This window comes from Duganella sp. HH101, from assembly GCF_001758795.1.
GTDB classification, from domain to species: domain Bacteria; phylum Pseudomonadota; class Gammaproteobacteria; order Burkholderiales; family Burkholderiaceae_D; genus Rugamonas; species Rugamonas rivuli.
In genome coordinates this window covers 57,672-98,152 of record NZ_LRON01000024.1, presented here as the reverse complement: position 1 = coordinate 98,152, position 40,481 = coordinate 57,672, and the positions used below count along the sequence as shown (strand labels likewise).

Sequence of the window (40,481 nt, the reverse complement as noted above, 5' to 3'; positions counted from 1 at the left end):
CGCTGACGCTGCCGTCGCTGCCGACATCGCTGTCGAGCGCGCCGTTGCCACCCTTGCCGGCGCCGGTGAAGACATAGCCCGCAGGCGGCGCCACCGACACGGTGTACGTGCCAGGATCGACGGTGAAGCTGTACTGGCCGCCGTCGTGCGTCGTGACAGAGTTGACCACGTGGCCGCCGTTGTCCTTGAGCGTGACGACCACGTCGTCCACGCCCTGCTCGCCCGCATCCTGCACGCCGTTGCCGTTGGCGTCGAGCCACACACGGTCGCCGATGGTGGCCGGCAGCGCGACGATGCCCGCATCCAGGTCGTGGTGGTTGTCGCCGGAGTTCAGCGTGACTTGGCCGGTCTTGCCGGTGCCGGTGTTGGCGTCGGAATCGAGCGCGCCGTTGCCGCCCTGGCCGGCGTTGGTCAGCACGTAATTGGCCGGCAGCGAGGCGGTGTCGAACTGCACGCTGTAGGTGCCCGGCTTGAGGTTGGTGAAGCTGTAGTTGCCGCTGGCATCGGTGGTCGCGGTGGCGCCGGCCGGATTGCCGCTGGCGTCCAGCAGGATGACCTTGACGCCGGCCACGCCGGCTTCGCCCGCGTCCTGCACGCCGTTCTTGTTGGCATCCAGCCAGACGCGGTCGCCCAGCGTCGCGCCCTTGTAGAAGCCGGCGTCGATGTCGTTGTTGGCCTGGCCGGCGGTCAGCGTGAACTGGTCGCTCTGGCCGTTGGCACCGGTGTCGCTGTCGGCGGCGGCGTCGCCGGCGTGCTGGCCGGTGGCCGTGTAGCCCGCAGGCGCCGTCACCGAGATCGAGTACTTGCCCGGATCGACGGTGAAGCTGTACTTGCCGTCGGTGCCGGTGGTGGTGGTCTTGACGACGTTGCCCTGCTCGTCTTTCAGATCGACCTTGACGCCGACGATGCCCGCTTCGCCCGCATCCTGCACGCCATTGCCGTTCTTGTCTTCCCACACGCGGTCGCCCACGGTGGCTTGCGTCACCACGATGCCTGCGTCGAGGTCGTGGTTGACGGCGCCCGAACCCAGCGTGACTTGCTGCGTCACACCGTTGGCGCCGGCGTCGGAATCGGCCGCGCCGTTGCCGCCGGCGTGGGCGGTGGTGAACTCGTAGCCGTCGCCGATGGTGGTCTTGTCGAACTGGACGCTGTAAGTGCCCGGCTTGAGGTTGTTGAACAGGTAGTGGCCGCCGTTGTCGGTGGTCGCGGTCGCCACTGCGGCGCCGGTGGCGTCCAGCAGCGTGACCTTGACGCCGGCGCGGCCGGCTTCGTTGGCGTCCTGCACGCCGTTGCGGTTGCCGTCGACCCAGACGGTGTCGCCCAGTTCTGCCAGCTTGACCAGGCCGGCGTCGATGCTGTTGTTGGTCTGGCCGGCCGCCAGCGTGACGGCGGCGCTGGCGCCGGTGGCGTCGATGTCGCTGTCGGTGGCGCTATTGCCGCCCAGGCCCTGGCCGGTCGAGGTGTAGCCGGCCGGCGCGGTGACGGCGATCGAGTAGGTCCCAGGATCGACGGTGAAGCTGTACTGGCCGCCGTTGTGGGTGATGGTGCTGTTGACCACGTTGCCCAGGCTATCCTTCAGATCGACCTTGACGCCGTCGATGCCGGCTTCGCCCGCATCCTGCACGCCGTTGGCGTTGCTGTCTTCCCACACGCGGTCGCCGAGCGTGGCCTGCTGCACCACCAGGCCGGCGCGCAGCGTCAGGTTGTCGCCCGAGGCCAGCGTGACTTGCGCGGTCTTGCCGGTGCCGGTGTCGGCGTCGGAACCGGCGCCGCCAGGGCCGCCTTGCGCGGCGGTGGTGAAGTCGTAGCCGGCAGGCAGGCTGGACTTATCGAACTGCACGCTGTAGCTGCCGGGCGCCAGGCCGTCGAACTGGTAGTGGCCGTTGGCGTCGGTGGTGGCGACGGCGCCGGCAACCGGGTTGCCGCTGCTGTCGAGCAGCGTGACCTTGACGCCCGCCGCGCCGGCTTCGCCATTGTTCAGGCGGCCGTCGCGGTTGGCGTCGATCCACACGATTTCGCTCAGCGAAGCCGGGCGGTACACGCCGGCGTCGAGGTCCGCGTTGTTCTGGCCGGAGACCAGCGTGACGCTGGCACTGTTGCCATCGGCGCCGACATCGCTGTCCAGCGCGCCATTGCCGCCCTTGCCCGCGCCGGTGAAGACGAAGCCCGCAGGCGTCGCCACCGATACGCTGTAGGTGCCTGGGTCGACGGTGAAGCCGTACTGGCCGCCGTCATGGGTGGTGACGGTGCTGACCACGTGGCCGTCGGCCGCCTTGAGCGAGACGACCACGCCGTCCACGCCCTGCTCGCCCGCGTCCTGCACGCCGTTGCCGTTCTTGTCTTCCCACACGCGGTCGCCCAGCGTGGCTTGCACCACGACGATGCCGGCGTCCAGGTCCTGGCCGTGGTCGCCCGAATTGAGCGTGACCTGGCCGGTTTTGCCGGTGTTGACGTTGGCGTCCGAATCGGTGGCGCCGTTGCCGCCCTGGCCGGCGCTGGTGAACACATAGTTCGCAGGCAAGGTGGCCTTGTCGAACTGCACGCTGTAGGTGCCAGGCTTCAGGTCGTTGAAGCTGTAGTTGCCGTTGGCGTCGGTGGTGGCGGTGGCGCCGGTCGGATTGCCGCTGGCGTCCAGCAGCACGACCTTGACGCCGGCCACGCCGGCTTCACCCGCGTCCTGCACGCCGTCGCGGTTGGCGTCGTACCAGACCTTGTCGCCCAGCGTGGCCGGACGGTAGAAGCCGGCGTCGACGTCGGCGTTGTTCTGGCCCGGGGTCAGCGTGATCGCTGCGGTGTTGCCGCCGGCATCGATGTCGCTGTCGACGGCATTGCCGCCGGCGCCCTGGCCGGTGGCCACGAAGCCGGCCGGCGCGGTGACGGACACCGAGTACGTGCCAGGATCGACGGTGAAGCTGTACTGGCCGCCGTCATGGGTGGTGACGCTGCTGACCACGTGGCCGCCGGCGTCCTTCAGGTCGACCTTGACGCCGTCCAGGCCCAGCTCGCCGCTGTCCTGCACGCCGTTGCCGTTGCTGTCTTCCCACACGCGGTCGCCCACGGTGGCTTGCTTGATGACGATGCCCGCATCCAGGTGCTGGTAGCTGTCGCCCGAAGCCAGCGTCACTTGCGCAGTCTGGCCGGTGGCGGCGTCGGCGTCGGAATCCTTGGCAGCGTCGCCGCCCTGGTTTTGCGCGGTGAACAGGTAGTTGGCCGGCAAGGTGGTCTTGTCGAACTGTACGCTGTAGCTGCCCGGCTGCAGGCCGCTGAACTGGTAGTGGCCGCTGGCGTCGGTGGTGACGGTGGCGCCGGCCGGATGGCCGGCCGCGTCCAGCAGCGTGACCTTGACGCCGGCCACGCCGGCTTCGCCGTTGTTTTGCACGCCGTCGCGGTTGCTGTCGTACCAGACGGTGTCGCCCAGCGAAGCCAGGCGCACCAGGCCGGCGTCGGCCTTGTTGTTGGTCTCGCCCGGGGTCAGCGTGATGGCGGCGGTGTTGCCGCTGGCATCGATGTCGCTGTCGACGGCGTCGCCGCCCTGGCCCTTGACGGTGGCCGCGTAGCCGGCCGGCGCCTGCACGGACACCGAGTAAGTGCCCGGGTCGATGTCGAAGTGGTATTTGCCGCTGGCGTCGGTGGTGGTGGTCTTGACGACGTGGCCGTCCACATCCTTCAGCTGCACGGTGACGTTGGCCAGGCCGGCTTCGCCCGCGTCCTGCGTGCCGTTGCCGTTCGTGTCTTCCCAGACGAAATCGCCCAGGTGCGACATCGGCACCTTGAAGGTCAGGTAGTTCGGCGTGACGCTGGTGTCGGCCGCGCCGCAGCCGACCAGGCCGCCCGCGTCGCGCACCTTGAAGCCGACGTCGAAGCTGCCGGCAGCCGTCTGGCTGGGCACGAAGCTCAGGTGGCCTGCGGCGATGTCGGCGGCCGAGATCTCGGCGTTGACGGCCACGGCGGCGCCGTTGAGCATCAGCTTGCCCGCGTTGGGCAGCGAGGTGATGATGACGGACTGGAAGGCGTCATGCTCGACCGCATCGACGAAACCGAAGTCGCTCTGCGCCAGCGTGACCGCCGCGCCGTTATTCAGCGCGAACACCTTGTCGGCGCCGGTCGGCGCGTCGTTGACGGGATCGACCACCACCAGCATGCTCAGCGTGATGCGTGGACCGGCGTCGCCCTGCTGGACGATGAATTCGATGGTGGCGAACTGGCCGTTGTAGTTCGGCTTCCAGTCGCCCGGGTGCACATAGACGGTGTCCGCGTCGACGCGGCCGAACAGCGGGGTGTTCACGCTGGAGGTGGTGCCGTCCGGCAGCTTCACCACCATGGTGCTGATGTTCAGGCCTACGCTAGTGGTGACGCCGGCCGCAGCCAGCACGTCGCGCATATCAAAGGTCGCGTTGGTGTCTTCGCACACGTGGACCGTGGTATTGACGGAAATAGTACTCATTTCGTCACCTCTGCCGACACACCGCTATATTTGAACTTAATCATTCTTATGGGCCTTCAAAAAATCGTTTTGGAGTGGATTACTGACCGGCGCGGCTGCTGACGGGGGTGGGGTCAAAGGCGGCAGGGAAATGCTGAACAACTGGCGTCACCGGGCTGAAGTGATGCTGTCAATACATGTTAGTTGTCGCAATTATAGCTAAATTTTTCCAAAAACAATTAATATTTTTTACTTGAATGATTCTTTTCGTCATTTTAACGTTCCGTACAGCAATATCCCGCCGTCGGCCGCTATGCCCTACAATCTCGCCATGACCGAAATTACCCTTGCACTGCCTTACGCCCTGCCTCCGCCGGAGATGGCGACCGACCTGTTGCGCGCGCTGAAGACCCCGTCGCTGGCGACGTTGTTGTCCCGCTACACTCATTTCAACTACAACCAATACGACAACGACAGCCGGGTGCTGCCGCACGAAGCCTGGCTGGCGCACGCGCTGGGGCTGGCGTCCGCGCCCGACCGGCCGGACACCGCCGCGCCGCTGTCCACCGCCGTCATGCGGGGCTGCGGCTTGCAGGCGGAGGCGGACGCCGGACCGGGGCACTGGTTCATCGTCCAGCCGGCGCATATCCAGCTGTCGCGCACCCACCTGCTGCTGTCCGATCCGCGCGCCCTGCACCTGGACGAGGCGGAATCGCGCGCGCTGTACGAGCTGGCCCGCCCCTGCTTCGAGGAACAGGGCAAGACGCTGCTGCATGCGGCCCCGGGCCTGTGGTTTGCGCGGGCCGACGACTGGTCCGGCCTGGCCACCGCCTCGCCCGACGCCGCGGCCACGCAAAACCTCAGCGACTGGATGCCCGAGGGCGAACACGCACGCGCCTACCGCAAGCTGCAAAACGAAATCCAGATGCAGTGGCACGAGCACCCGGTCAACGAAGCGCGCCAGGCGCGCGGCCTGCAGGCGGTGAATGCGTTCTGGATGTGGGGCGGCGCCGGTCCGCTGGCCGCCTCCCCACAGCCGCTGGCGATCGCCGGCGGCCCGGCATGGATGGAAGCGCTGGCCGTGCCGGCGCTGCGCCAACCGACCGCCGCGCAACTGATCGCCGCGCCGGGCACGGTGATGCTGGCGGAGCTGATCCCGTCGGCGCAGACCGGCGACTGGGCCGACTGGATCGCGCGCATGCAGCGCATCGAGCAGGAGTGGCTGGCGCCGCTGCTGGCGGCCTTGCAGGATGGACGCATCGGCCGCGTCACGCTGGTGCTCAGCCACCGCAACGGCTGGACCAACGTCAGCACCAGCAAACTGGCGCTGCGCAAATTCTGGCGCAAGCCGAACCTGAACCTCTTGATGAAGCAAGCCTGACATGACCCGTATCGCCATCCGTCCCTGCCCGTTCCGTGAATCCGAAATGCTGCGCCAGGGCGGCATCCACCCCGTGCTGGCGCGCTTGTACGCATCGCGCGGCCTGACCGACGTGAAAGAGCTGTCGAGCGAGCTCGCGTCGATGATCCCGCCTTCGGGCCTGCTGCACATCGACGCCGCCGCCGTGTTCCTGGCCGACTCCATCGCCGCCGCCAAACGCATGGTGATCGTGGCCGACTACGACTGCGACGGCGCCACCGCCTGCGCGGTCGCGCTGCGCGGCCTGCGGGCGATGGGCGCCAACATCGACTTCATCGTGCCGAACCGCTTCGAGTACGGCTACGGCCTGACGCCGGAGATCGTCGAACTGACGGCGCGCGAGAAGCAGCCGGACATCATCATCACCGTCGACAACGGCATCGCCAGCATCGACGGCGTGGCCGAGGCCAACCGGCGCGGCATCGAAGTGGTCGTCACCGACCACCACCTGCCGTCCGATACGCTGCCGGCCGCGCGCGTGATCGTCAATCCGAACCAGCCGGAGTGCGGCTTCCCGAGCAAGCATATCGCCGGCGTCGGCGTGGTGTTCTACGTGCTGCTGGCCTTGCGCGCGGAGCTGCGCAAGCGCGGCGTGTTCGACGCCCAGACCCAGCCCAAGCTGGACAACCTGCTCGACCTGGTGGCGCTGGGCACGGTGGCGGACGTGGTGCGGCTCGATCCGAACAACCGCATCCTGGTGGCGCAGGGCCTGAAGCGCATGCGCGCAGGCCGCATGCACGCCGGCGTGGCCGCGCTGTTCCGCGTGGCGGGCCGCGAGCCGCGCAACGCCAATCCCTTCGACCTCGGTTTCGCGCTGGGCCCGCGCCTGAACGCGGCCGGGCGGCTGGAGGACATGTCGCTGGGGATCGAATGCCTGATCACCGACGACGAAGGCCGCGCATGGCAGCTGGCGCAGCAGCTCAACGAGATCAACCTGAAGCGCCGCGAGATCGAAGCCGAGATGCAGGATGCGGCCTTGCTGCACCTGGACGCGTACGAGCCGGCCAACAGCAGCACCATCTGCGTGTTCGACGAATCGTGGCACCAGGGCGTGATCGGCATCGTCGCCTCGCGCCTGAAGGAGAAGTTCTTCCGCCCGACGATCACCTTCGCGCCCGGCGCCGACGGCTGGATCAAGGGTTCCGGGCGCTCCATCCCCGGCTTCCACCTGCGCGACGCGCTGGACCTGGTGTACAAGAAGGCGCCGTCGCTGATCGACAAATTCGGCGGCCACGCGATGGCCGCAGGCCTGACGCTGCGCGCCGACGCCTTCGACGCCTTCGCCGCCGCCTTCGAGGAAGTGGGCCGCGCGTGGCTGAGCAAGCAGCAGCTGGAGCGCGTGATCGAAACCGACGGCCCGCTGGAAGACGCCTACTACACCACCGCCTTCATCGACCTGATGGACGGCCAGGTGTGGGGCCAGGGTTTCGCGCCGCCGGTGTTCTGCGACGAGTTCCGCGTGGTGAGCCAGCGCATCCTGAAGGAGCGCCATCTCAAGCTGCTGCTGGAAAAGAACGGCGCCCGCTATGACGCCATCTGGTTCGGCCACGTCGACTCGCTGGGCGAGCGCGCCAAGGTCGCCTTCCGCCTCGACGCCAACGAATACAACGGCGTCACCAAGGTGCAGCTGATGGTGGAGCATGCCGAGCCGGCATAAAGTCGCGCGGCACAAGACGTTTGGTACTGCAAACCAGTGCGCCCTCGTTAGCCAGGGATAAACGCACATTCGGTGGAAGTAGTCTGCTAATGTGCGCGCTATCTTTTGAGAGGAACCTTGATGAGACTTCTGCTTGCTGCGCTGGCGCTTTCACTTCCGATGCTCGCCTCGGCGGAGCGAGCCGACAGGTTTCAGAAAACCGTTATTTCCTATGACGGCGAGATGCATTACGACACCATCAAGGGAGTCAGCAAATTCAACGACAATGTCGAGGCATCTAAAGGCAGCCTGCTCATTTCGTCCGATTATCTGACGGCAGCTCAGTCGCCGGAGGGCGACTACCTCTACACCGTCACTTCGCTGAAAGACAATGTCGCCAAATTCAAGCAAAAGCAGGATTCTGCGAATGACAAATGGGTGAACGGCGAAGGCAAAAGTATCGCGTACCGCGAGAAAGACGATCTGCTCACAATCGATGACAACGCAAAAGTCCGCATCATCGAGAACGGCAGCGTCACCGGTGAAGCGACAGGCGCAAAAATTACCTACGACGCCAAAACCGAACAGATAGTCGTGAAGAGCACTGGCGATACGGCAGGCGCCAAGAAAGTGCGCGCCATGTTAATCCTGATGCCCAAGGCCGACCCGCTAAAAGAATAGGCGCGCTCATTTATTTCCGCACACCTCGACACCCCCGTCGAACACGATGCGCCAGGTGTTGGGCGCCTCCAGCCGCCAGACCGAGCTGAATCGCGCGATCAGTTTGCCGTCCGGGCCATGCACCGGCCCCGAGGTCTTGGCCAGCGTACCGGAGGCCAGCACTTCGACCTCGTCCGGCTCCCAGGAAAATGGCGCATCCGGCTTGGCGAAGAACTTCTTCCACTCGTCCGCCACGGCCTTCTTGCCGCGCAAAGGCTGGGTGCCGCCGCTGAACACCGCCTCATCGGACAGAAACGCCACGAAAGCCGCATGATCCCTCGCCTTCATGGTCGCCGCGAAAGCCCGCTCGACGCTGGCCACCTGCTCCTGCACACCCGTAAATGCCGGCACGGCGCCAGCGGCGGCGGCGGCCATCGTCAATATCCCCAGCAGCGCCCAATTTGCCCATTTCATAGCCGACCTCCCCTGTTTTATAGACAAGACGATATTAATCCAGTTGATACTCGGTTGCTATCCATCCTAAAAAGGAGTATAACTACTCCATCAACGGAGGATTTATGAATCTGACCTACGCCTACCCACGTAGCCGCTTCGAACCAACCGTACTGATCGACCTGAACGCCAAGGCCGAGCGCGAGCGGCTCTCGAAGGCGGCCCTGAAGGGCTTTTTCAAGCTGGCCGCCGCCTGGAAACTGCGCGACGACGACGCCCGCGAACTGTTGGGCGGCATCTCCAGCAGCGCCTACTACGAATGGAAAAAGAACCCGGAGCGCACGCTGGAGGTGGACTGCATCACCCGCATCTCCTACCTGCTGGGCATCTACAAGGCACTGCACATCCTCTACGGCGACAAGCTCGCCGACGAATGGATGGGGCTCGCCAACACCAACATCATCTTCGGCGGCCGCACACCGCTGACCTACATCGCCGCCGGCGGCTTGCCCGCCATGCAGACCGTCCGCCAATTGCTGGACGCCCGCCGCGGAGGACTGTAAGTGCCGGTCAGCCTGATTCCGCCCCTCACCCCGCTGCGCCAGTTCGACACCTGCCGCCTGCTGCCATCGCGCTTCGCCGACATGGAAGACTCGGTACTGGCACCGCTGGCCGACAACGACCAGGATCTGCGCGACCTGTTCGAACTGGATAACGCCACCAACGCGCGCCTGCAGGCGCAGAACGGCGGCGCCCCCGGCATCACGATGGATGAACTGGTGTTCGGCGTGCCGAACTTCCGCATCGTGAACGCGGCCTATACCTACGCCCGCCCTGAAGGCAGCCGCTTCAACGGCGGCGACCGCGGCGCGTGGTACTGCGCCTTCAACGCCGAAACCGCGCTGGCCGAAATCACCTTCCACAAGACCGTCGAATACGCCGAGATCAACCGCTTCGACGACAGCGTCCAGTACCAGACCATGCTGGCCGACTTCACGGCCCAGTTCCACGACCTGCGCGGCCAGCCGCGCTACCTGGGCTGCCTGGCGCCGGACAGCTACATCGAATCGCAGATCCTGGCCGAGCGCCTGCTGGAAGGCGGCTCGCTGGGCATCATCTACCCGAGCGTGCGGCTGGCGGGCGGCATCAACCTGGCCTGCTTCCGGCCTGCGCTGGTGGGCAATGTTCGCAAAGGCGCGGCCTATCGGTTAACATGGCGGGGCAGCCCGCAACCGATCATCGAAATTATCTGAATCATGCAAACCAAACCTGAAAACGACACCGACCTGCGCCTCAAAGTGAACCGCGAAACCGCGCGCCTGCCGTGGACCGAACTGCTCAAGCATTTCGCCGCCGGCAATGTGGTGTGGATCGCCGATTCGCTGGACCTGGTCGATGTGGCCGTGCGCATCTCGCACGACGACAAGGCCAACATCGGCCGGTGGATGAACGCCGGCCTGCTCGCCAAAGTCAGCGACGAGCAGGCGGCGAAATGGCTGGAGACCAACGCCGAACTGTGGGCAGTCGTCGTCAGCCCCTTCATCCTCGTCCAGCAGGAAAAGGCTGTTCCAGCCAGCGTGCATTAAAACTTGAAGCTGCCCGCGTCGAGCGTGAGCGATCCGCCGCAAGCCGGCGTGGTCGCTTCGCGATTGCCGCTGGCGGTGGACTGGTTACTCTCCCACACGGTGCTCACGCCGTACTTCATGAACTTGTACTGGATCGCCGTCGACGGCGGCAGCTGGAAGGTGCGCGACCACGGCACGTTGGCGCCGCTGCCTTCGATGTTCAGCTGATCGCTGGTGCCCTGCACCCAGTTGCCCAGTTCCGCGCGGTTGCCCACCACGTAGACGTTCTGCCCCACCACCGTATTCGCGTTCGCCACGCGGAAGGTGACAGGCACCGTGGTGCAGCTGCCGCCGCCACCGCCGCCGATCTTCTGGTTGATGTGCAGCGCCACCGCAGGCACGGTCGCGCCGCCATTGGCCGGTATGCTCACGCTGATGACGCCATTGCTGCCGACGGTGACACTGTCGCTGGTGCAGGCCGTGCCGGCCGCATTCAGCTGGCCGTGCACCACATTGCAGTAAGTCCCGGCAGGCAGCAGCGTTTGCAGCGAGGCGTTCCACGCCGCGTACTCATTGTTGATCGCCACGAAGCCCTTGGCGCCGCGACCGAAAGCGATCTGGTTGGCGGTGCCGTTGGTGAAGTAGTCCACGCCCTGCCCCGACGTCGCCGCGCGGAACGCGACCATGTTCGAGATGTCGCTCCAGCGATGGATGAAGTCCCATTGCTGGTTGATCAGCGGATTGCCGCTGGCGTCGAACGGGCTGGCGCTCGGCGGGGCCTGGTCGAAACTGGTGAAGCGGAAGCCCGAGTGCAGTTGCGCCGAACCGTAAGGCCAGGCCAGCATGAAGATGTTGGCCAGGTCGTAGCGCTTGGTGCCCTGCGTATCGTTGGTGGAACCGGAGACGTAATTGCTGGCCACCAGTGAGCTGCCGTTGCGTTCCGTGTCCCAGTTGTTGACGAAGACGGTCGCCTTCTCGCTCGGCACGAAGCCCCAGGTGCCGCCCCAGTTGCCCGGCGTGCCCATGATGGCGCGCACCTGCGACAGGCTGGCGCCGTTCTCGTTGCGGAACATGGCCTTGATGGCGAAGGTGTACTGGAATTCGTTCAACGTTCCGACGCTGTAGTAGTCGGAGCGCACCACGTTACTGTCCGGGATCACCTCCTGCGTGATCCACAGCGCCTCGCCGGCCTTGGTGGTGTGCGTCACGCCGCTCATGATCGCCTGCAGGTCGCCAGGCTGCATATGCTTGGCGGCGTCGAAGCGCAAGCCGTCCACGCCCATGTTGATCAATTTGCCCAGGTAGGTCTTGACCTGGCCTTGCACGTAGGCGCCGTCGGTCTTCAGGTCCGGCAGGCCGCTCAGGCGGCAGAACATCACGTTATAGCGGTTGCCCGGCGAGCCGTAGTCGCCGCCGGCGATGTCGCAAGCGGGATGGAAATCGCTGGCGCTGAAGAAGGGATAGGCCAGCGTAGTCGAATTCCATGTCGAGCCGTCGGTGGCGGTGCCGGAACCGGCCGCCAGATGGTTGACCACCACGTCCGCATACACGCGCACCTTGGCGGTGTGGCAGGTGTTGATCATGGCCTGGAACTCGGCTTCGGTGCCCATATTGCTCTTCAGCGAAGCGAAGTTCACCGGCTGATACACGTCCCACCATGCCCCCAGGCTGGCCGAGGCCTGCGGCGGCGACACCTGCACCGCGCCAAAGCCCTGCGGCCCGAGCCAGTTGGTGCATTCCTTGGCGATGTCGTTCCACTTCCAGCGGAACATCTGCACCGAGGTGTCGGCGGCGTTGAATGCGGCATGCGCAGGCGCGAGGGCGCAACCGCCCAGCAGGCCGGCGGCCAGTAAGGTTTTCATCATTTTTATCTCCGTGTCGTTATATTTTGTATTTTGGGAAATGCTGCAGCCCGGATAAAATGTAGCAGAACTACAGTAAACAACAAGCGGAAATCGCTATCGTTTTCACAATTAGCTACGGGAATCGCTTCCACAAAACCATCGTCCGACACATATGTAATGCGATTACGCAGGGAATACTGCCACATAGTCAATCCCATGCAGCCGATGTATCATGGGACGAAAAAACGACACTACGATACCAACAGCCACTTCATGTCCAGCACACTCCCCGCCGAAAGCGCCAACGATATCGCCAACAACCTCGCCGAAGCCATCGCGGCGCGCAAGCTGCCGCCAGGGACCAAATTACGCGAAGAAGCGCTGTGCCGCCTGTATTCGGTCAGCCGCACCAAGATCCGCGCCGCGTTGCTGATACTGTCGAAGGACAAGTTGATCAACATGGTTCCCGACAAGGGCGCCGTAGTCAGCCAGCCCAGCGAGCAGGAGTCGCGTGAGATCTTCGCCGCGCGCCGCATCATCGAAGCGGCGCTGGCGCGCGAGTTCACCGCCAAGGCCAAGGCGGCCGATTACAAAATGCTGGAGAAGCACCTGAAGGAGGAACGCAACGCGCTGTCGCAAGTGCCGTCGAAGATGCGCCAGCAGTTGCTGGGCGACTTCCACGTGCTGCTGGCGGACGTGGTGGGCAACCAGGTGCTGAAGGAGATCGTGCGCGAACTGGTGGGCCGCAGCTCGCTGATCACCATGCTGTATCAGTCGGAGCGCGACGCCGCCTGCTCCTCCGACGAACATGCAGCCTTCCTGGCCGCCGCCCGCTCGGGCGATGCGGACAAGGCGGCGGAGCTGATGCTGCACCACCTGAGCCACGTGGAAGCAGCACTCAATTTCGACGTCAACGCCAGCCCGGCGAAGAAAGACCTGGTCTCCGCGCTGCTGATGTAGCGATACGGATCGCGGTATCAGTCCCCGATAAAAATTCATTGGACGCGTCCTCGCGCCTGTCGCAGCATGAAATCCTGCATCGGCAGACACAAAACCTATAACGCGAGACGACAAATGACTAAACAGCTACTCAAGCAATGGGCGGCGGCGACAGCTATCGCCTTCTGCGCCGCAGGCGCACAGGCGTCCACCTGGACGCTCACCGGCTCTCTCATCACGCACGACCCCAGCGTCTACAAGGAAAACAGTACCTGGTGGATCACCGAGACCAGCGACACCGGCATCGGCGTGAAGTACTCGCCTGACGGCCACGCATGGACGCAGGGCGTAAGCATCTTCGGCAGCGGCCTGTCGTGGTGGGGCCAGTACAACAACAACTCCAAGGTGGTGTGGGCGCCGGACATCCACGTCTGGAACGGCAAGGCGATCTTGTACTACGCGGTGTCCACGTTCGGCTCGCAAAAATCGGCCATCGGCCTGGCCACGGCCAGCAGCATCGCAGCGGGCAACTGGACCGACAAAGGCGCGGTGCTGACGTCCGCGCCGGGCAACAACTACAACGCCATCGATCCCAACTTCTTCGTCGATAAGGCAGGCCAGCCGTGGCTGTCCTTCGGCTCGTTCTGGACCGGGATCTACACCACGCGGGTCGATGCGAACACGCTCAAGCCCACCGGCAGCTGGTACCACCTGGCCGCCGACAGCACGGGCATCGAGAACTCCTTCATCATGAGCAACGGCTCGTACTACTACCTGTTTGTTTCCAAGGGCAAGTGCTGCGATGGCGCGAACAGCACCTACCACATTTCGTATGGCCGCTCGACCAGCGTGACCGGGCCTTACCTGGACAAGAACGGGGTCGACATGCTCAATGGCGGCGGCACCACGCTGGATGCGGGCGGTGGACGCTTCATCGCGCCGGGCGGGGAGTCGGTGGCGAATGGCGTGATGGTGCGGCATGAGCTGGATAGCCAGAACGGCTACAACGGCGTCCTGTTCATCAACGACCTGGCCTTCAGCGGCGGCTGGCCGACGTATTGATGAAGGCAGCTGCAGCACTCGCGGCGGTGATGTTGGCGGCGGCCCTGCTCACGGTGTGGGCACGGCATGCCGAAAACGCACCCGCGCCGACGCCGACGCCCAAGACCGGCCCTGCGCCCGCCGGGCAGCCAGCCGGAAGCCAGGCCGTCCGCGCCACCGCGAGCGCCGCAGCCTATCCCGCAGCAGCCGCCATCGCGCCCGACCTCTCGCTCACCGACAAACAAGAACTCATCGCAGACTTCGCGCTGCATCAGTTGATGGACAGTTTTCTACTCAACCGCAGCGAAGCCGAGCTTGAAGCCTACCTGCGCCGCGCACTGCCAGCCGGCGCGGCCAACGAAGCGATCCAGATCGCCGCCCGCTATCAACGCTACCTGGCCGCGCACGACGAACTGCTGGCAGCACAGCACTTCACCTCCGCCGACCCCGCATCGCAAGACCTGAACCGCATCATCAGCTGGCAGCAGCAACGCCGGCAGCTGCGCATCCGCATGCTCGGCGAGCGCATCGCACTGGAATGGTTCGGCAACGAAGACGCCTATCTTGGACAGGCGCTGGACGAATGGCGCCTACGCAGTGAAGGCCAGGCGCCCGCCACCGCAGGCGTTGCGCCGGAAGACCAGGCGGCCCACGAGCAGCACATGCAGCAGGCCCTGGGCCAGGCCATCGCCAGTTATCAGCGGGCAGCCAAAGCCAATTGATGCGCCAGCGCGTTGTGCCGCTCGATCACCACAGGCAGATCGATCGTGCCCAGCACACCGTCACGCACCACCACCTTGCCGTTGATGACGCTGTACGAGACGTTCGGCGGGGTACAGAACACCAGCGCCGCAACCGGATCGTGCAGCGCGCCGGCGAAACCTATCGTATCTAGCTTGAACATCACGATATCCGCCGCCATGCCCGGCTTGAGCGCGCCGATATCGTCGCGGTTCAATACCTTGGCGCCGCCGAGCGTCGCCATCTCCAACGCCTGCCGCGCCGTCATCGCATCCGGGCCGAAGCCCACGCGCTGAAGCAGCATCGCCTGCCGCACTTCGCCCATCATGTGGCCCGAATCGTTGGAGGCGCAACCATCCACGCCCAGGCCCACAGGCACGCCGCTGTCGATCATCTTGCGTATCGGCGCAATGCCGGATGCCAGCCGCATATTCGAACACGGGCAGTGCGCAATGCCCGTGCCGGTGCGGCCGAACATGTAGATGCCATCGTCGTCCAGTTGCACGCAGTGCGCGTGCCAGACGTCATGCCCCACCCAGCCGCAGTCCTCGGCGTATTCTGCGGGCGTCATATTGAATTTTTCGCGGCTGTAGGCGATGTCGTTCGCGTTCTCCGCCAGGTGCGTGTGCAGCGATACGCCGAAGCTGCGCGCCATCGTCGCCGCTTCCTTCATCAAATCGCGGGACACCGAGAACGGCGAGCAAGGCGCCACCACGATGCGCTGCATCGCATAGCGGCCTGCGTCGTGATAGGTCTCGATCAGGCGCTGGGTATCCTTGAGAATCGCCCCCTCCTCCTCCACCACACGGTCCGGCGGCAAGCCGCCCTTGGACTGTCCGACACTCATCGAGCCGCGCGCCGCATGGAAGCGCATGCCGATCTTGCCGGCCGCCTCGATACTGTCATCCAGCTTGCAGCCGTTGGGGTAGATGTACAGATGGTCGCTGCTGGTGGTACAGCCGGACAGGATCAGCTCCGACATCGCCGCCAGCGTCGATACGTTGACCATCTCGGGCGTAAGGTTGGCCCAGATTGGATACAAGTTCGTGAGCCAGTTGAACAACTCGCCGTTCTGCGCGGCGGGGATCACACGCGTCAGGCTCTGGTACATATGGTGGTGCGTGTTGACCAGGCCGGGCATCACCACATGGTTGGCGGCGTCGATGATCTCGTCCGCCTGCTGCGGCAGATCGGCGCTGCGGCCGACCTGTTCGATCACGTTGTCCCGGATGTAGACGGCGCCATCGGCGATTTCACGGCGCTCGTCGTCCATCGTCACCAGCACGCGCGCATTCTTGATCAGTAGGGTTTTAGTCATAATTTCTATGATGGTTAAACACTGCGGAAACAATGCGCGGGCACTGCGGAAACAGTAGGGTTGATATCGGACGTATTTTAAGCTGCTTCACGCTCCGAGGTTAAAAAAGCCTGCGGTACTTCCTCTTCTTCGTCATCGTCGTTCAGTTCGAGCGGACGTTCAGGCAGCACCAGGTTCAAGGCCACCGCGACCAGCGCGCCGACCGTGATGCCCGAGCCGAAGACTTCCTTGACGAAGGCCGGCAGCTTGGACAGCAGCTCCGGCCGCACCGTCACCGCCAGGCCGCAGCCGATGGCCACCGCCATGATGACGCCATTGCGCTTGGTGTGCTCGACATGGCTCAGCAACTGCACGCCGGCCGAGATAATCATCGCGAACATCATCAGGCCCGCTCCGCCCAGCACCGGCTGCGGTATCGTCACGACCACCGCTCCCAACACCGGGAACAAGCCGGCCAGGAACAGCATCGCGCCGGTCAGCGCAACCACGTGGCGACTGGCGACGCCGGTCAGCGAGACCACGCCGACGTTCTGCGCAAAGGTCGATACCGGAGGGCTGGATAACAGCGCGGCGAAAGCCGAACCGACGCCGTCGCACAGGATGCCGCGTGCCAGCGTCTTGCCGCGCATCTTGGTGTTGGTGGCGGCGCCCAGCGCCATGAAGGTGCCTGTGGTTTCGACCATCGTCACCAGGTAGGCGATCGCCATGGCGACGATGCCGGCCAGCGGGAAGGTCATGCCGTAATGGAGCGGCTGCGGCAGCGCAAATACCGGCGCATTCTGCACCTGCGAGAAGTCGATCATGCCGAGCGATACGCAGACCAGGTAGCCGATGAACATGCCGATCACCACTGCCGCAGCAGACACGATGCCCTTGCCGAATTGGACCAGCATGATGACCGTGACCAGCACGAACGCGGCGATGCCGAGGTTGAGCGGCGAGCCGTAGACGGCGCCCGGCGCATGGCCGCCCGCCGCCCAGTCCACCGCCACCGGCACCAGCGACAGGCCGATCATCGTCACCACCACGCCGGTGACGGCGTGCGGGAACAGCTTGCGGATCTTCGGCATGAAGCAGCTACCGACGATCATCACCACCGAGGCGGCGAGCGAGGAACCCAGTATCGCCGGGACGCCGTGCTCAAGACCCACGCTGATGGCCGCGCCGACAAAGGCGAAGCTGGTGCCCATCACGCAAGGAAGCCTGATGCCGACGGGGCCTATGCCTTTGCACTGGACCATGGTGACGATGCCGGAACCCAGCAAGGCGGCGTTGATCAGGGTGATGATCTGGTCGGCCGGCAGCTTGAGCGCCGCGCCCACCACCAGCGGCACGGCGATGATGCCGCCGAGGGCGGCGAGCATGTGCTGCGCCGCCAGCAATACGGTCGTGAATAGGGGGGGCCGATCCTCGACCTGAAATAACAAGTGATTCATAAACGCGTCTCCGTCTGTCTTTTTTATGGGCGTTACTTTGCAACGACTACCCACACGGGCTGCCCTTAACCGTGTGTAGAAATGGTGCTTAGCAACGCAACAGCTCGTGACCGACGCGTTTATTGACGACGATATTGCGCCTCGCCGGATACATTGTCAACGAATTTTGTATACAATTTTATCAGGCCAGTGCGTCGTCGCCACGCAGTGTGGCGATCGCCATATCCAGGAAGGCGCGCAGCTTGCGGGAGGAATGCCGGCCCTCGTGGTGCACCACGCTCACCGGCACAGGGGGCGTTTCGTAGCGGTTCAGGATAGTCTGCAAACGGCCGTCGGCCAGATACGGCGCCGCCATGTAGGACAGCACGCGCGTGATGCCGAAGCCGTCCAGCGCGGCGCGCAAGGCGGCGTCGTTGCTGGTGCTGCTCAGGCGCGGATGTACTTTCACCGCCTGAGGTTTGCCCTCGTATTCGAAGCGCCAGTCGTTGGTGGCGGTAACGGGGCTGGCGGCGATCAGATCGTGGCCGGCCAGATCCTGCGGCGTGGCAGGCGTGCCGCGCGCGGACAGATATTCCGGCGCGGCGCACAGCACCTGCCTCACCTGCCCCACGCGCACGGCCTGGTAGCTGGAATCGGGCAGCGTGCCGATGCGGATCGCCGCGTCCACGCCCTCGTCCATCATGTTGACCACGCGGTCGAGGAAGCGGCATTCGACATCGGTCTCCGGATAGCGGCGCAGGTATGCGGTGACGATTGGCGTGACGTACATCGCGCCGAACATCACCGAGGCAGTAATCACCAGGCGACCACGCGGCGCTCCGTGCGAGCCGGCGGCGGAGGTTTCGGTCTCCGCCACGTCGGCCAGGATGCGGCGGCAATCGGCGGCGTAGCGCGCCCCCACTTCGGTCAGCCGCACCACGCGGGTGGTGCGCAGCAGCAGGCGCACGCCCATGCTCTCCTCCAGCTCCGTGACGGCGCGCGTCACCACCGGCGGGGAGATCTTCAGCTTGCGGGCGGCAGCGGCAAATCCCCCTTCGTCGACGACGGCCACGAAGATCGCCATGGCGGAGAGCTTATCCATATTATTCCTGCTTTAGAAATAGTTAATTGCGAATTCATGGGATTCTCATTATCTCGATTATCGATGAAACTGCAAGTGTTCGCTGAACAAACAACCTCACTCAAGGAGAACCACCATGACCCGCATCGCCACCATCGAAAACGCCACCGCCAACGCCGAACAAAAAGCCCTGCTGGACGCCATCCAGGGCCAGCTGGGCATGGTGCCCAACTTCCTCAAGGTATTCGCCAACTCGCCGGTCGCGCTGCGCGCCTTCCTCGGCCTGCACGGCGTAGCCAACGACGGCACGCTGGACGCGTTGACCCGCGAGCGCATCGCACTGGCGCTGGCGCAGCAAAACAGCTGCGAATACTGCGTCTCCGCGCACACCGCCATCGGCCGCAAGACCGGCTTGAGCGGCGACGAGATGACCGCCGCCCGCAACGGCACCAGCGAGGACGCGCAAGCCGCGGTGGCGGTGAAGTTCGCGCAAAGCCTGATGGAGAAAAAGGGTGAGATCAGCGCCATCGAACTGGCCGAAGTTCGCAGCGCGGGCTACAGCGAGTCGGACATCGTGGAGATCATCACCCACGTCGGCATGAACTTCCTGACCAACATCCTGGGCAAGGCCAGCCGGGTGGAGATCGACTTCCCGAAAGTCGAACTGAAAATCGCAGCCTGATTTCATTCTGATCGAGGAGCACATCATGGGACGCGCCTATTCCGATATCACCTTCACGCCGAAAGTCCGCGAGGTTCAAGCCGGCATGGGGAGCCGTGACCAATATGCCTTCCTCGATCAGATGGAAAACCGCCAGGACAGCCTGGGACGCAGGGAAGCTGCCTTCGTCGAACGGATGGACCACTTCTTCCAGGCGACCGTCGGCGAAACCGGCTGGCCTTACGTGCAGCATCGCGGCGGGCCGCAGGGCTTCCTGCGCGTGCTCGACGCGAAGACGCTGGGCTTTGCGGACTTCAGCGGGAACGTGCAGTATCTCAGCGTGGGCAACCTGAAAACGGATGACCGAATTTCGCTGATACTGGTCGACTACGCCGAACAGGTACGGCTGAAGATCATCGGCCGCGCGCGCACGGTGGAAGCTGCCGACGATCCGGCGCTGATTGAGCAGCTGCGCATGCCGGGCTACAGCGCCCGCATCGAACGCGCCTTCATCATCACGGTGGAGGGCTACGACTGGAACTGCCCGCAGCACATCACGCCACGCTACACGGAGCAGGAAGTCGCCGCGATGACGGCGCCGCTGCACGCGCAGCTCAAACGATTGAAGGAGCAGGTTGCCAAGCTGGCGCAGGCCGCCTCGCAGCCAACCGCGCCAGCGCAGGCAGAACGGCTTGGCACCGGGCCACTGGCGTTGACCATCAGCGGCGTACGCCAGTTGACGCCGCGCGTGCGCGCCTATGCGCTGCGCAGCGCGGACGGCAAGCCTCTGCCGCCGGTACAGGCAGGCGCGCACATCGACGTGCCCGTAACTCTGCCCGGCGGCGCAATGGGCGCGGTGGGCACGCGCCGCTACTCTATCGCCTCCAATCCCGGCATCGCGAACACCTATGAAATCGCCGTCCTGCGCGAAGACGGCGGAAGCGGAGGATCGCAAGCCGTCCACGCAGACTACAAGCTTGGACTGACGCTGCATTGCGCCATGCCGGGCAACGACTTCGGACTCTCGCAAGGCGCCCTGCCCGCGCTGCTGATCGCAGGCGGCATCGGCATCACGCCGTTGAAGGCCATGGCACACACGCTGTCGGAACAAGGCCGCGCCTTCGTTCTGCACTACGCGGTGCGTTCGCGCGCCGAGGCGCCCTTCCTCGACGAACTGGCGGCAGCGTTCGGAGAGCGGCTGGTGGTCCACGCGGCCGACGAGAACAACCGCCTGGATATCGAGAGCCTGCTCACCAAGGCCGGGCGCGATACGGAGATCTACACCTGCGGACCGGAACGGCTGATCGCCGCCGTGCAGGCGGCCGCCCGCAATGCCGGCATCGCCGACAACCGCGTGCGGTCCGAACGATTTGCCAGCAACACGGCACGCAGCAGCGACCGGACTATCGCCGTAACGCTACGCCGTAGCGGCAAAGTGATCGAGGTTGCGGCAGACCGCAGCATCCTGGACGCCGTCCAGGCTGCGGGTGTGGCGGCGCCAGCCTCCTGCCGCATCGGCAACTGCGGCGCCTGCGCGGTCAATGTATTGGCCGGGGCGCCCGATCATCGCGACGATGCGCTCACGCCGGAGCAGCATGCGCAGGGCCGCATGTGCATCTGCGTCTCGCGTGCTGAAGGTGCTGCGTTGACGCTTGACCTTTAGTTAGCGGTCAGCAGACATCAACCCACTGCGCTTGCGTGACCGATGCCAGCATGTCCGGCGACATCCGCACCACGCTATTGACCGAACCGGCGGCCGGCAGCACCTCGTCGAAATTACGCAACGACTCATCGACATACACAGGCAGTGCCTGCGCCAGGCCGAAAGGACAGACGCCGCCAACCGGATGGCCCGTGGTTGCCGCGACTTCCTCGGGCGGCAGCATCTTGCCCTTGCCGAAAGCCTCGCGGAATTTACGGTTGTCGATGCGGGCGACGCCGCTTGCGACCAGCAGGATGACGCGTCCATCACGAACGCGGAAGGCCAAGGTCTTGGCGATGCGGCCCGGCTCGACGCCGTGCGCCTCCGCCGCCAGCGCGACGGTTGCGGTGCTGACGTCCAGCTCCACGATGGGAAGATGAAGATCTCGGGCGAGGAAAAACTCGCGAACGGATTGAAGGCTCATAGATGTTTGCAGGTCAGGTTGGCGTGTCGACTTCGTCCCAGTCGCGGTCTTCGAAATGCACCAGCCAGTTCAAGGCATGGTGGCGCTCTTGCAGCACGCCGTCATTCAGCCCCGCTGGCGCAGCGGCCTTCTTCAGAATCGCCTGGCGCGTGGTCCAGTGCTGGCGGTAGTGCAGATCCAGCGCATCCAGGATTTCCACCGCCGGACGCATGGCCAGCTGCTTGCGCAAGCCCTCGGTGCCGCGCTCGATGACGGTGCGCGAGATCGAGGCGACGTCGCAGATCGCGTCGGCAAACGGCAATTCCTCCTGCAGGCCGAGAACCCATTGCAGCACAAGGATGGCTTCGTAACGCCACAGGAACTGGGTGGTCTCCTGCTCCGTTGGCGCGTCCTTAGCGAGGAAGACCCGTTCCGCATCGGTCAAGCCGGCAAAGGCAGGTGGGAAGCGTTTCTTCAGATCGTCGACGGCAATGGCGTGGCCGCCCGACAGCGACTCCGCGCGGATCGCGACCACAAACAGCGCCAACATCCTGCGCAGTACATCTTCCGGCGTGCGCAAGCGCAGCTCCGGTTCGGAGACCAGGGGCGGCAGCGTCGCCGGCACCGAGATCTTGCGCGCGGCAAGCAGCTGCTCCGAGCGCGCCTTGCGCTGCCAGGCCTGCTGCGGGTATGGAACACCGGCTTTAGGATCGCCATCGTCACCGCTTGCGGGAAGCAGGATGCGCCCCTGCGGATCACGCACACTGCCATCCTCCATGAACGCAACCGCGTTTGCTGCCTCCGCCCATGCAGTGAAGCCGTCCATCGCACCAGCCTCGATGGACAGGCTGACGTGCTGGCGCACGCGCTGCACATGGCGGATCGTGTGGTAACGAACCTGCGTCATCTTCCCTCCGCCAGCCTGCGCCAGGTGATTCATGAAACCGTTGAGATGCGGCTGCAGCTCGGGATCGGACAGATCGCGCCGCGCATGCATAACATGCGGGAAGCCGGGCTTTGGAACCTCGGCGACCGTGCAATAGGCGTTGATCAGGATATGGTTGCTGGTGTCCCTGGACGAGAACAGCTGCTTGATTCGATTGAACATAACTTGTACTTGGAGCCTTACATGGACGCCGTCGAGAACTCGTACTCGATCAGCGATTCGTCATCCCAGCTGGTGTCGGCCACCGGCGGGGAAAACACATTCTTGTATTTGGGGATAAACGGCAGCGGCATGCGGCGTTCGCCGGAGACCAGCGTCACACCGGTCGCATTCAACGGCGCCTGGTAGCGTAGCTGGACGCTCTTGATGTGGCAAGCGCCACCTGCTACCGAAAGTCCGCTGCGGATCAGGAAAGGGATATCCTCCCGGTTGACGGCCCAGCCAATCTCGCACTCCATGCGCAGATCGCCCAGCCGGCGTGCATTCGCCGGCACGCCGGGGGTGTGGATGTCGCCGCGCCAGCGCACGACGCTCTTCTTCTTGTTCGTCACCAGATCCGCCTTGTCGTCGATGGCAGCCTGGATGCGCGGCAGGACGAACGTGCCATCCGCCGCGACAGGGACGTTTTCCGAGGTATTGTCGCCGGCGATGCGCAATGTGACGCCTTCCACCGAAGCTCCTGGCGTGGCGGAGACCAGCTTGAATTTCATCGGCGCGGCGGGCGCATACTTGCGGTTCGCCTCGAAAGCATCCACGCCTTTCAGCATCACCTTGTAGGATTTGAGTTCGGGATTCTTCACGCCGCCCACCTCCACTACTTGCGGCGCATCGGCGTCGGCATCAGGTACTTCCTGGGCCCATGCGCCGGCACTCGCCAGCAGCAGGCTTAAACAAAGCAGTTTATGTTTCATAGATCCTTTAACGCATGTCCAGCGCGCGGCGCCGGCGTGGGGGTGGGAATGCGTGATCCAGTGCGGCCAGATCCTGCGGGGAGAGTTTGATGTCGGCAGCGGTGCGGTTGGCGCGCACGTGAACGGGGTCGGTGGCTTTGGGGATGGCGATCACGCCATCCTGGTGCAGCACCCAAGCCAGCGCGATCTGCGCCGGCGTTACGCCGTGAGCCTGGGCGACGGCGTGCAGACCGGGATTGTCCAGCAATGCTGCTTGTTCGCGGCCGCTCGATTCCAGCGGCGAGTAGGCCATCACCGGCATGCCCTGCTGGCGGCACCACGGCAGCAGATCGAATTCGATGCCGCGCTTGATGAGGTTATACAGCACCTGGTCGGTGGCGACGGCGCCGCAATCGACGGCGTCCTGCATGCCTTCGAGATCGAAGTTGCTGACGCCGTAGTCCTTGATTTTACCGGCCTTCTTGAGTGCTTCGAAACCGTCGAAGGTCTCGTCGAGCGAGAAGCAGCCGGGCCAGTGCAGCAGATAGAGATCGATGCAATCCACCTTCAGACGGCGCAGGCTGCGTTCGCAGGCGGCCTGCGTGCCTTCAAGGTTGGCATTGTGCGGATAGACTTTGCTGACCAGATAGACCTCGTCGCGGCGGCCGGCGATGGCTTCGCCGACCACCTCCTCAGCACCGCCATCGCCGTACATTTCGGCGGTATCGATCAGGGTCATGCCGAGGTCGAGGCCCAGTTGCAGGGCGCGGACTTCATCGCGCTTGCGCGCGGCCTCCTCGCCCATATTCCACGTGCCCTGCCCCAGCACCGGCACGGACGCCCCCGAAGGGAAGTTCACAGTTTTCATTGCGGGGCCCACCAAAAAAAACGTATGGTAGCCCCATCACGCTAGCGAATCAATGCCCCTGCCCGCCGCCGAGGTAGGCGGCGATCACTTTCGGGTCGGTTTTGAGGCTTTCCGCGGGCCCGTGGACCGATATCGTGCCATTTTCCAGCACGTAGCCGTAGTCCGCCACGTTCAGCGCGGCGGCGGCGAACTGCTCCACCAGCAACATCGTCACGCCCTCGGATTTCAGGCGGCTGATGATCTTGAACACCTCTTCCACCAGGATAGGCGCCAGGCCCATCGACGGCTCGTCGAGCAGGATCACCTCCGGATTGAGCATGACGGCGCGCGCCATGGCCAGCATCTGCTGCTCGCCGCCGGAGAGCGTGCCGGCGAGCTGGTTCTGGCGCTCCTTCAGGCGCGGGAACAGCTCCAGCGCCTTTTCCAGGTCGTGCTTGATGTCACCCCGGGGCCGCGCCCGTGTGAAGCGCGGGAAGGCGCCCAGCAGCAGGTTGTCCGTCACCGTCATCGAGGCGAACACGCGACGGCCTTCCGGCGAATGCGCCAGGCCGGCGCGCGCGATCTTGTGCGAGTCGGCGCCGGTGATGTCCTTGCCGTCCAGCGTGACCGTACCGCCCTTCGGTTTGAGCATGCCGGAGATGGCGCGCATGGTGGTGGTCTTGCCGGCGCCGTTGGAGCCGATCAGCGTCACCAGCTTGCCCTTTGGGACATCGAGCGAGATGCCATGCAGGACTTCGACTTTGCCGTATGACGCTTGCAGATTGGAGATCGATAGCATGTGCTGTCCTCGTTAATGCGCCGCAGGCGCTTTGGTGCCGCCATGTTCTTCGCCACTGCCGCCCAGGTAGGCTTCGATCACCTTGGCGTCGCTTTGCACCGCTGCCGGCACGCCTTCGGCGATTTTCTGGCCGAAGTCCAGCACCGTCACCGTGTCGGACAAGGCCATCACCACGTCCATGTGGTGCTCGATCAGGATGATGGTGATGCCGTGATCGCGGATCTTGCGGATGATGGCCATCAGCTCCTTGATGTCCGGCGCGGTCAGGCCGGCCGCCGGCTCGTCGAGCAGCAGCAGGCGCGGACTCAGGCCCAGCGCACGGCCTATCTCCAGCAGGCGCTGTTTGCCGTACGGGAGATTGCGCGCCTCTTCGTCGGCCATCGCCGTCAGGCCGACGAACTCCAGGATGCTGGCGGCCCGCTCGCGCGCGGCGCGCTCTTCGCGCTTGTAGCGCGGCGTTTGCAGCATCACGTCCAGCACATTCGATTCGAAGGTGTTGTGCAGGCCGACCAGCACGTTTTCGGTGGCCGTCATCTCGCCGAACAGCTGCACGTTCTGGAAGGTGCGCGCCACGCCGCCCAGCGCGATCTCGGACGGCGTGCGGCCGGAGATCACCGCACCGGAGAACGACACCTGCCCGGCGGTGGGCTTGTAGATCCCGGTCAGCACGTTCATCATCGTGCTCTTGCCCGAGCCGTTAGGGCCGATCAATCCGTGCACCGATCCCTGCACCACGTTCAGGTCCACCTGGTTGAGCGCCTTCAGGCCGCCGAACTGCATCAGGATCTTGTCGACGCTGAGCAGCGTCTCGCCGGCGTTGCCGCCCTTGGCGCGAGAGAACGGCTCGACGCCGCCGGCCGCCACCGCCTTGGCGTGAACGGCGCCTTTGCCCATAAGGCTGAACAGGAAGCCGACGATGCCGTCCTGCAGATAGTAGACCACGAACAGCGTCATCAAGCCGAACACGGTCAGGCGCCAGTCGACGATGTTTTCCAGCTTGTACGAGAACGCCGCCATGCCGATGGTGGCGATCAGCGGCACCAGCACGCCGCGCAACGTCGAACGCTTTTTCGCCAGCATGAAGGCCGAGCCGATCACGCCCAGCACGGCGGCGGCGGTGGCGATCTTGCGGAACAGTTCAATGTCGGCCAGGAGACTGGGCAGCATCACCACGATCAACGCGCCGATCAGCGAACCGGAACGGGTCTTGCGGCCGCCCATGATCACCGCCAGCAGGAACAGGATGGTCAGCTCGAAGTTGTAGGTGTTCGGCGAGATGTACTCCTCCGAATACGCATACAGGCTGCCGGCCAGGCCCGCGAAGCCGGCGCTGATGATGAAGGCGTAGACCTTGTAGCGGTAGACCGAAACGCCCATGCAGTCGGAGGCGATCGGGCTGTCGCGCAGCGCTTCGAAGGCGCGGCCCAGGTTCGATTTCAGTATCCGGTGCACGACGATCAGCGACACCACCATCAGCGCCGCCACCATATAGTAGTAGCCGACTTCACTGAGCTTCTGGCCGACGATCATGGGCTTGGCGATCTTGATGCCCATCGGGCCTTCGGTCAGGAAGGTCATTTCGTTGATCAGGATCTGGATGATGGTGCCGAAGGCCAGCGTCACCATCGCCAGGTAAGGACCGGTGACGCGCAGGGCCGGCAGCGCGAGGATGGCGCCGAACACCGCGGCGCCGGCCACGCTGGCCGGTATCGCGATCCAGAACGGTGCGCCCAGCTTGAACACCATCACGCCGGTGGCGTAGGAGCCGATGCCGAACAGGCCCGCGTGGCCCAGCGACACCTGCCCTGTGTAGCCGACCACGATGTCCAGCCCGAACAGCAGGATCGCGTAGATCAATATCGTTTCAAACAAATGGATGTAGTACGGGTTGGGAATCAGCACCGGATACAGCACCAGCACCGCCAGCCCCACGATGCTCGCCGCGACGATTTTCTTGTTCATGGGTCAGACCTTTTTGATGGCGGCTTTGCCGAACAGGCCGGACGGCTTGATCGCCAGCACCAGCAGGAGCAGCAGCAATCCCGGCACTTCCTTGTAGCCGGTCGAGATGTAGTAGCCGGTGGTGGTCTCGGCGATGCCCAGTATCAGGCCGCCGACGATGGCGCCCACGCCCGAGGTCAGGCCGCCGATGATGGCCACCGCGAAGGCCTTCAGGCCCAGCGAGGCGCCCATGGTGGCGCCGGTCAGCGTCAGCGGCGCCACCAGCACGCCGGCGAAGGCCGCCGTGGCCGACGACAACGCGTACGAGAAGGTGATCACCATGCGGGTGTTGATGCCCATCAGCCCCGCCGCGTCTCGGTCGTTGGCGGTGGCCACCACGGCCTTGCCGTAGATCGATTTGCGGTTGAAGATCTCCACCGCCGCCATGATCGCCAGCGCGCCGACGATCACCGCCACCTGCATCGGCTGCACGTTCGCGCCCAGCACCTGGAACGGCGTGGAGCTCAGCGGCGACGGGAAGGTCAGGTCGTCCTTGCCCCAGATATTCTCGGCTACGTTCTTGAAGATGATGGCCAGCGCGATGGTCGACATGATCCAGCCGAATTCGGACTTGATCTTGATCGCCGGCCGCACGCCTATCCATTCGACGAACATGCCCTGCAACGCGCCGAACACGATCACCAGGGGGATCATCAGCAGGTAGCTCATGTAAGGGCCGCCGTGGATGGTGCCGACCAGGCTAAGCCCGACCAGCGCGCCGAGCATCAGCGACTCGCCCTGGCCGAAGTTGAGCGTGCCGGAAGTGGCGAAGGTGAGCTGATAGCCGAAGGCGATGACGGCGTAGATCATGCCGAGCGCGATGCCGCTGAATGCCAGTTGCAGGAAGATTTCCATGATAACCACCACTTTAGGACGACAAGAAAAAGGCCAGGCTTGAATCCTCAAGACTGGCCGGTACCCATGCGGCGCTGGCTTACTTGGCCGGCACTACTTTGCCGTCCTTGACTTCGCCGAAGACCGTGATGTCCGCGGTGATGGCTTCGTGGTTGTCTTTGCTGAACGGTTTGCTGTAGGTGGTGACGACGCCTTCAATCTTCTCGTTCAGGCCTTCCAGCGCGGCCTTGACTTTGGGGCCGTCGGTGGAACCGGCCTGCTTGATGGCGGCCGCCAGCAGGTAGATCGAATCGTAGCCCTGCGCCGCCGACACCGCCGACGGCATGCGGCCGCCCGGCGGATTGTAGGCTTTGACATAGGCGTCGATGAAGGCCTTGCGCTTGGGCGTGGTCGGGTCCTGGATGAAGGTCTGCGGCATGCGGGTGCCGTTGCCGTTCTTGCCGGCGTTGTCGATGAAGTTAGCCATCGACAGCGTCCAGCTGCCGATCAGCGGCACTTTCCAGCCCAGTTTTTCCATGCCGTTGGCGATCTGCGCCAGCTCGGGGCCGATACCGTAGGTCAGCACCACTTCGGCGCCGGCCTGCTTGGCCTTGAGCAGCTGGGCCGTCATGTCGACGTCCTTCAGGTTGTACTTCTCGGTGGCGACGGCCTTCAGGCCTTTTTTATCCAGCGCTTTTTCCAGGTCCTCGCGACCCAGCTGGCCGTAGTTGGTGGAATCGGCCAGGATGGCGACCTTCTTGAATTTGCGGTTCTCGACCGCTTCGTGCACGATCATGCCGGACTGGATCTGATCGTTGGCGGAATTGCGGAAGATGTAGTTCTCAGGCTGGTCGGCGAACTGCTTGGTGACGATGGAGCCGGTGGCGACGTTGTTCATGACCGGGATCTTGGCTTCCTGGTAGAAGCGCTGCGAGGCCAGGGCCACGCCGGTGTTGATGTAGCCGACGGTGGCGGCGACCTTCTCTTTGTTGATCAGTTCCTGGGCGATCTGCACGCCGCGTTCGTTCTTGGCTTCGTCGTCGCGTTCGACCAGCTGGATCTGGCGACCCAGCACGCCGCCCTTGGCGTTGATTTCCGCCACGGCCAGTTTGACGCCGTCGCGCATCGACACGCCCATCGGCGCGGAACCGCCGGTGAACGGACCGGCGACGCCGATCTTGATGGGGTCTGCCGCCATGGAAGAAGCCGAGAAACCGAGTGCAATGCCTGCTACGAGCAATTTCAACTTAAAGTTCATCTGTGATCTCCTGTTTACAACGTTTTTTATGGTAGTACCCCATCGATGGGCCATTGTAGGTGAGTCGATCCGCAGCAGCAACAGATAGATGTGCGGCATCGCAGCACGCCAGAAATGGCCTGCCGCGTGTAAGCAAGTAGTAAGGAAGATGTGGGTACGAGAGGCGGAATTACATGCCGGAAGTGCGCTGCGCCAGCGCGCGGTTGGCGAAGCGCATCTGCGTTTCGGACAGCGCCTCGTTGCGGTCGAAGCCCATGGAGCCGTCGCGCAGACCGATGGCCATCGCCATCACCGCTTCAGGATACTCCAGATCGGCGGCCTTTTCTATCAAATGGCGCGCGGCCTGCTCGTCGCGTTTGACGCCGTCGCCGCTGAGGTACAGGTTAGCCAGCGCGAACATCGCCGCCGGCATCTGGCGGCTGGCGGCGAACTTCAGCCAGCGCGCTGCGGCCTTGGCGTCGCGCGCGACGGCCATGCCGTTCCGGTACATCATGCCCAGGTAGTAGGCGGCCAGCGGATCGCCGGCCTTGGCGGCGCTGGTGAAGAGCGAGAATGCCTTCGGCAGGTCGACGGCCACGCCGGCGCCGCCGCGCAGGTACAGGCGCGCTTCGTCGACCGGCGCGACCGGTCCGGTCGGCCCGGCCGCAGCAAAGCCCGCGACACCGCCCACCGCAACCAGTACCAGCTTCGCCAGCATCTTCCGCACTTGCTTCATGCGCCCTCCGTTCATTTCGACAAATCGATGGCGTACAGGGCCAGGCCCTTGCCGCCGCCATCGTCCGTTTTAATCTGCGAGACCGACTTCAGGCCGGCCTCCCTTGCCAGGTCCAGCATGTCCGGCGCCGAGTGGAACACCACCGCGCCCTTGGTCGCCACCGGCGCGAAACGCCAGCTGCGGGTGGAGCCGTTGCGCGCGCGGGTGACGTTCTTCTGCTGCTGGATGTAGGCGATCAGCACATCGCGGCTGGCGTCCGGCGAAGCCAGGACGGTCTTGCTGCCGTCCAGCCCCGGGAAGGCCCCGCCGCCGCTGGCGCGGTAGTTATTGGTCGCGACCAGGAATTCCTGCGACGGCGATAGCGCCGCACCCCGGTACTGCAGCGCCGCGATGCGCTGGCCCACAGGCTTGGTGACATCGATCTGGTAGCTGACATCGGCGCTGCTGAGCACATCGAAGTTGAAGCCGGGGACGGCCGTGTTGACCAGTTCCTGCTGCGCGCTGTTGGCCGGGTCGATGCGGTTGAAGCGTTCAGCCGCCTTTTCCAGCCAGGCCTTCAGGCCCGCGCCGTCCACCTTCACCACGTGCAGCGCGTTCGGGTAAAGATACAGGTCGGCGACGTTGTTCAGCGCCAGGCCGCCGGACTTGACGTCCGTGTAGTCGCCCGCGCCGGCGGCGCCGGCCTTGAACGGCGACGCCATCGACAGCACCGGCAGCGCCGCGTACTGCGGCAGGTTGGCCTTGACGTAGCTCTGCACGTAGGCCGTCTGCGCCTGGGTCACCAGCTCGATGGCGCTGATGTCGCCGACGTCGGCGAAGTAAGTCGTCATGCGGAAGTCGCTGCTGCCGACCGGCGTCTTGACGTAGCCGATGGTGGCCTCGTGCTCGGCCGCCACCAGCGGCGCAACGGCCGGATCGGCGGCGACGTAGCTGCCGTCGGCGTTGCGGGTGGCGCGCACTTCGACCGTGGTGCGGCGCTTGTCCACCACCCAGGCCTTGCCGTCGTACTTCAGGCGCAGGCCGATCACGCCCAGGTGCTTGCCCCACAGGTTGGCCATCACGGCGGGCACGCCGAAGACGGTGCCCTTGGCCTTGTCCACGTTCGGCAGGCTGAATTCCGGCACCTTGCTGGCCGCATCAGGGAACGGCTGGTGGGCGTGGCCTATCATCATCGCGTCCACGCCCGGCACCTGGGCCAGGTAGTAGTTGGCGTTTTCCATTTCGGGCGCATACGGATCGCCATCGAGGCCGCCGTGCGAAATGGCCACCACCAGGTCCGCGCCCTGGGCGCGCATCTGCGGGATGTACTTCTGCGCCGTTTCGCGCACGCCTTCGGCGTAGACCTTCCCTTCCAGCCAGTGCTTATCCCAGGACATCACCACCGTCGGCGCGAAGCCGATGATGCCGATCTTGATCGTGGCCGTCAGCGGTTTGCCATCCGGCCCGGTGGCGCCGATCTGGCGTGTGAGGATGCGGTATGGCGCGAACAGGGGCTGCCTGGTTTTGGCGCTGTAGATATTCGCCAGCACGATGGGGAAGTCCGGTCCGGCGCAGCGCGGCGCGTCGGCGGCCACGCCGTCCACGTCGAAATGGCTGCCCGTCACCTGGTTCAGGTAGGCCAGGCCGAAGTTGAATTCGTGGTTGCCGATGCCGGCGCCGTCCACGCCCAGCAGGTTCATGGCCTTGTAGATCGCCAGCGGCTGGCCGCACGCGACCGGCGCCACCAGCGCCTGGTAGTCGGCCAGCGCTGTGCCCTGGATGGCGTCGCCGTTGTCGAGCAGCAGATTGTTGGGGAATTCGGCGCGGGCCTGCCTGATCAGCGTGGCCGTGCGTTCAAAGCCGATCGACGGATCGGCCTTGAGCTTGTAGTAATCGTAGCCGAGGACCGTCGCGTGCAGGTCGGTGGTTTCCAGCAGCGCCAGCGTGGCCTCGGCGCCCACGGGCGTCGGCGTGCCCTGCGGCAGACCGGCACAGCCGAGCAACAAGGAGGGCAACGCGATAGAGAGGCGACAAACTGCTGGGCGCATGAATGAACTATATTTGGGGTTGCGATTTTTAGGCAACGGAGCTATGCGCGACATCATACGCAGCGAATTTCCTTGCATCAAGCAACTTAAGCCTGGGGAGTCGCATTTTATGCTTTTTGTGGCAAAAGTGTCAGCATTGCGCGTCAATCGGGACGGGGGCCGGCCCGCCCGGACGGCCGCCGGCGCACCGTCGGCTATTTCGCTGGGAGGGAGCGGCGCCACTAGGGTATAATCGAAGGTTTGATTTCAGCCTTAGAGAAGAAGAAAACATGGAAGCCGAACGCATCAACGCCCTCTCCGCCCTGCTCGCCGATCTGACCTCGCGCGAAGCCGAACTACGGAGGTATCTTTGACTTCGATAAAAAGTCAGAGAAACTCGAACAAGTAAACGAAGAACTGGAAGATCCGACGGTCTGGAACGACCCGAAGAAGGCCCAGGATCTCGGCAAGGAAAAGAAATCGCTCGAAGCCATCGTCTTCGCGCTGACCAAGGCCGACACCGACCTCAAAGACATGGGCGACCTGTTCGCCATGGCCAAGGAAGAAGGCGACGACGACACGCTCGAAGCGCTGATCGTCGACGCCGAGGATGTGCGCCTGGTCATCGAGGGCATGGAGTTCCGCCGGATGTTCAACAATCCGATGGACCCGAACAACTGCTTCATCGACATCCAGGCCGGCGCCGGCGGCACCGAGGCCCAGGACTGGGCGTCCATGCTGCTGCGCCAGTACCTGCGCTACGCGGAACGCAAGGGCTTCAAGGTCGAAGTCATGGAACAATCCGACGGCGAGGTGGCCGGCATCAAGACCGCCACCATCAAGGTCGAAGGCGACTACGCCTACGGCTACCTGCGCACCGAAACCGGCGTGCACCGCCTGGTGCGCAAGTCGCCGTTCGACTCGGCCAACGGCCGCCATACCTCGTTCACGTCGCTGTTCGTGTACCCGGAAGTGGATGACTCGATCGACATCGAAATCAACCCCGCCGACCTGCGCATCGATACCTACCGCGCATCGGGCGCCGGTGGTCAGCACATTAACAAGACCGATTCCGCGGTGCGTCTGACGCACGGCCCGTCCGGCATCGTGGTCCAGTGCCAGAACGACCGCTCGCAGCACCGCAACAAGGCCGAAGCGATGGAAATGCTGAAGGCGAAGCTGTACGAGATGGAACTGCGCAAGCGCATGAGCGAGCAGCAGAAGCTGGAAGACTCCAAGACCGACGTCGGCTGGGGCCACCAGATCCGCTCCTACGTGCTGGACCAGTCCCGCATCAAGGACTTGCGCACCAACTTCGAGACCGGCAACACCAAGGGCGTGCTGGACGGCGACCTGGACGACTTCATCTCGGCGTCGCTGAAGCAAGGCGTCTAATGAGCATCTCGAATTCGCAGCGCGCGTTCATCTTCGACATGGACGGCACCATCGTCGACAACATGGCCTTCCACACCAAATCGTGGCTGGCCTTCTTCGCCCGTCGCGGTCACGACCTCGACGCGGACGAATTCTTCCGCGCCACGGCCGGACGCCAGGGTCATGAAATCATGAGCAAATACCTGGGCAAGCCGGTATCCAAGGAAGAAGGCGCCGCGCTCGACTTCGAGAAGGAATCGCTGTACCGCGAGCTGTACGCGCCGCACCTGGCGGCGGTGGACGGCTTCGAAGCCTTTATCGCCCGCGCCAAAAGCGCGGGCGTCAAGCTGGCCGTGGCCACCGCCGCGCCGAACGAGAATATCGACTTCACGCTGGACGGCCTGGACCTGCGCAAGCAGTTCGACGCCATCGCCGGCGCGGCCGACGTCGCGCATGGCAAGCCGGCGCCGGACGTATTCCTGCTTGCAGCGGAACGCAGCGGCGCCCTGCCCGCCAACAGCATCGTGTTCGAAGACGCGCCGCTGGGCGTGGAAGCGGCACGCCGCGCCGGCATGCGCGCGGTGGTGTTGACCACCACCCTGCCGGCCGACGCCTTCGCTGAATTCGACAACGTCATCGCCGTCGTGCGCGACTTCAGCGAGCTGGATGTGGAAGAGCTCTTCGCATCCGCCACCAACTAATCATCACCTCAACAAAAGAACAGACCATGACTACGGATCTTCAAGAACAAGCAGGCAACGCCACCCCGCCGGACGAAAACAAGATCATCGCCGAGCGCCGCGCCAAGCTGGCCGCCATCCGCGAACAAGGCGTCGCCTTCCCGAACGACTTCAAGCCCCAGCACAAAGCCGCCGACCTGCACGCGCAGTACGGCGAGAAGTCGCGCGAAGAGCTGGAAGCCGCCCCCGTTACCGTGGTGCTGGCAGGCCGCATGATGCTCAAGCGCGAAGCCGGCAAGAAGGCCGCCTTCGCCACGCTGCAGGATGCGTCGGGCCCTAAAGCCGATGGCCGCATCCAGATCTACGCCACGCTGGACCTGACCGGCGAAGCCGCCATGGCCGCGCTGCACCACTACGACCTGGGCGACATCCTGGGCGTGGTCGGCACGCTGTTCAAGACCAAGACCGACGAGCTGACGATCAAGGTGTCGGAACTGCGCCTGATCACCAAGTCGCTGCGCCCGCTGCCGGACAAATTCCACGGCCTGGCCGACCAGGAAACCAAGTACCGCCAGCGCTACGTCGATCTGATCATGAACGAAGAAACGCGCCGCACCTTCAAGGCGCGTACCGCCGCGATCTCGTCGATGCGCCGCTTCATGGAGAAGAACGAATTCATGGAAGTGGAAACGCCGATGCTGCACGCCATTCCAGGCGGCGCCGCGGCCAAGCCATTCATCACCCACCACAACGCGCTGGACATGCAGATGTTCCTGCGTATCGCGCCTGAGCTGTACCTGAAGCGCCTGGTGGTCGGTGGTTTCGACCGCGTGTTCGAGATCAACCGCAACTTCCGCAACGAAGGCGTGTCGGTCCGTCACAATCCTGAATTCACGATGATGGAATTCTACGCGGCCTACACCGATTACCACTGGCTGATGGACTTCACCGAAGCGATCATCCGCCAGGCTGCGATCGACGCGCACGGCACTGCGACGCTGACCTACGGCGGCCGCGAGCTGGATCTGGCCAAGCCATTCCATCGCCTGACCATCGTCGAGGCGATCAACAAGTATGCGCCGGGCTACACGCCGGAGCAGCTGACCGACGCTGAGTTCATCAAGAAGGAACTGCTGAAGTTCGGCGTCAAGCCGTTCGCCACCGCAGGCCTGGGCGCGCTGCAACTGGCGCTGTTCGAGGAAACCGCTGAAGCGCAGCTGTGGGAACCGACCTACATCATCGACTATCCGGTCGAAGTGTCGCCGCTGGCCCGTGCTTCGGATACCCGCGAAGGCATCACCGAGCGCTTCGAGCTGTTCATGGTCGGCCGCGAGATCGCCAACGGCTTCTCCGAGTTGAACGATGCGGAAGACCAGTCGGCCCGTTTCCTGTCGCAGGTGGCGGCCAAGGATGCAGGCGATGAAGAGGCGATGTTCTACGACGCCGACTACATCCGCGCGCTGGAATACGGCATGCCGCCAGCCGGCGGTTGCGGCATCGGCATCGATCGCCTGATGATGATCATCACCGACTCGCCGAACATCCGCGACGTGCTGCTGTTCCCGCACTTGCGCCGCGAAGAGTAATCAAGCAAAAAGCCGCTCACTGAGCGGCTTTTTTTCGTTCTGTTGCAATGTGGCGCCAGTAGATAATCTCACATGCTGGTTTAGGCCTGAATCTTATCGGGCAGCTGTTAAAAGCTGAACAGATTGAATTTTCCAGACACCGTCCTCTCTTGCGAGGGTAACGGAAAACTTCCGGAGGGTATCGCTCTTCGCACCAAGTTGCAGCACCACCGACGCCGTTCCACCGCCTGGTATTGCCTTGTCAGCGACAACGCTCCGCTCCCAATCATCCAGATAATCCTGAGCTTTAATAAAGTAATCCTCATCCAACCCTTCGTCGCTGCGCATGCGCTTCCGGATTTCTCGAATCAGGGAATTGGAGACGTACTTCGATATCTCCGCTCGGTCATCCGAAAGCGGCTCACGACCAGCGGCCAGAGAGTGCAAGTACCATTTATAAAATGCCGATACAGTCTGCTCTGCGGCCTGCGGGGTGGCAGCCATCACCTGGCTCCAACAGATTAGCAGTACCAGGACTATGGAGAACGAAACGACCTGGATTTTCCTGAGGCGGGTAAATGGCGTTTTCATGGATGACGATAGATCGTAAATGTCCACCGGCTTCGATTGCCTTTCTGACGTATTGAGCACATTTTCCATGACTAGATGAGCGGGCATGTTTATCGAGATAAGCCACCGCTACCTTCGTATCCCACATAGATCCTCCTCGTCACAAACACCGCCCGCCCTAACCCGAAGAGCAAACGACAACTGGGAAGTCCAATCTAACTGCGTGTGTGATTTCCGCCATGAAGTTGCTCAACGTCACGAACCGCAAGGCATTATTTTTGCTCGACCGGCTTCGATAAACCGAGTAATCTTCAGCAGAATATCCAATCAAAAGGAAGAAAATGGCTGGCCGCTCGCTGCTGCGCCTGAGTGCAGTGCTGTTGACGATTGCATGCTTCGCCGCGCGCGCTTCAGAGCCATTGGTACTTTATACCGAAGAGTACCCGCCCTTCAATTGGGCCGACAAAACGACAGGGGCCGCCACAGGCCTCTCCACCGACATCATCCTGGAGTTAATGCGACGGGCAGAAGTTCCAGTCACCATACCAGCCTTGATGCCCTGGGCGCGCGCCATGGCGCTGACCAGCAAGAAGGCCAACACCTGCCTGTTCTCCATGGCCCGCACGCCGGAACGCGAAACCAGCTTTGCCTGGGTCGGCCCAGTCGGGCGCAACGAGTGGGTGATGTATGCGCGTACCGAAGATCATATCCGGCTCACCAGCCTGGCCGACGCCCGCCCCTACACCGTAGGCACCATCATCGACGATGCGATGATCCCGCTGCTGCGCGCCAACCAGCTCCAACTGAGCATCGTCCCCTACAACCGCACCAACGGCCAAAAGTTGAAGATGCAGCGCATCCAACTATGGTCGGAGGGGCGCTTGCCCGGGTTGTACATGATGGAGCAAATGGGCATCACCGGCATCGAAGCGGTGCTGACCTTCGCCCATTACGATATGTACCTGGCCTGTAACAAGACGATGGATGCACACGAAGTCGCGCGGCTCAACACGCTGCTGCGCGCCATGTATCGCGAAGGCGCCGTCAGGCGCATCTACGCCAGCTACGGCTTCGACAACTACGCGCCTCGCGCGGAGCAGTTGGCGAAATAAGTCAGTTCCCGGAGCCGGGCTTGCTCCTGTTCCGGCGTAACGCAGACACGCATGCCAACATGATTGCCAATCCACTCAGCGTGACAACGGAGAGCACACGCAAGTCAAGAGCGAGAATGCGCGCGGTGACAACCCCTCCAAATCGCGTAGTGCCAAAAACAAGCAGCACAACGATTCCGAACGATAGGACTGCCACAGCTACTTTTTTGACCCACATAGTTTGGCCTCCTCAAATACCATGTCGTGAAAGGACTCCATCCTAGACCATCGTAGACCTCAGGTACTGAGAAGTATCACGTAGGCAGGAACTCCGGACCATCCCATCCGTCCAGGTACTTGATCAGCCGATCATCGACATCAAGGACACGGTGGCGATAAAACAGGTGCATCGTCGGTTCGAGGCTCGCGGGGAGATCGCCGCAGCTGGCACGGGCCGCAAGGCTGTTCGCTACGACACGCATATCCAGGCGGTTGACGCCGAACATGGTCTCGCCGCAGCCGGCGCAAAATGCGCGCGACATCTGCTTGGCAGGATGCGTGAACGTGGCGATCTGCCCCTTCGCAACGCGCACGGCCGATGCGGGCCACGCCGTCGCCGACAGCATCGGCGTTCCGTAGAAATCGCGGCATGAGCCGCAATGGCAGTTCGCCCGCGCTGCCGGCTCGCCGCTCAACTCAATATGCACAGCACCACACAGGCACTGTATGGAAATTGGTTCAGTCGTCATCGGAATATGCCCGGCGTCCGCACAGGGCTGCGCGGACGCCGGTTAGGGTTACTGGATCACCCGATAGCAAGGCGTGTACTGCTTGCCCGCCAGCTTCATGCGATGCTGTGACACGAAGGACGCCAGCAGCGCATCCATCGGTCCCATGATCCCCTTGTCGCCGTGGATCTCGAAGTGGCCGAACTTCTCGATGGCGCGTATACCCTCGTCCTTGACGTTACCCGCCACCACACCCGAAAACGCCCGGCGCAGATTCGCCGCAAGCAGGTGCACTTCCTGGTTCTTGTGCAGGCTCAGGTTGCGCATGTTCTCGTGCGTCGGCGCGAACGGATGCTGGAACTCCTGGTCGATCTTCAGGCCCCAATTGTAGTAGTAGGCGTCGCTGCGGGATTTGCGGAACTCGCGCACCTGCTTGATCCCGGCCTGCATCTCGCGCGCCACCAGCTCAGGGTCGTCGATGATGATCTTGTAGCGCTGCTGCGCCTCGGGGCCCAGCGTATCGTGGATGAACTGGTTGATCTGCACGAAGTACTCGCGCGACGTCTCCGGCCCGGTGAACACCAGCGGGAACGGAATGTCCGCATTATCGGGATGCAGCAGGATGCCCAGTATATAAAGGATCTCCTCGGCCGTCCCCGCGCCGCCCGGGAACACGACGATGCCATGGCCGGTGCGCACGAACGCCTCCAGGCGCTTCTCGATATCCGGCATGATCACCAGCTCGTTGACGATGGGGTTGGGCGATTCCGCCGCGATGATGCCCGGCTCCGTGATCCCCAGGTAGCGCCCCTTGTGCAAGCGCTGCTTGGCGTGGCCGATGGTGGCGCCCTTCATCGGGCCCTTCATCGCGCCCGGGCCGCAGCCGGTACAGATGTCCAGGTCGCGCAAGCCCATTTGATAGCCGACTTCCTTCGAGTAGTTATACTCGGCGCGGTTGATCGAGTGGCCGCCCCAGCACACCACCAGGTTCGGATTGAGCATGGGTTTGAGCACCCCGGCATTGCGCAGGATGTGGAACACCGAGTCGGTAATGCCTTCGGTGCTGTCCATGTCGAACTTCGGATTGTCGCTCACCTCATTACTGACGAAGACGATATCGCGCAGCACCGCGAACAGGTGCTCGTGGATCCCCTTGATCATTTTGCCGTCGACGAAAGCGATCGCCGGCGCACCCTTGATATCGAGCTTGATGCCACGCTCGCGCTGCACAATGCTGATCTCAAACGACTTGTATCGCTCCAGCAGTTCCTTTCCATCGTCGATCGTGCTGCCGCAGTTGAGCACCGCCAGTGCGCAATTGCGGAAGATGTTATAGAGGCCGCCCTGGCTTGTGTCGAGCAGCTTGTTCACTTCAGCCTTCGAAAGCACTTCCAGATGGCCTTCGGGTGAAATCAGGGTATCGACAACGTCATGTTCCATGATGCGTAAATCCTTATTCAAATTCGATGCATTTCGATGCACTACAGGTAAGCCTGCAGTGCCAATATACGACAAACCGGCAGGTTTTGGGGCGGAGATTGCCATAGCAGGAAAGTACATATTTATTAGCACAAAAGACATATCTTTGCAGGCAGGCCATCAAAATGTACGGCCGGAGCGATTTGTAGATTAAAATGGCGCCCAATTTGGCTCCCCACGAGGGAACCTGAGACACTTTTCATAGATCATAAAATTAGGAGAAGCCGCATGAGCGGTGCTACCACCACCAATACGGAAGTCGCTATTCCCGAATTCAAGCAGATCATGGGCCACCCTGCTCCGCTGTGGATGTTGTTCATGACCGAGTTCTGGGAGCGTTTCGCGTTCTACGGCATACGTTGGGCCCTGGTGCTCTACGTCGTGGCGCAGTTCTACAATGGCGACCCTTCCGGTGAGGCCCCTGCCAACCTGATTTACGGCTCCTATCTGGCCGTGGTCTACGCCGCTGCGCTGTTCGGCGGCTATATCGCCGACCGCGTGTTGGGCTATCAGCGCTCCATCCTGGTCGGCGCCTCGTTCATGGCGGCCGGCCTGTTCATGATCGCCCTCCCCAATCAGACCGTGTTCCAACTCGGCCTGGCCACCATCATCGTCGGCAACGGCATGTTCAAACCGAACATCTCGACCATGGTCGGCAAGCTGTATAGCGCAGCCGATACCCGCCGCGATTCCGGCTTCACCATTTTCTACATGGGCATCAACTCCGGTGCGATGGTCGCACCGGTGCTGACCGAGTGGCTGGCGACCGCCATCTTCGGCTCCAATGGCATGCCTGCTTATAAAGTGGTGTTCATGTCGGCCGGCGTCGGCATGCTGATCTCGCTGGTGTGGTTCTTCATCGGCCGCCGCAAGCTGCAAGGCATAGGCGCTCCGGATGCATCGAACTCCGATCCGAAACGCGTGCTGTACGTGGTCCTGGGCTCGCTGTGCGTGATCCCTGTGGTCTACTTCCTGCTGGCTGCCGGCGCGCAAAACCTGCAGATCGTGCTGTCGGCGCTGTTCATCCTGCTGTCGATCATGCTGCTGGTCGAAGGCATCAAGAACGGCAAGGTCGCTCGCGACAAGGTCATCGCCATGCTGCTGATCTTCTTCTTCAACATCATGTTCTGGATGTTCTTCGAACAGGCAGGCAGCTCGTTCACCTTCCTGGCTGACAAGATCGTCGACCGCCAGATGTTCAACTGGACCTTCCCGGTTGCCTGGTTCCAGACCGTGAACTCGCTGGCCATCATCACCTGCGCACCGATCATCGCCTTCATCTGGGTCGCCATGCGCAACAAGAACCCGTCGATCCCGCGTAAGTTCGGCCTGGGCCTGCTGTTCAACGGCGCCGCTTTCGGCCTGCTGATGTTCGCGCTGTCGTCGCTGGTCAGCA

Annotated in this window: 35 protein-coding genes (1 of these 35 only partly in view); 16 read left to right on the top strand and 19 right to left on the bottom strand. The window is 63.5% G+C overall.

Going from position 1 to position 40,481, the window contains the following annotated elements; genetic code table 11:
* Positions 1 to 4,444, bottom strand: a 4,444-nt coding sequence (locus tag DUGA2_RS27480; RefSeq protein ID WP_210402602.1) for an SdrD B-like domain-containing protein, incomplete at its 3' end; no start/stop codon positions are given.
* Between the two features lie 310 nt (positions 4,445 to 4,754).
* On the opposite strand from DUGA2_RS27480, the gene DUGA2_RS27475 reads away from it, so the two are divergent.
* The 3 genes from DUGA2_RS27475 to DUGA2_RS27465 all read left to right on the top strand — a co-directional run bounded on the left by DUGA2_RS27475 (position 4,755) and on the right by DUGA2_RS27465 (position 8,160).
* Complete coding sequence (locus DUGA2_RS27475; protein WP_070272580.1) at positions 4,755 to 5,804, top strand: hypothetical protein; 1,050 nt, start codon at positions 4,755 to 4,757, stop codon at positions 5,802 to 5,804.
* 1 nt (position 5,805) lies between these two features.
* A complete protein-coding gene (gene recJ / locus DUGA2_RS27470; protein WP_070272577.1) occupies positions 5,806 to 7,500 on the top strand; it encodes a single-stranded-DNA-specific exonuclease RecJ in 1,695 nt (564 codons plus the stop codon).
* 120 nt (positions 7,501 to 7,620) lie between these two features.
* Positions 7,621 to 8,160 carry an LptA/OstA family protein gene (locus tag DUGA2_RS27465; RefSeq protein ID WP_083296498.1) on the top strand — a complete coding sequence of 180 codons (540 nt, stop codon included), beginning with the start codon at positions 7,621 to 7,623 and terminating at the stop codon, positions 8,158 to 8,160.
* A 6-nt stretch (positions 8,161 to 8,166) separates the two neighbouring features.
* Here DUGA2_RS27465 and DUGA2_RS27460 read toward each other — a convergent pair whose 3' ends face one another.
* Entirely contained in the window at positions 8,167 to 8,613 is a 447-nt protein-coding gene (locus tag DUGA2_RS27460; RefSeq protein ID WP_070272575.1) for a DUF4440 domain-containing protein, read from the bottom strand.
* 104 nt (positions 8,614 to 8,717) lie between these two features.
* Between DUGA2_RS27460 and DUGA2_RS27455 the strand changes: the two genes are divergently transcribed.
* From DUGA2_RS27455 to DUGA2_RS27445, 3 genes are read left to right on the top strand one after another with little or no spacing between them, the layout of a single operon-like run.
* The gene (locus tag DUGA2_RS27455; RefSeq protein ID WP_070272574.1) at positions 8,718 to 9,155 is read left to right on the top strand and encodes an antitoxin Xre/MbcA/ParS toxin-binding domain-containing protein; all 438 of its coding nucleotides are present in this window, start codon (positions 8,718 to 8,720) and stop codon (positions 9,153 to 9,155) included.
* Positions 9,156 to 9,845, top strand: coding sequence for an RES family NAD+ phosphorylase (locus DUGA2_RS27450; RefSeq protein WP_070272573.1), 690 nt, complete (start codon positions 9,156 to 9,158; stop codon positions 9,843 to 9,845). It abuts the gene before it with no gap.
* A 3-nt stretch (positions 9,846 to 9,848) separates the two neighbouring features.
* Entirely contained in the window at positions 9,849 to 10,178 is a 330-nt protein-coding gene (locus DUGA2_RS27445; RefSeq protein ID WP_070272572.1) for a DUF2288 domain-containing protein, read from the top strand.
* Here the strand turns inward: DUGA2_RS27445 and DUGA2_RS27440 are convergent.
* Positions 10,175 to 12,022, bottom strand: a complete 1,848-nt coding sequence (locus DUGA2_RS27440) for a carbohydrate-binding module family 20 domain-containing protein (RefSeq protein WP_070272571.1) — start codon at positions 12,020 to 12,022, stop codon at positions 10,175 to 10,177. The two genes, DUGA2_RS27445 and DUGA2_RS27440, sit on opposite strands and share 4 nt — an antisense overlap.
* A 252-nt stretch (positions 12,023 to 12,274) precedes the next feature.
* On the opposite strand from DUGA2_RS27440, the gene DUGA2_RS27435 reads away from it, so the two are divergent.
* The 3 genes from DUGA2_RS27435 to DUGA2_RS27425 all read left to right on the top strand — a co-directional run bounded on the left by DUGA2_RS27435 (position 12,275) and on the right by DUGA2_RS27425 (position 14,703).
* Complete coding sequence (locus tag DUGA2_RS27435; protein WP_070272579.1) at positions 12,275 to 12,961, top strand: GntR family transcriptional regulator; 687 nt, start codon at positions 12,275 to 12,277, stop codon at positions 12,959 to 12,961.
* A gap of 114 nt (positions 12,962 to 13,075) precedes the next feature.
* Positions 13,076 to 14,002 (top strand): family 43 glycosylhydrolase, encoded by a 927-nt coding sequence (locus DUGA2_RS27430; RefSeq protein ID WP_070272570.1) that lies wholly within the window; start codon positions 13,076 to 13,078, stop codon positions 14,000 to 14,002.
* The gene (locus tag DUGA2_RS27425) at positions 14,002 to 14,703 is read left to right on the top strand and encodes a hypothetical protein (RefSeq protein ID WP_070272569.1); all 702 of its coding nucleotides are present in this window, start codon (positions 14,002 to 14,004) and stop codon (positions 14,701 to 14,703) included. The genes DUGA2_RS27430 and DUGA2_RS27425 overlap by 1 nt, the downstream gene beginning before the upstream one ends.
* On the opposite strand, the gene DUGA2_RS27420 is transcribed toward DUGA2_RS27425, so the two are convergent.
* The 3 genes from DUGA2_RS27420 to DUGA2_RS27410 all read right to left on the bottom strand — a co-directional run bounded on the left by DUGA2_RS27420 (position 14,679) and on the right by DUGA2_RS27410 (position 18,557).
* Positions 14,679 to 16,040, bottom strand: coding sequence for an 8-oxoguanine deaminase (locus DUGA2_RS27420; protein ID WP_070272568.1), 1,362 nt, complete (start codon positions 16,038 to 16,040; stop codon positions 14,679 to 14,681). The two genes, DUGA2_RS27425 and DUGA2_RS27420, sit on opposite strands and share 25 nt — an antisense overlap.
* A gap of 77 nt (positions 16,041 to 16,117) precedes the next feature.
* Positions 16,118 to 17,476 (bottom strand): nucleobase:cation symporter-2 family protein, encoded by a 1,359-nt coding sequence (locus DUGA2_RS27415; protein WP_070272567.1) that lies wholly within the window; start codon positions 17,474 to 17,476, stop codon positions 16,118 to 16,120.
* A 181-nt stretch (positions 17,477 to 17,657) separates the two neighbouring features.
* Positions 17,658 to 18,557, bottom strand: coding sequence for a LysR family transcriptional regulator (locus DUGA2_RS27410; RefSeq protein ID WP_070272566.1), 900 nt, complete (start codon positions 18,555 to 18,557; stop codon positions 17,658 to 17,660).
* A gap of 115 nt (positions 18,558 to 18,672) precedes the next feature.
* Here DUGA2_RS27410 and DUGA2_RS27405 point away from each other — a divergent pair, with 115 nt between their 5' ends.
* Together DUGA2_RS27405 and DUGA2_RS27400 are read left to right on the top strand one after the other, a co-directional pair.
* On the top strand, positions 18,673 to 19,218 hold the full coding sequence (locus tag DUGA2_RS27405) for a carboxymuconolactone decarboxylase family protein (RefSeq protein ID WP_070272565.1): 546 nt from the start codon (positions 18,673 to 18,675) through the stop codon (positions 19,216 to 19,218).
* A gap of 25 nt (positions 19,219 to 19,243) precedes the next feature.
* Positions 19,244 to 20,860: a 2Fe-2S iron-sulfur cluster-binding protein gene (locus tag DUGA2_RS27400; protein ID WP_070272564.1), complete on the top strand. Its 1,617-nt coding sequence runs from the start codon at positions 19,244 to 19,246 to the stop codon at positions 20,858 to 20,860.
* Positions 20,861 to 20,867: 7 nt separating this feature from the next.
* Here the strand turns inward: DUGA2_RS27400 and DUGA2_RS27395 are convergent, their stop codons facing one another.
* The 10 genes from DUGA2_RS27395 to DUGA2_RS27350 all read right to left on the bottom strand — a co-directional run bounded on the left by DUGA2_RS27395 (position 20,868) and on the right by DUGA2_RS27350 (position 31,619).
* Positions 20,868 to 21,323 carry a YbaK/EbsC family protein gene (locus DUGA2_RS27395; protein ID WP_070272563.1) on the bottom strand — a complete coding sequence of 152 codons (456 nt, stop codon included), beginning with the start codon at positions 21,321 to 21,323 and terminating at the stop codon, positions 20,868 to 20,870.
* 13 nt (positions 21,324 to 21,336) lie between these two features.
* Positions 21,337 to 22,410, bottom strand: coding sequence for a DUF4272 domain-containing protein (locus tag DUGA2_RS27390; protein WP_070272562.1), 1,074 nt, complete (start codon positions 22,408 to 22,410; stop codon positions 21,337 to 21,339).
* A 17-nt stretch (positions 22,411 to 22,427) separates the two neighbouring features.
* A complete protein-coding gene (locus tag DUGA2_RS27385; RefSeq protein WP_070272561.1) occupies positions 22,428 to 23,159 on the bottom strand; it encodes a hypothetical protein in 732 nt (243 codons plus the stop codon).
* Positions 23,160 to 23,166: 7 nt separating this feature from the next.
* On the bottom strand, positions 23,167 to 24,006 hold the full coding sequence (locus DUGA2_RS27380) for an aldo/keto reductase (protein WP_070272560.1): 840 nt from the start codon (positions 24,004 to 24,006) through the stop codon (positions 23,167 to 23,169).
* Between the two features lie 49 nt (positions 24,007 to 24,055).
* Entirely contained in the window at positions 24,056 to 24,784 is a 729-nt protein-coding gene (locus DUGA2_RS27375) for an ABC transporter ATP-binding protein (protein ID WP_070272559.1), read from the bottom strand.
* A gap of 12 nt (positions 24,785 to 24,796) precedes the next feature.
* Complete coding sequence (locus DUGA2_RS27370; RefSeq protein ID WP_070272558.1) at positions 24,797 to 26,746, bottom strand: ATP-binding cassette domain-containing protein; 1,950 nt, start codon at positions 26,744 to 26,746, stop codon at positions 24,797 to 24,799.
* Positions 26,747 to 26,749: 3 nt separating this feature from the next.
* The gene (locus DUGA2_RS27365; protein WP_008447933.1) at positions 26,750 to 27,640 is read right to left on the bottom strand and encodes a branched-chain amino acid ABC transporter permease; all 891 of its coding nucleotides are present in this window, start codon (positions 27,638 to 27,640) and stop codon (positions 26,750 to 26,752) included.
* A 79-nt stretch (positions 27,641 to 27,719) separates the two neighbouring features.
* On the bottom strand, positions 27,720 to 28,877 hold the full coding sequence (locus tag DUGA2_RS27360; RefSeq protein WP_070272557.1) for an ABC transporter substrate-binding protein: 1,158 nt from the start codon (positions 28,875 to 28,877) through the stop codon (positions 27,720 to 27,722).
* 169 nt (positions 28,878 to 29,046) lie between these two features.
* Positions 29,047 to 29,592: a tetratricopeptide repeat protein gene (locus DUGA2_RS27355; RefSeq protein WP_070272556.1), complete on the bottom strand. Its 546-nt coding sequence runs from the start codon at positions 29,590 to 29,592 to the stop codon at positions 29,047 to 29,049.
* An 11-nt stretch (positions 29,593 to 29,603) separates the two neighbouring features.
* Positions 29,604 to 31,619, bottom strand: a complete 2,016-nt coding sequence (locus DUGA2_RS27350) for a bifunctional 2',3'-cyclic-nucleotide 2'-phosphodiesterase/3'-nucleotidase (RefSeq protein ID WP_070272555.1) — start codon at positions 31,617 to 31,619, stop codon at positions 29,604 to 29,606.
* Between the two features lie 269 nt (positions 31,620 to 31,888).
* Here DUGA2_RS27350 and prfB point away from each other — a divergent pair.
* The 3 genes from prfB to lysS all read left to right on the top strand — a co-directional run bounded on the left by prfB (position 31,889) and on the right by lysS (position 35,238).
* A protein-coding gene (gene prfB, locus DUGA2_RS27345) for a peptide chain release factor 2 (protein ID WP_141753396.1) occupies positions 31,889 to 32,993 on the top strand; the annotation gives its coding sequence in 2 pieces (ribosomal slippage) (positions 31,889 to 31,969 and positions 31,971 to 32,993; 1,104 coding nt in all).
* The gene (locus DUGA2_RS27340; protein WP_070272554.1) at positions 32,993 to 33,673 is read left to right on the top strand and encodes an HAD family phosphatase; all 681 of its coding nucleotides are present in this window, start codon (positions 32,993 to 32,995) and stop codon (positions 33,671 to 33,673) included. Before prfB ends, DUGA2_RS27340 begins: the two co-directional genes overlap by 1 nt.
* 26 nt (positions 33,674 to 33,699) lie before the next feature.
* Positions 33,700 to 35,238 carry a lysine--tRNA ligase gene (lysS, locus tag DUGA2_RS27335; RefSeq protein ID WP_070272553.1) on the top strand — a complete coding sequence of 513 codons (1,539 nt, stop codon included), beginning with the start codon at positions 33,700 to 33,702 and terminating at the stop codon, positions 35,236 to 35,238.
* A 93-nt stretch (positions 35,239 to 35,331) separates the two neighbouring features.
* On the opposite strand, the gene DUGA2_RS27330 is transcribed toward lysS, so the two are convergent.
* Positions 35,332 to 35,877 (bottom strand): DUF3828 domain-containing protein, encoded by a 546-nt coding sequence (locus tag DUGA2_RS27330; protein WP_168167831.1) that lies wholly within the window; start codon positions 35,875 to 35,877, stop codon positions 35,332 to 35,334.
* 251 nt (positions 35,878 to 36,128) lie between these two features.
* On the opposite strand from DUGA2_RS27330, the gene DUGA2_RS27325 reads away from it, so the two are divergent.
* Positions 36,129 to 36,899, top strand: coding sequence for an ABC transporter substrate-binding protein (locus DUGA2_RS27325; protein ID WP_070272551.1), 771 nt, complete (start codon positions 36,129 to 36,131; stop codon positions 36,897 to 36,899).
* A 293-nt stretch (positions 36,900 to 37,192) separates the two neighbouring features.
* Here DUGA2_RS27325 and DUGA2_RS27320 read toward each other — a convergent pair whose 3' ends face one another.
* A complete protein-coding gene (locus DUGA2_RS27320; RefSeq protein ID WP_070272550.1) occupies positions 37,193 to 37,627 on the bottom strand; it encodes a GFA family protein in 435 nt (144 codons plus the stop codon).
* Between the two features lie 48 nt (positions 37,628 to 37,675).
* On the bottom strand, positions 37,676 to 39,046 hold the full coding sequence (gene ppnN, locus DUGA2_RS27315; protein ID WP_070272549.1) for a nucleotide 5'-monophosphate nucleosidase PpnN: 1,371 nt from the start codon (positions 39,044 to 39,046) through the stop codon (positions 37,676 to 37,678).
* Positions 39,047 to 39,313: 267 nt separating this feature from the next.
* Here ppnN and DUGA2_RS27310 point away from each other — a divergent pair, with 267 nt between their 5' ends.
* A protein-coding gene (locus tag DUGA2_RS27310) for a peptide MFS transporter (protein ID WP_070272548.1) crosses the window boundary here: on the top strand, positions 39,314 to 40,481 show its 5' portion. 332 nt of this gene lie beyond the right edge of the window; only the first 1,168 of its 1,500 coding nucleotides appear in the window; its start codon is at positions 39,314 to 39,316; the stop codon falls past the right edge of the window.

Excerpts from the sequence above, each read along its gene's own strand:
- DUGA2_RS27340 (WP_070272554.1), top strand. The coding sequence starts at position 32,993 with ATGAGCATCTCGAATTCGCAGCGCGCGTTCATCTTCGACATGGACGGC.
- DUGA2_RS27370 (WP_070272558.1), bottom strand. The coding sequence starts at position 26,746 with ATGAACAAGAAAATCGTCGCGGCGAGCATCGTGGGGCTGGCGGTGCTG.
- DUGA2_RS27440 (WP_070272571.1), bottom strand. The coding sequence starts at position 12,022 with ATGATGAAAACCTTACTGGCCGCCGGCCTGCTGGGCGGTTGCGCCCTC.
- DUGA2_RS27445 (WP_070272572.1), top strand. The coding sequence starts at position 9,849 with ATGCAAACCAAACCTGAAAACGACACCGACCTGCGCCTCAAAGTGAAC.
- DUGA2_RS27420 (WP_070272568.1), bottom strand. The coding sequence starts at position 16,040 with ATGACTAAAACCCTACTGATCAAGAATGCGCGCGTGCTGGTGACGATG.
- DUGA2_RS27375 (WP_070272559.1), bottom strand. The coding sequence starts at position 24,784 with ATGCTATCGATCTCCAATCTGCAAGCGTCATACGGCAAAGTCGAAGTC.
- DUGA2_RS27380 (WP_070272560.1), bottom strand. The coding sequence starts at position 24,006 with ATGAAAACTGTGAACTTCCCTTCGGGGGCGTCCGTGCCGGTGCTGGGG.
- DUGA2_RS27475 (WP_070272580.1), top strand. The coding sequence starts at position 4,755 with ATGACCGAAATTACCCTTGCACTGCCTTACGCCCTGCCTCCGCCGGAG.
- DUGA2_RS27350 (WP_070272555.1), bottom strand. The coding sequence starts at position 31,619 with ATGCGCCCAGCAGTTTGTCGCCTCTCTATCGCGTTGCCCTCCTTGTTG.
- DUGA2_RS27425 (WP_070272569.1), top strand. The coding sequence starts at position 14,002 with ATGAAGGCAGCTGCAGCACTCGCGGCGGTGATGTTGGCGGCGGCCCTG.
- DUGA2_RS27330 (WP_168167831.1), bottom strand. The coding sequence starts at position 35,877 with ATGGAAAATGTGCTCAATACGTCAGAAAGGCAATCGAAGCCGGTGGAC.
- DUGA2_RS27405 (WP_070272565.1), top strand. The coding sequence starts at position 18,673 with ATGACCCGCATCGCCACCATCGAAAACGCCACCGCCAACGCCGAACAA.
- DUGA2_RS27365 (WP_008447933.1), bottom strand. The coding sequence starts at position 27,640 with ATGGAAATCTTCCTGCAACTGGCATTCAGCGGCATCGCGCTCGGCATG.
- DUGA2_RS27395 (WP_070272563.1), bottom strand. The coding sequence starts at position 21,323 with ATGAGCCTTCAATCCGTTCGCGAGTTTTTCCTCGCCCGAGATCTTCAT.
- DUGA2_RS27320 (WP_070272550.1), bottom strand. The coding sequence starts at position 37,627 with ATGACGACTGAACCAATTTCCATACAGTGCCTGTGTGGTGCTGTGCAT.
- DUGA2_RS27410 (WP_070272566.1), bottom strand. The coding sequence starts at position 18,557 with ATGGATAAGCTCTCCGCCATGGCGATCTTCGTGGCCGTCGTCGACGAA.
- DUGA2_RS27385 (WP_070272561.1), bottom strand. The coding sequence starts at position 23,159 with ATGAAACATAAACTGCTTTGTTTAAGCCTGCTGCTGGCGAGTGCCGGC.
- DUGA2_RS27360 (WP_070272557.1), bottom strand. The coding sequence starts at position 28,877 with ATGAACTTTAAGTTGAAATTGCTCGTAGCAGGCATTGCACTCGGTTTC.
- DUGA2_RS27390 (WP_070272562.1), bottom strand. The coding sequence starts at position 22,410 with ATGTTCAATCGAATCAAGCAGCTGTTCTCGTCCAGGGACACCAGCAAC.
- DUGA2_RS27430 (WP_070272570.1), top strand. The coding sequence starts at position 13,076 with ATGACTAAACAGCTACTCAAGCAATGGGCGGCGGCGACAGCTATCGCC.
- DUGA2_RS27415 (WP_070272567.1), bottom strand. The coding sequence starts at position 17,476 with ATGAATCACTTGTTATTTCAGGTCGAGGATCGGCCCCCCCTATTCACG.
- DUGA2_RS27455 (WP_070272574.1), top strand. The coding sequence starts at position 8,718 with ATGAATCTGACCTACGCCTACCCACGTAGCCGCTTCGAACCAACCGTA.
- ppnN (WP_070272549.1), bottom strand. The coding sequence starts at position 39,046 with ATGGAACATGACGTTGTCGATACCCTGATTTCACCCGAAGGCCATCTG.
- DUGA2_RS27460 (WP_070272575.1), bottom strand. The coding sequence starts at position 8,613 with ATGAAATGGGCAAATTGGGCGCTGCTGGGGATATTGACGATGGCCGCC.
- DUGA2_RS27355 (WP_070272556.1), bottom strand. The coding sequence starts at position 29,592 with ATGAAGCAAGTGCGGAAGATGCTGGCGAAGCTGGTACTGGTTGCGGTG.
- DUGA2_RS27325 (WP_070272551.1), top strand. The coding sequence starts at position 36,129 with ATGGCTGGCCGCTCGCTGCTGCGCCTGAGTGCAGTGCTGTTGACGATT.
- DUGA2_RS27400 (WP_070272564.1), top strand. The coding sequence starts at position 19,244 with ATGGGACGCGCCTATTCCGATATCACCTTCACGCCGAAAGTCCGCGAG.
- DUGA2_RS27465 (WP_083296498.1), top strand. The coding sequence starts at position 7,621 with ATGAGACTTCTGCTTGCTGCGCTGGCGCTTTCACTTCCGATGCTCGCC.
- DUGA2_RS27435 (WP_070272579.1), top strand. The coding sequence starts at position 12,275 with ATGTCCAGCACACTCCCCGCCGAAAGCGCCAACGATATCGCCAACAAC.
- lysS (WP_070272553.1), top strand. The coding sequence starts at position 33,700 with ATGACTACGGATCTTCAAGAACAAGCAGGCAACGCCACCCCGCCGGAC.
- recJ (WP_070272577.1), top strand. The coding sequence starts at position 5,806 with ATGACCCGTATCGCCATCCGTCCCTGCCCGTTCCGTGAATCCGAAATG.